Origin of the sequence: Pseudomonas sp. A214 (assembly GCF_900156295.1) — a bacterium.
In the GTDB taxonomy this organism is placed as follows: Bacteria; Pseudomonadota; Gammaproteobacteria; order Pseudomonadales; family Pseudomonadaceae; genus Aquipseudomonas; species Aquipseudomonas rhizophila.
The window spans coordinates 2352345-2409097 of sequence record NZ_LT707062.1; the positions used below are offsets into that span (position 1 = coordinate 2352345).

The 56753-nt window shown below is 59.8% G+C and carries 50 protein-coding genes and 4 tRNA genes (2 of these 54 cut by a window edge); 23 read left to right on the top strand and 31 right to left on the bottom strand.

What is annotated here, in order from left to right; genetic code table 11:
* Positions 1-147: the final stretch of a DNA recombination protein RmuC gene (gene rmuC / locus BW979_RS10585; protein ID WP_172833817.1), read on the top strand. It extends 1236 nt beyond the left edge of the window; 147 of the gene's 1383 nt are visible here — the last part of the coding sequence; the start codon falls outside the window, past its left edge; it ends in the stop codon at positions 145-147.
* A gap of 58 nt (positions 148-205) precedes the next feature.
* Here the strand turns inward: rmuC and BW979_RS10590 are convergent, their stop codons facing one another.
* Positions 206-3676: a hybrid sensor histidine kinase/response regulator gene (locus BW979_RS10590; RefSeq protein WP_047228702.1), complete on the bottom strand. Its 3471-nt coding sequence runs from the start codon at positions 3674-3676 to the stop codon at positions 206-208.
* A 252-nt stretch (positions 3677-3928) separates the two neighbouring features.
* Complete coding sequence (locus tag BW979_RS10595; RefSeq protein ID WP_076383769.1) at positions 3929-4468, bottom strand: TetR/AcrR family transcriptional regulator; 540 nt, start codon at positions 4466-4468, stop codon at positions 3929-3931.
* Between the two features lie 103 nt (positions 4469-4571).
* Between BW979_RS10595 and BW979_RS10600 the strand changes: the two genes are divergently transcribed.
* The 4 genes from BW979_RS10600 to BW979_RS10615 all read left to right on the top strand — a co-directional run bounded on the left by BW979_RS10600 (position 4572) and on the right by BW979_RS10615 (position 9312).
* Positions 4572-5756, top strand: coding sequence for an MFS transporter (locus BW979_RS10600; protein ID WP_076383770.1), 1185 nt, complete (start codon positions 4572-4574; stop codon positions 5754-5756).
* A gap of 37 nt (positions 5757-5793) precedes the next feature.
* Positions 5794-6105, top strand: coding sequence for a cupin domain-containing protein (locus BW979_RS10605; RefSeq protein ID WP_076383771.1), 312 nt, complete (start codon positions 5794-5796; stop codon positions 6103-6105).
* A gap of 103 nt (positions 6106-6208) precedes the next feature.
* Entirely contained in the window at positions 6209-7357 is a 1149-nt protein-coding gene (locus BW979_RS10610) for a TDT family transporter (protein WP_076383772.1), read from the top strand.
* An 80-nt stretch (positions 7358-7437) separates the two neighbouring features.
* The gene (locus BW979_RS10615) at positions 7438-9312 is read left to right on the top strand and encodes an MFS transporter (RefSeq protein WP_076383773.1); all 1875 of its coding nucleotides are present in this window, start codon (positions 7438-7440) and stop codon (positions 9310-9312) included.
* Positions 9313-9457: 145 nt separating this feature from the next.
* On the opposite strand, the gene sugE is transcribed toward BW979_RS10615, so the two are convergent.
* The 3 genes from sugE to rdgC form a co-directional block, all read right to left on the bottom strand.
* Entirely contained in the window at positions 9458-9772 is a 315-nt protein-coding gene (sugE, locus tag BW979_RS10620; protein ID WP_047228696.1) for a quaternary ammonium compound efflux SMR transporter SugE, read from the bottom strand.
* A gap of 118 nt (positions 9773-9890) precedes the next feature.
* Complete coding sequence (locus BW979_RS10625) at positions 9891-10856, bottom strand: bile acid:sodium symporter family protein (protein WP_047228695.1); 966 nt, start codon at positions 10854-10856, stop codon at positions 9891-9893.
* Between the two features lie 145 nt (positions 10857-11001).
* Complete coding sequence (rdgC, locus tag BW979_RS10630) at positions 11002-11922, bottom strand: recombination-associated protein RdgC (RefSeq protein WP_047228694.1); 921 nt, start codon at positions 11920-11922, stop codon at positions 11002-11004.
* Positions 11923-12082: 160 nt separating this feature from the next.
* Between rdgC and BW979_RS10635 the strand changes: the two genes are divergently transcribed.
* The 4 genes from BW979_RS10635 to BW979_RS10650 all read left to right on the top strand — a co-directional run bounded on the left by BW979_RS10635 (position 12083) and on the right by BW979_RS10650 (position 12599).
* Positions 12083-12158: transfer RNA gene (locus BW979_RS10635), tRNA-Val, on the top strand.
* A gap of 20 nt (positions 12159-12178) precedes the next feature.
* Positions 12179-12255 (top strand) — tRNA-Asp (locus BW979_RS10640).
* Between the two features lie 174 nt (positions 12256-12429).
* A tRNA-Val gene (locus tag BW979_RS10645) sits at positions 12430-12505 on the top strand.
* A 17-nt stretch (positions 12506-12522) separates the two neighbouring features.
* Positions 12523-12599, top strand: a tRNA-Asp gene (locus BW979_RS10650).
* A gap of 159 nt (positions 12600-12758) precedes the next feature.
* Here BW979_RS10650 and BW979_RS10655 read toward each other — a convergent pair.
* Positions 12759-13268 (bottom strand): Lrp/AsnC family transcriptional regulator, encoded by a 510-nt coding sequence (locus BW979_RS10655; RefSeq protein ID WP_047230462.1) that lies wholly within the window; start codon positions 13266-13268, stop codon positions 12759-12761.
* A gap of 199 nt (positions 13269-13467) precedes the next feature.
* On the opposite strand from BW979_RS10655, the gene BW979_RS10660 reads away from it, so the two are divergent.
* A complete protein-coding gene (locus BW979_RS10660; RefSeq protein WP_047230463.1) occupies positions 13468-14484 on the top strand; it encodes a 1-aminocyclopropane-1-carboxylate deaminase in 1017 nt (338 codons plus the stop codon).
* Positions 14485-14601: 117 nt separating this feature from the next.
* On the opposite strand, the gene BW979_RS10665 is transcribed toward BW979_RS10660, so the two are convergent.
* From BW979_RS10665 to BW979_RS10700, 8 genes are all read right to left on the bottom strand, one after another.
* The gene (locus BW979_RS10665; protein ID WP_076383774.1) at positions 14602-15066 is read right to left on the bottom strand and encodes a transketolase; all 465 of its coding nucleotides are present in this window, start codon (positions 15064-15066) and stop codon (positions 14602-14604) included.
* A 36-nt stretch (positions 15067-15102) separates the two neighbouring features.
* A complete protein-coding gene (locus tag BW979_RS10670; protein ID WP_076383775.1) occupies positions 15103-16257 on the bottom strand; it encodes a M20 family metallopeptidase in 1155 nt (384 codons plus the stop codon).
* On the bottom strand, positions 16254-17678 hold the full coding sequence (locus tag BW979_RS10675) for a M20 family metallopeptidase (protein WP_076383776.1): 1425 nt from the start codon (positions 17676-17678) through the stop codon (positions 16254-16256). Before BW979_RS10675 ends, BW979_RS10670 begins: the two co-directional genes overlap by 4 nt.
* Positions 17675-18664, bottom strand: a complete 990-nt coding sequence (locus tag BW979_RS10680; RefSeq protein ID WP_076383777.1) for an ABC transporter ATP-binding protein — start codon at positions 18662-18664, stop codon at positions 17675-17677. The genes BW979_RS10675 and BW979_RS10680 overlap by 4 nt, the downstream gene beginning before the upstream one ends.
* Positions 18661-19677, bottom strand: coding sequence for an ABC transporter ATP-binding protein (locus tag BW979_RS10685; RefSeq protein ID WP_076383778.1), 1017 nt, complete (start codon positions 19675-19677; stop codon positions 18661-18663). Before BW979_RS10685 ends, BW979_RS10680 begins: the two co-directional genes overlap by 4 nt.
* A gap of 22 nt (positions 19678-19699) precedes the next feature.
* Complete coding sequence (locus BW979_RS10690; RefSeq protein WP_047230469.1) at positions 19700-20602, bottom strand: ABC transporter permease; 903 nt, start codon at positions 20600-20602, stop codon at positions 19700-19702.
* Between the two features lie 9 nt (positions 20603-20611).
* A complete protein-coding gene (locus tag BW979_RS10695; RefSeq protein ID WP_047230470.1) occupies positions 20612-21529 on the bottom strand; it encodes an ABC transporter permease in 918 nt (305 codons plus the stop codon).
* Between the two features lie 102 nt (positions 21530-21631).
* Entirely contained in the window at positions 21632-23152 is a 1521-nt protein-coding gene (locus tag BW979_RS10700; RefSeq protein WP_047230471.1) for an ABC transporter substrate-binding protein, read from the bottom strand.
* Between the two features lie 187 nt (positions 23153-23339).
* On the opposite strand from BW979_RS10700, the gene BW979_RS10705 reads away from it, so the two are divergent.
* Complete coding sequence (locus BW979_RS10705) at positions 23340-24257, top strand: LysR substrate-binding domain-containing protein (protein ID WP_076383779.1); 918 nt, start codon at positions 23340-23342, stop codon at positions 24255-24257.
* Positions 24258-24348: 91 nt separating this feature from the next.
* Here the strand turns inward: BW979_RS10705 and BW979_RS10710 are convergent, their stop codons facing one another.
* Together BW979_RS10710 and BW979_RS10715 are read right to left on the bottom strand one after the other, a co-directional pair.
* Entirely contained in the window at positions 24349-25485 is a 1137-nt protein-coding gene (locus BW979_RS10710; RefSeq protein ID WP_047230473.1) for a catalase family protein, read from the bottom strand.
* Positions 25486-25516: 31 nt separating this feature from the next.
* Positions 25517-27322, bottom strand: a complete 1806-nt coding sequence (locus BW979_RS10715) for a di-heme-cytochrome C peroxidase (RefSeq protein WP_076383780.1) — start codon at positions 27320-27322, stop codon at positions 25517-25519.
* A 271-nt stretch (positions 27323-27593) separates the two neighbouring features.
* Here BW979_RS10715 and BW979_RS10720 point away from each other — a divergent pair, with 271 nt between their 5' ends.
* The 7 genes from BW979_RS10720 to BW979_RS10750 all read left to right on the top strand — a co-directional run bounded on the left by BW979_RS10720 (position 27594) and on the right by BW979_RS10750 (position 35471).
* A complete protein-coding gene (locus BW979_RS10720; protein ID WP_076383781.1) occupies positions 27594-28307 on the top strand; it encodes an FKBP-type peptidyl-prolyl cis-trans isomerase in 714 nt (237 codons plus the stop codon).
* 292 nt (positions 28308-28599) lie between these two features.
* Positions 28600-29055 (top strand): YkvA family protein, encoded by a 456-nt coding sequence (locus BW979_RS10725; protein WP_076383782.1) that lies wholly within the window; start codon positions 28600-28602, stop codon positions 29053-29055.
* 113 nt (positions 29056-29168) lie between these two features.
* Positions 29169-29510: a helix-turn-helix domain-containing protein gene (locus BW979_RS10730; RefSeq protein ID WP_076386572.1), complete on the top strand. Its 342-nt coding sequence runs from the start codon at positions 29169-29171 to the stop codon at positions 29508-29510.
* Positions 29507-29878 (top strand): hypothetical protein, encoded by a 372-nt coding sequence (locus BW979_RS10735; protein ID WP_003179080.1) that lies wholly within the window; start codon positions 29507-29509, stop codon positions 29876-29878. The genes BW979_RS10730 and BW979_RS10735 overlap by 4 nt, the downstream gene beginning before the upstream one ends.
* Positions 29879-30280 (top strand): hypothetical protein, encoded by a 402-nt coding sequence (locus tag BW979_RS10740; RefSeq protein WP_047230478.1) that lies wholly within the window; start codon positions 29879-29881, stop codon positions 30278-30280.
* Positions 30281-30493: 213 nt separating this feature from the next.
* Positions 30494-35164: an RHS repeat protein gene (locus tag BW979_RS10745; protein WP_076383783.1), complete on the top strand. Its 4671-nt coding sequence runs from the start codon at positions 30494-30496 to the stop codon at positions 35162-35164.
* Positions 35154-35471: a contact-dependent growth inhibition system immunity protein gene (locus BW979_RS10750; protein ID WP_076383784.1), complete on the top strand. Its 318-nt coding sequence runs from the start codon at positions 35154-35156 to the stop codon at positions 35469-35471. Before BW979_RS10745 ends, BW979_RS10750 begins: the two co-directional genes overlap by 11 nt.
* A gap of 420 nt (positions 35472-35891) precedes the next feature.
* Here the strand turns inward: BW979_RS10750 and BW979_RS10755 are convergent, their stop codons facing one another.
* Positions 35892-37673, bottom strand: a complete 1782-nt coding sequence (locus BW979_RS10755) for a bifunctional diguanylate cyclase/phosphodiesterase (protein ID WP_076383785.1) — start codon at positions 37671-37673, stop codon at positions 35892-35894.
* Between the two features lie 130 nt (positions 37674-37803).
* Positions 37804-39882 carry a carboxy terminal-processing peptidase gene (locus BW979_RS10760; protein WP_172833818.1) on the bottom strand — a complete coding sequence of 693 codons (2079 nt, stop codon included), beginning with the start codon at positions 39880-39882 and terminating at the stop codon, positions 37804-37806.
* Positions 39883-40021: 139 nt separating this feature from the next.
* Here BW979_RS10760 and BW979_RS10765 point away from each other — a divergent pair, with 139 nt between their 5' ends.
* Positions 40022-40984 carry a zinc-binding dehydrogenase gene (locus BW979_RS10765; protein WP_076383787.1) on the top strand — a complete coding sequence of 321 codons (963 nt, stop codon included), beginning with the start codon at positions 40022-40024 and terminating at the stop codon, positions 40982-40984.
* Between the two features lie 72 nt (positions 40985-41056).
* On the opposite strand, the gene BW979_RS27405 is transcribed toward BW979_RS10765, so the two are convergent.
* A complete protein-coding gene (locus BW979_RS27405) occupies positions 41057-42640 on the bottom strand; it encodes a hypothetical protein (protein ID WP_155417192.1) in 1584 nt (527 codons plus the stop codon).
* 487 nt (positions 42641-43127) lie between these two features.
* Here BW979_RS27405 and BW979_RS10775 point away from each other — a divergent pair, with 487 nt between their 5' ends.
* Positions 43128-43763 (top strand): DUF1326 domain-containing protein, encoded by a 636-nt coding sequence (locus tag BW979_RS10775; RefSeq protein WP_047229653.1) that lies wholly within the window; start codon positions 43128-43130, stop codon positions 43761-43763.
* Between the two features lie 2 nt (positions 43764-43765).
* A complete protein-coding gene (locus BW979_RS10780) occupies positions 43766-44554 on the top strand; it encodes a DUF2182 domain-containing protein (protein ID WP_047229652.1) in 789 nt (262 codons plus the stop codon).
* A 104-nt stretch (positions 44555-44658) separates the two neighbouring features.
* Here BW979_RS10780 and BW979_RS10785 read toward each other — a convergent pair whose 3' ends face one another.
* From BW979_RS10785 to BW979_RS10815, 6 genes are all read right to left on the bottom strand, one after another.
* Entirely contained in the window at positions 44659-45312 is a 654-nt protein-coding gene (locus BW979_RS10785; RefSeq protein WP_047229651.1) for an HAD family hydrolase, read from the bottom strand.
* Between the two features lie 46 nt (positions 45313-45358).
* The gene (locus BW979_RS10790; protein ID WP_076383788.1) at positions 45359-46348 is read right to left on the bottom strand and encodes an ABC transporter ATP-binding protein; all 990 of its coding nucleotides are present in this window, start codon (positions 46346-46348) and stop codon (positions 45359-45361) included.
* Complete coding sequence (locus tag BW979_RS10795; protein ID WP_047229649.1) at positions 46345-47145, bottom strand: ABC transporter permease; 801 nt, start codon at positions 47143-47145, stop codon at positions 46345-46347. The genes BW979_RS10790 and BW979_RS10795 overlap by 4 nt, the downstream gene beginning before the upstream one ends.
* Complete coding sequence (locus BW979_RS10800; protein ID WP_160893164.1) at positions 47132-47968, bottom strand: ABC transporter permease; 837 nt, start codon at positions 47966-47968, stop codon at positions 47132-47134. The genes BW979_RS10795 and BW979_RS10800 overlap by 14 nt, the downstream gene beginning before the upstream one ends.
* Positions 47969-47973: 5 nt before the next feature.
* Complete coding sequence (locus BW979_RS10805) at positions 47974-48780, bottom strand: alkaline phosphatase family protein (RefSeq protein WP_047229647.1); 807 nt, start codon at positions 48778-48780, stop codon at positions 47974-47976.
* Positions 48781-48994: 214 nt separating this feature from the next.
* Entirely contained in the window at positions 48995-50062 is a 1068-nt protein-coding gene (locus BW979_RS10815; protein WP_047229646.1) for an ABC transporter substrate-binding protein, read from the bottom strand.
* Positions 50063-50411: 349 nt separating this feature from the next.
* Between BW979_RS10815 and BW979_RS10820 the strand changes: the two genes are divergently transcribed.
* Positions 50412-51143 carry a UTRA domain-containing protein gene (locus BW979_RS10820; RefSeq protein WP_047229645.1) on the top strand — a complete coding sequence of 244 codons (732 nt, stop codon included), beginning with the start codon at positions 50412-50414 and terminating at the stop codon, positions 51141-51143.
* Positions 51144-51150: 7 nt separating this feature from the next.
* Here the strand turns inward: BW979_RS10820 and BW979_RS10825 are convergent, their stop codons facing one another.
* The 6 genes from BW979_RS10825 to minC form a co-directional block, all read right to left on the bottom strand.
* A complete protein-coding gene (locus BW979_RS10825) occupies positions 51151-51333 on the bottom strand; it encodes a hypothetical protein (protein ID WP_047229644.1) in 183 nt (60 codons plus the stop codon).
* A gap of 270 nt (positions 51334-51603) precedes the next feature.
* Positions 51604-52893: a M18 family aminopeptidase gene (locus tag BW979_RS10830; RefSeq protein ID WP_047229643.1), complete on the bottom strand. Its 1290-nt coding sequence runs from the start codon at positions 52891-52893 to the stop codon at positions 51604-51606.
* 207 nt (positions 52894-53100) lie between these two features.
* The gene (locus BW979_RS10835; protein ID WP_018612476.1) at positions 53101-53736 is read right to left on the bottom strand and encodes an RluA family pseudouridine synthase; all 636 of its coding nucleotides are present in this window, start codon (positions 53734-53736) and stop codon (positions 53101-53103) included.
* A gap of 105 nt (positions 53737-53841) precedes the next feature.
* On the bottom strand, positions 53842-54096 hold the full coding sequence (gene minE / locus BW979_RS10840; RefSeq protein ID WP_003179111.1) for a cell division topological specificity factor MinE: 255 nt from the start codon (positions 54094-54096) through the stop codon (positions 53842-53844).
* Complete coding sequence (gene minD / locus BW979_RS10845; protein ID WP_042728954.1) at positions 54096-54908, bottom strand: septum site-determining protein MinD; 813 nt, start codon at positions 54906-54908, stop codon at positions 54096-54098. Before minD ends, minE begins: the two co-directional genes overlap by 1 nt.
* 200 nt (positions 54909-55108) lie before the next feature.
* Positions 55109-55846, bottom strand: coding sequence for a septum site-determining protein MinC (minC, locus tag BW979_RS10850; RefSeq protein ID WP_047229642.1), 738 nt, complete (start codon positions 55844-55846; stop codon positions 55109-55111).
* A gap of 118 nt (positions 55847-55964) precedes the next feature.
* Between minC and BW979_RS10855 the strand changes: the two genes are divergently transcribed.
* A protein-coding gene (locus tag BW979_RS10855; RefSeq protein ID WP_076383790.1) for a lipid A biosynthesis lauroyl acyltransferase crosses the window boundary here: on the top strand, positions 55965-56753 show its 5' portion. The gene runs 144 nt beyond the window's last position; only the first 789 of its 933 coding nucleotides appear in the window; the start codon lies at positions 55965-55967; its stop codon lies beyond the right edge, outside the window.

The following is a 56753-nucleotide window of genomic DNA, read 5'->3' on the forward strand; positions in this document are numbered from 1 at the left end:
GGCAATCTGATCAGCCGCAGCGAACAACTCAAATTGCTCGGCGCCCGGGCCAGCAAAAGCCTGCCAGCCGAACTGCTCGAACGGGCAATGACCGATGTCGATGGGCTGCCCGAACTGCCTGAAGAGACCGAAAAGCCTCAGGCTTGATGTAAAAACCTGGGCTTGATGCCAGGCAGTGTGTGCCTGACAGTGGGAAATCGATTCTCTACAACGGCAAATGCCGACTCAACAACGCCCTCAATGCGGCCGGTTTCACCGGTTTGGCCAAGTAGTCCAGACCCGCCGCATGCACCTGCGCCACCGTCTCGGGGCGGCCATCGGCGCTGATCACCACGCCTGGTATCGGTTCACCCATACGGCTGCGTAACCAGGCCATCAGCTCGGTTCCGGTTTCTCCATTGTCCAGGTGAAAATCCACCAGGGCCAGTTGCGGTCGGCCTCCCTCGCTGAGCAAACGCTCGCACTCCTGGCGGTTGCGCGCGGTCCACACCTGGCAGCCCCAGCGAGTGAGCAGGCTGTTCATGCCGATCAGAATGCTGTCTTCGTTATCGACACACAGCACCTGGGCGCCTTTTGGTAAATGACCGTTGAGTTCGGCTGCGGGCTTGGGCAAGGCAGTCTGCGCCTGGGCCAGCGGTACGCTGACGCTGAAGACACTGCCGCGCCCCGGCCAGGAACGCACCCGCAAGGTGTGACCCAGCACGCGGCACAGCCCGTCGGCGATCGCCAGGCCCAGGCCCAGGCCTTTTTCCGCACGGGTCTGATGGCTGTCGAGACGTTTGAACTCTTCGAAAATGACCTGCAGTTTGTCTTCGGCGATGCCCGGGCCGCGATCCCACACCTCCAGGCACAATTCGCCATTGCGACGGCGAACGCCCAGCAGTACCGGGCCTTTGGCATAGCGGAAGGCATTGGTGAGGAAGTTCTGCAACACACGACGTAGCAACTTGATGTCGCTGTCGACCCGTAGTCGTGAGCCCCGCACCCGGAATTTGAGGCCTTGTTCCTGGGCCAGTACCTTGAACTCGGCGCCCAGGGTATCGAACAGTTCGTTGAGGGCAAATGGATTGCGGTCAGGGTTGATCTTGCCGTTTTCCAGGCGGGAAATGTCCAGCAGATCGGTGATCAGGTCTTCGGCCGAGCGCAGCGAACTGTCCAGGTGGTGTACCAGTTGCCGGGCCTCGCTCGGCAAGGCGTCGTGCTGATGGGACAGCGCTGCGGAGAACAGGCGTGCGGCGTTGAGCGGCTGCATCAGGTCATGACTGACTGCTGCCAGGAACCGGGTCTTGGATTGGTAGGCCGACTCGGCGGTGCCTTTGGCTTCGGTCAGGGCCATGTTCAGTTGCGACAGTTCCCGGGTGCGTTCCGCCACCCGTTGTTCCAATCCTTCATTGGCTTCCGTGAGGGCCTGTTCGGCTTCGCGGAAAGCGGTGATGTCGGTAAAACTCATGACAAAACCGCCGCCGGGCATGGGGTTGCCGATCAGCTCGATCACCCGGCCATTGGGAAACAGCCGTTCAGAGGTGTGTGCACGGCCCTGGCGCATCCAGTGCAGGCGTCGAGCGACATGGACCTCTGCTTCGCCCGGGCCACAAAGGCCGCGCTCGGCGTTGTAGCGGATGATGTCGGCGATGGGCCGACCCACACTGATCAAACCGTCCGGATAGTTGAACAGCTCCAGGTATCGGCGGTTCCAGGCCACCAGCCTGAGGGACTGATCGACCACGCTGATGCCTTGGGTGATGTTTTCGATGGCACCTTGCAGCAGTGCACGGTTGAATTGCAGTACTTCCGAGGCTTCATCCGCAATTCGGACCACATCCTCCAACTGCATCTCCCGACCTTCAATCGCGGCTTTTACTACTGCGCGCGTCGACGAAGCCCCCAGCACGCCCGCCAGGAGCCGTTCGGTGTGGGCGATCCATTCGCTGTCGGCATTCTGGTTCGGGTTGAAGCCTTTGCCCTGGCGGTAGGCAAAGCGAATGAAACTCTGGCGCGCCCGTTCTTCGCCAACGAAGCGCGCGGCCAGTTGCAACAGGTCATCTATGTGCACCGCCAGCATCGAGCGGGGGTTGGGGCGGGCGCTGATTTCCTGGCCGATGAAGCGTCCGGCCTGCCAGTGTTCCGACACGCGGGTGCGCGACAGCACGGAGATCCAGGCAAACAGGGTGAAGTTACCGGCCAGGGATAACACGACCCCTTGGGTCAGCGGTGAAATCGGCAGGTTCAAGGGGTTGCCATGCAGCCACGCAAGCCCCGGGAAACTGTTCAGCGACCAGCCCAGGCTGTGGGCCGCGATCGGCAACACCAAGGTGTAGAACCACAGGAAAATCCCCATGGCGAGGCCGGCGAACACCCCGCGACGGTTGGCCTGTTTCCAGTACAGCGCGCCGAGCATGGCAGGCGCCAGTTGGGTCACGGCGGCGAAGGCTATCTGGCCGATGGTCGCCAGGCTCGCCGTCGAGCCCAGCAGGCGGTAGCTGACATAGGCCAGCAGCAGGATCACCACAATGCTCACCCGGCGAACCGACAGCATCCACTGGCGAAACACTTCAAAGGGCCGTTCGGCGTTGTTGCGGCGCAACAGCCAAGGCAGCAGCATGTCGTTGGACACCATGGTGGAGAGCGCGACACTCGCCACGATGACCATGCCGGTGGCCGCCGAGGCGCCGCCAATGAACGCAAGCACCGCCAGCGCCGGGTGGGCCTGGGCCAACGGCAGGCTGATGACGAATGAATCCGGCAGCACCGAGTCGGGCAGCATCATTTGCCCGGCGAGGGCGATGGGCACCACGAACAACGCCGCCAGGGCCAGGTAGGCGGGGAATACCCACTTGGCCAGGCGCAGGTCCTGGGGCTCGATGTTCTCGACCACGGTCACGTGAAACTGCCGCGGCAAGCAGATGATCGCCATCATCGCCACCCCGGTCTGCACCACCATGGACGGCCAGTTGATGGTTTCTTTCCAGTATTGCTCCAGCCGCGGCGCGAGCATCGCCTGGTTGAACAGATCGTCGAATCCGTCGTAGAGCCCGTACGTGACAAAGGCGCCAACGGCAAGGAAGGCGAACAGCTTGACCAGCGATTCAAAGGCAATGGCCAATACCATGCCTCGGTGGTGCTCGGTGGCGTCCAGGTTGCGGGTGCCGAACACGATGGTGAACAGCGCGAGGATCAGTGAAACGATCAGCGCCGTGTCCTGGGCGCGGGTGCCCGTGGTGTCGGCCCCGGCGCCGATGAGCAGGTTCACCCCGAGCACGATGCCCTTGAGCTGCAAGGCAATGTACGGCAACACACCCACCAGGCAAATCAGGGCAATCACAATCGCCAGGGACTGGGATTTGCCATAGCGGGCGGCGATGAAGTCAGCGATGGAGGTGATGTTTTCCTGCTTGCTGATCATCACCATTTTCTGCAAGACCCACGGGGCCAGCACCAGCAACAGGATCGGCCCGAGGTAAATCGGCAGGAATGACCAGAGTTGTTCGGCAGCCTGGCCCACCGCGCCAAAAAATGTCCAGCTGGTGCAGTACACCGCCAGCGACAGGCTGTAGACCCACGCCCGCACCCGAGGGGGTAAAGGTGTGCTGCGCCGGTCGCCGTAGAAGGCGATGGCGAACAGGATGGCCATATAGGCCAGGGCAACAACGGCAATCAGCCCGCTGGACAACGACATGGAAGCTCCTGAACGAAAGACCCCGGGGGCAGTGCCCGGCAGAACAGTCTCGCATGCCCGCTCGGGTTCGTCAGTGTCGACCAAGGTCGAGGCGTGTCGAGGTATCGCCGGTTGCGCTCAGCAATGGGGCATGGGGTGTGCTGGTCGGCCTCATCGCGAGCAGGCTCGCTCCCACACTGGATCTTCGGCGAAGATGGATTTTGTATTCACAACTGCTCAAATGTGGGAGCGAGCCTGCTCGCGATGGCGGTATTACTGGGCCAACGCGATATCCACCAACCGATACAACTCCTCAACCGCCAACGGCGCGGTGGCAAAGAGGATGCGAAACACCGTCGGCGCGACCACCACATTGATCAGTCGCTCGACCCCGGGGTTTGGCTCGTCAGGATAGCGATCCAGGATGGTCTGCAACTGGCCGCTGATGATTCCCACGCAATAGCCCGGCGTGGCGCAGGCCTGAATGTCGCGCATCATGTTGCGACCGGGCTCGGAGCTCATTTCGTCCAGGTACTGTTCGGCCCAGGCGCGAAGATCCCCGCGCAGGCTGCCGGTGTCCAGCGGTGCGCAGTCCGGGCGCATGCGGGCAATCGCGACGTCGCCCAGCAATGCCGGCAGGTCGCCCCAGCGCCGGTAAATGGTGGACGGGGTTACGCCTGCGCGGGCCGCGATTTGCGGCACGGTCAGGGTGGCGCGGTCCTGCTCCTGGAGCAGGCTGCGAACCGCCGAATGAATCGACTCTTGTACCCGGGCGCTTCTGCCGCCGGGACGTAAACCTTCTTTAATAGCCATGGATCGGACCTTAACACAAAGAATTTGCTTTAAGCGCGCGTCGATAGCACACTCCGCAAAAGCAAAAAATTAGCTTTTGTGGATCGCCTTGTGGAGTGTGCCCATGTCCCGTCCAGCTTCGACCCGTGCCAGTCTGATATTCCTGGCGATCACCCTGCTCGGTTTCCTCGCAGCGTCCAGTGCGCCAACCCCGCTGTATCACCTCTACCAGGAACAAATGCAATTTTCCCCTGGGGTCCTGACGCTGATTTTCGGTGTGTACGCGTTCAGTCTGTTAGCGGCGTTGCTGACCGTGGGTTCGTTGTCGGATTATCTGGGACGCAAACCGGTGATTTTCGTAGCGCTGTTGCTCAACATGCTGGCAATGCTGCTGTTTATCAACGCCGACAGTATCGCCTGGTTGATCGGTGCGCGGTTGATTCAGGGCTTCGCGACGGGCATGGCCACCAGTGTGCTTGGCGCTGCCTTGCTGGACTTCGATCGTCGGCAAGGTCCGCTGATCACCAGCGTCGCGCCCTTGCTGGGCATGGCTTGCGGAGCATTTGGCTGCGGCATGTTGGCCGAGTTCGCGCCGTTGCCCCTGCAACTGACGTACTGGATTCTGCTGGGATTGTTCCTGATCCAGGCCATTTACCTCTGGTTTCTGGCCGAGAGCGTCAGCCCGCAGCCCGGTGCCTGGCGATCTTTGCGCCCCACCTTGCATGTGCCGATCCAGGCACGGCGCGCCTTGTGGCTGATACTGCCCTTGAACCTGGTGGCCTGGGCGGTGGGCGGCTTCTACTTATCACTGGCGCCGTCATTGGTGCGGGTCGCAACCGGCACCACCTCCAACCTGATTGGCGGCGCGCTGGTGGCGGTGCTGACGCTCACCGGAGCGTTGAGTATCTACACGCTGCGCAACCAGATGGCCGACAAAATGCTGCGCCTGGCCGCCAGCCTGTTGATGGTCGGTCTGGTGCTGGTATTGCTCGCAGTGCACGCTGCTAGCTTGCCGTTGTTCTTCGTCGGCACGCTGGTCACTGGCAGCGGTTTCGGCGCGGGCTTTCTGGGAGCATTGCGCAGCATCATGCCGTTGGCCTTGCCCCATGAACGGGCCGGGTTGATGTCAGCGTTTTATGTCCTCAGCTATCTGGCTTTCAGCCTGCCGTCGCTGCTGGCGGGAAGCCTGACCCGGGTCTTTGGGCTGATCCCGACCACCGATGGCTATGGCGCGGTGTTGATTGTGCTGTCGACCGTCGCCTTGCTCGGGCTGTCGCGTCAGGCGCGGCCAGCGCCTGGTTTGGGTTAACCTTGGCGCCTGTGTGTTTCCTTTGGGGCGATCTGGGTTGAACATCATCCGCAGCAAATCCTTCACCGGCGACCGCGCCTGGGCGGCGTTGGATATCGCCGACATGAACGGCATTACCACGCGCCTGCACTGGACCGATCAGCCCTACAAATGGCACATCAATGAAGGTCAGGAAGTCTTCGTGGTGCTCGATGGGCAAGTGCAGATGTGCTATCGGGAAGACGGTATCGAAAAAGATACCTTGCTGAGTGCGGGGGATATTTTCTATGCATCGGTGGGCACCGAACATCTGGCCAAGCCATTGGGAGAGGCGAGAATTCTGGTGATCGAGACCAAGGGCAGTATCTGATCACTATTTGCATAATCGATAATATATAGAGATATTACCCGTTATATAGATATTCGATTTGAATCTAGCATGGCTCTATCTCGTCCCAGAGCAGGAATTCGCCATGCCATGCTGTGCTGCAACCAACCGTTTGCGCCCACTCAGTCATTTGCCCAGGCCATTGGAAGCCATTCGCCAGTTCACGCCTAACTGGTTTGCTGTCGTCATGGGCACCGGTGTATTGGCCCTGGCCCTGGCGCAATGGCCGGGGGATGTCCCAGGCCTGCGCGGCCTGGCCGAAGGGGTATGGTTGTTCAATGTCCTGTTGTTCGTGTTGTTCACTGGGCTGTACACCGCCCGTTGGGTGCTATTCTTCGACGAGGCCCGGCGGATTTTCGGTCATTCAACGGTTTCGATGTTCTTCGGCACCATCCCCATGGGGCTGGCGACCCTCATCAATGGCTTGTTGGTATTCGGTTTGCCACGGTGGGGCGAGGGCGTGGTGCCGCTGGCGGAAACGTTGTGGTGGATCGACGTGGCGATGTCCTTGGCCTGCGGCGTGCTGATTCCGTTTTTGATGTTCACCCGCCAGGAACACCGGATCGATCAGATGACCGCCGTGTGGCTATTGCCCGTGGTGGCCGCTGAAGTCGCCGCCGCCAGTGGCGGGTTGTTGGCACCGCACTTGGCAGACGCTCATTCGCAACTGGTGATGTTGGTCACCAGCTACATCCTCTGGGCATTTTCCCTACCCGTAGCGTTCAGCATCCTGACGATTCTGCTGCTGCGCATGGCCCTGCACAAACTACCCCACGAAAACATGGCCGCCTCGAGCTGGCTGGCCCTCGGCCCGATCGGGACCGGTGCTCTGGGCATGTTGTTGCTGGGAGGCGATGCGCCGCTGATTTTTGCCGCCAATGGCTTGCCGGGCTTAGGTGAAGTCGCCGCCGGCGTGGGCGTGGTGGCCGGTATCACCCTGTGGGGCTTCGGGTTCTGGTGGATGCTGATGGCGCTGCTGATCACCGCACGGTATTTGCGCACTGGCATCCCGTTCAACCTCGGGTGGTGGGGCTTTACCTTCCCCTTGGGCGTGTATGCGCTGGCAACGCTGAAGCTGGCGAGCTTGCTGAGCCTGGGTTTTTTTACTGTGTTCGGTTGTGTACTGGTGGCGATGCTGGCGGTGATGTGGCTGATCGTCGGCCGCCGCACGGTGCTCGGCGCCTGGCACGGTGAGCTATTCGTGTCGCCATGCATTGCGGGGCTGGCGAAATAATCGTTAAAGACAGGTAATGTGTGGCCTGGATCAAAAAACCTCATTCCAATAAGCGACCACGCCACTCAGGAACATGGAAGATGAGTCACCCCTCGCAGTTCACCTTGCTCCGCACGCGGCGTTTCCTGCCGTTTTTCATCACACAGTCCCTTGGCGCGTTCAACGACAACGTGTTCAAGCAGTCGTTGATCCTGGCGATTCTCTATCGGCTGACCATCGAGGGCGACCGCTCGATCTGGGTCAATCTGTGTGCGCTGCTGTTTATCTTGCCGTTCTTCTTGTTCTCGGCACTGGCAGGGCAGTTCGGGGAAAAATTCGCCAAGGATGCGTTGATTCGTCTGATCAAGTTCGGCGAAATCGCCATCATGGCGATCGGCGCGGTGGGTTTCCTGTTCGATCACTTGTGGTTGATGCTGGCGGCGCTGTTCGCCATGGGTACCCAGTCGGCGCTGTTCGGGCCGGTGAAATATTCGATCCTGCCGCAAGCGCTGCGCGAGGACGAACTGGTCGGCGGCAATGGCCTAGTGGAGATGGGCACATTCCTGGCGATCCTCTTGGGCACTATCGGCGCTGGGATCATGATGTCCTCGGCGCATTACGCGCCGGTGGTGGCGACGTCGATTGTCGTTATCGCCGTAGCCGGTTACCTGGCGAGTCGCGGCATTCCCCGGGCGGCGGCAGCTTCACCGCAGATGCGCCTGAACTGGAACATTTTCAGCCAGTCCTGGGCCACGCTTAAACTGGGCCTGGGACAAACCCCTGCGGTGTCCCGCTCCATTGTCGGCAACTCGTGGTTCTGGTTTGTCGGGGCGATTTATCTGACCCAGATCCCGGCCTACGCCAAGGACTGGATGCACGGTGATGAAACCGTGGTGACCTTGATCCTGACGGTGTTCTCGGTGGGGATCGCCGTGGGTTCGATGCTGTGCGAGAAGCTGTCCGGGCGTAAAGTCGAGATCGGCCTGGTGCCCTTCGGCTCGTTCGGCCTGACTGTGTTCGGGCTGCTGTTGTGGTGGCATTCCGGCGGAATTCCTGGCAGCACCGAGGGCTACGGCTGGCTCGAAGTGCTCGGTTTCGGCCACGCCTGGCTGGTGCTGATCGACATCCTCGGGCTCGGTGTCTTTGGTGGTTTCTACATCGTGCCGCTGTACGCACTGATCCAGTCGCGCACCGCCGAGAATGAGCGGGCGCGGGTCATCGCCGCCAACAACATTCTCAACGCGCTGTTCATGGTGGTCTCGGCGATTGTCTCCATTGTCCTGCTGGGCCTGCTGGAACTGTCGATTCCCCAGCTGTTTCTGGTGGTGTCACTGCTGAACATTGGCGTGAACACCTACATCTTCAAAATCGTCCCTGAGTTCAGCATGCGTTTCATGATCTGGCTGCTGAGCCATTCCATGTACCGCGTGGAACATCGCAACCTGGATGCGATTCCCGATGAAGGCGCCGCGCTGCTGGTCTGCAATCACGTGTCCTTCGTCGACGCGTTGCTGATCGGTGGCGCGGTGCGTCGGCCGATTCGCTTCGTGATGTACTACAAGATCTACAACCTGCCAGTGCTCAATTTCATCTTTCGCACCGCCGGGACGATTCCGATTGCCGGGCGCCAGGAAGACATTCATATCTACGAAAGCGCTTTTACACGCATCGCTCAATACCTGCAGAACGGCGAGTTGGTGTGCATCTTCCCCGAAGGAAAATTGACGGCCGATGGTGAGATCAATGAGTTCAAGGGCGGACTGACGCGCATTCTTCAGGAAACACCTGTGCCGGTGATTCCCCTGGCGTTGCAGGGATTGTGGGGCAGTTTCTTCAGTCGTGACCCGAACAAGGGGCTGTTTCGCCGGTTGTGGTCGCGGGTGACGTTAGTGGCGGGGCCGGCGGTCGCCGTTGAGGTGGCGGAACCGGCGAAGTTGCAGGCGTTGGTGGGGGAGTTGCGCGGGGCTGTCAGATAACGAGAGACGCCTTGTGAAAGTAGGTATGTGAGAGCAAAGCTTGCTCGCGATAGCGTCCTTGAGACCGCCTCGCGGGCAAGCCTTGCTCCCACAGGTCCAGCCCTACAAGCCTCTGTGTCTACAGAGATTGTTCCTGTAGGTGAGTTCAGGCGCTGGCCTTAAGTCCGATCAACCCGGCAACGATCAACGCCACACTGGCTAGCCGAACCAGCGCCATGGATTCACCAAACAGAATGATTCCGGCAATCACCGTGCCCACGGCACCGACACCGGTCCAGATGGCATAGGCCGTGCCCAGGGGCAACTCCTTCATCGCAAGGCCCAGCAGGCCAAGGCTGATAGCCATGGCCGCAACGGTCAATACGGTAGGGAGCGGGCGGCTGAAACCGTCGGTGTACTTCAGGCCGACAGCCCAACCGACTTCGAACAGGCCGGCAAAAAACAGAATGATCCAGGACATCACACACCTCCATCGATGGATGGGGTCGTCCCCGGATTTAGGTCGATCGAGTGGCGGGGTCGTCCCCGCGATGGGCATATAGATTGCCCATTATTGACCACTCGATCAAGTCTGTCTTTCAGTCCGCCGCTTGGCGGGCGAGCAGTTCACGGTCCTGCTTTTCGCTCATACGGCGGAAATACGTCGAGAGCAGCGCCCCGGAAATATTGTGCCAGACGCTGAACAGCGCGCTGGGCACCGCCGCCAGCGGCGAGAAATGCGCACTGGCCAGGGCTGCGCCCAGACCGGAGTTTTGCATGCCCACCTCCAGCGACAAGGTCTTGCGCTGGGCCAGTGGCAACCCGAACAGGCGAGCGGTGAAGTAACCCAACAGGTAACCGAAGCTGTTATGCAGCATCACGATCGCCATGATCAGCAGGCCGGACTCGGCGATCTTCGCCTGACTGGCCGCCACTACCGCAGCAACAATGATCACGATGCTCACTACCGAGATCAGCGGTAGCACTTCCACCGCGTGACGAACCCGCTCTCCCAACAGGCGTTGAGCAACGATGCCCAGCACGATAGGCAGCAGTACGATCTGCAGGATCGACCAGAAAAGCGCCGAGAACGACACCGGCAACCAGGCGGAAGCCAGCAGCCAGATCAGCGCCGGGGTCAGCAAAGGCGCGAGCAGGGTGGTAATGGCCGAAAGCGACACGGCCAAAGCCAGGTCGCCGCGGGCCAACCAGGTCATGACATTGGAGGAGGTGCCGCTCGGACAGCAACCCACCAGAATCACCCCGACGGCAATCTCCGGTGGCAGGCTGAATACTTGGCAGAGCAGCCACGCCACGCCGGGCATGATGACAAATTGTGCAATCACCCCCAGGACCACCCGCCCTGGATGACGGCCCACTTCGGCAAAGTCCTCCAGCTTGAGCGCCAGGCCCATGCCGAACATCACCAGCCCCAGCAAGGGGACGATGGCGACTTTCAGGTCGACGAACCATTGCGGTAGCAAGAATGCCAGCACGGCAAAAAACAGCACCCAGTAAGCGAAGGTATTGCCGACAAAACGACTCAATGCAACCAGTGCGCGCATGACCTGATCCTTATTATTAAGTAGCACCACAAAAACACTGTGGGAGCGAGCCTGCTCGCGATAGCGGAGTATCAGGCAACCTGTCGGTAACTGTCACTCTGCCATCGCGAGCAGGCTCGCTCCCACAAGGGTAATCATTGGGCTGTCAGATCCCCTGAGGCATCTCTTCACCACCCAACGCTTCTACCAGCGCCGGCAGGAACTCGCCAAACGTCAACATCATCAGCGTGAAGCTGGCGTCCAGTTGGCCGAGGGCCTCGTCGCCGCCGTCCTGTTCCGCCTGATCCTGCAGCAAGTCTTCGAATTTCAGGCGCTTGACCACCATTTTGTCGTCGAGCACGAAAGACAGCTTGTCCTGCCAGGCCAGCGACAGTTGGGTCACCACCTTGCCGGTGTTCAAGTGCAACTGGATTTCGTCGCTGGTCAGGTCCTGACGCTTGCAACGCACAATGCCGCCATCTTCATGAGTGTCGCGCAGCTCGCATTCATCCAGCACGAAGAAATCGTCGGCGGCTTTCTGGGTCTTGACCCAGTCGGTCATGATGGCGGTGGGTGCGGTTTTCACGGTCAGTGGGCGTACCGGCAGCGAGCCGAGGACTTCGCGCAGGGTGGAGAGCAGGTCTTCGGCGCGTTTCGGGCTGGCGGAGTTGACCAGGATCAGACCCTGTTTCGGTGCGATGGCGGCGAAGGTGGACGAGCGACGAATGAACGCGCGAGGCAGAAACGCCTGGATGATTTCATCCTTGAGCTGGTCCCGTTCCTTTTTATAGACCTTGCGCATTTGTTCGGCTTCGATCTCTTCGACCTTTTCTTTCAGGGCATCGCGTACGACGCTGCCTGGCAGGATGCGTTCTTCCTTGCGTGCGGCGATCAGCAGGAAATCCTGGCTGATGTGCACCAGAGGTGCGTCTTCGCCTTTACCGAACGGCGCGACGAAACCGTAAGTGGTCAACTCCTGGCTTGCACATGGACGCGCCAGTTTGCTGGCCAGTGCAGTTTCCAACGCCTCGGCATCAAAAGGCAGATCTTGGGTCAGGCGATAGATAAGCAGGTTTTTGAACCACATGGGGTGAGTCTCTCCTTTATACAAAGGGGGGCATTATTCTCTTCGCGGCGCCATAGGCCAACCCTTCGCTAAGCCTTTGGAAGGCCTGAAAAAATTAAATTAAAAAGTGCTTGCCAGCTTTGAGGACGCTCCGTAGAATGCGCGCCACACCGAAAGCGAAGGGTGATTAGCTCAGCTGGGAGAGCGTCTGCCTTACAAGCAGAATGTCGGCGGTTCGATCCCGTCATCACCCACCATTCGCTCCAAAGTGTTACGCGCAGCGGTAGTTCAGTCGGTTAGAATACCGGCCTGTCACGCCGGGGGTCGCGGGTTCGAGTCCCGTCCGCTGCGCCATATTCGGTAATCTGGAACACTGAACGCCAGATCACCACAGAAAGCCCGCTAACGCGGGCTTTTTGCTGTTTGCAGTTCCTGCGGTGCACGTTAATCACATTTTTTGCTGAATAGTTAATTAAATCAGCACGTTACGAAAATTTGTGAGAGAATGCGCCCCGCATCGAAAGTGAAGGGTGATTAGCTCAGCTGGGAGAGCGTCTGCCTTACAAGCAGAATGTCGGCGGTTCGATCCCGTCATCACCCACCAAGCTTTCAATGTTACGCGCAGCGGTAGTTCAGTCGGTTAGAATACCGGCCTGTCACGCCGGGGGTCGCGGGTTCGAGTCCCGTCCGCTGCGCCATATTCGCTTCCACTTAGGCCCACTGAACGCCTGGAAGCTACCGAATAAGCGGCCTTTGGCCGCTTTTTTCGTTTATGGCGTTTCATCGCAATCCATCAGCAGCCCAGCAAACGGCACGGCCGTGATATAGCAGGTGCTGCCCCTCGGCGGATATGAGCATCAAATGGGTATGTGGGTCGTCGACAAGACCTGGCGCAACCCCATGAACGAGCGGATCTGCCGAACACCGGGCAGGTAAAGCAACTGTTCGGCATGCAGTCGATTGAAGCTGTGGCTGTCCTTGGTTCGCAGCAACATGAAATAGTCGAATTCTCCCGTCACCACATGGCATTCCATACAGCCGGATACCTTTTGTGCGGCCGCCTCGAAATCTGCAAAGGATTGCGGTGTGGAGCGGTCCAGTACCACGCCGATCAACACCACCATTCCCGCGTCCAGCGCCTCACTGTCCAGCAATGCGACGATGCCCTTGATCAGGCCGGCCTGCTTGAGCCGTTCGACGCGCCTGAGGCAAGCCGGCGCGCTCAGTTTCACCTTCTCTGCAAGCGCCACATTGGAGATGGAGGCATCGCGCTGCAGGGTCTTGAGAATCGCTCGGTCGGTTCGATCAAGCGGTTGCGGCGCCGCAGCTGTTTCTTCAGGCTTCTTGTGATTATTTGTTGCGCTCATCTCTCTTCCCGAACAACTAAAGTATGTTCTGTAATTGTTTGCGTAAATAATAGTTCTTTAAGTACCTTAAACTTGCAACACATATTTTTCATATTCTTCTTAATATTGAACTCATCGAAGCCCCCCCTGAAATAGCCTGGAAGGCAGCCTTTGTCTTTCGGCCTGGTGCTTGGATATTCAATACACAAGGAGCAGAGTCATGAACCTGAATCGTTTCGAACGTTATCCGCTGACCTTTGGTCCCTCTCCCATCACCCCCTTGAAGCGTCTCAGCGAACATTTGGGCGGCAAGGTGCAGTTGTATGCCAAGCGTGAAGACTGCAACAGTGGCCTGGCTTTCGGCGGGAACAAAACCCGCAAGCTTGAATACCTGATTCCCGAAGCGCTTGAGCAAGGCTGCGATACCCTGGTTTCCATCGGCGGAATCCAGTCGAACCAGACCCGCCAGGTAGCCGCCGTCGCTGCTCACCTGGGCATGAAGTGCGTACTGGTGCAGGAAAACTGGGTGAACTACTCCGATGCGGTGTATGACCGGGTAGGCAATATCGAGATGTCCCGGATCATGGGCGCAGAGGTACGTCTGGACGCCGCCGGGTTTGACATCGGCATTCGTCCCAGCTGGGAGAAGGCCATGAGCGACGTGGTCGAGCGAGGTGGCAAGCCATTCCCGATCCCGGCGGGGTGTTCCGAGCATCCCTACGGCGGCCTCGGGTTCGTGGGTTTCGCCGAAGAGGTACGGCAGCAGGAAAAAGAACTGGGCTTCAAGTTTGATTACATTGTGGTCTGTTCGGTGACCGGTAGTACCCAGGCCGGCATGGTGGTCGGTTTCGCTGCCGACGGCCGCTCGAAGAACGTCATCGGTATCGACGCCTCGGCCAAACCGGAGCAGACCAAGGCACAGATTCTGCGCATTGCCCGGCACACCGCTGAGCTGGTGGAGCTGGGTCGGGAGATCACTGAAGAGGACGTGGTCCTCGATACGCGCTTCGCCTACCCGGAATATGGCTTGCCCAACGACGGCACGCTGGAAGCTATCCGACTGTGCGCGAGCCTTGAGGGCGTACTGACAGACCCGGTGTATGAAGGTAAATCCATGCACGGGATGATTGATATGGTGCGTCGTGGTGAGTTCCCTGAAGGCTCGAAAGTGCTTTATGCGCATTTGGGCGGGGTTCCCGCGCTGAACGCCTATAGCTTCCTGTTCCGCAACGGATGATTGCGCTTCAAGTCCGTAAAGCGTTGACGCTAGCGGTGAGTAAGTTGTGGCGGGGAGCAAACTCCCTTGCCACAGGTTCAATGTCGCACTTGCTGAGCAGCGCGGGACCCGGCCCCATCAGGCGCTATAGCGCTCTTGCAAGACACTTTTTGCCAGGTCCCTGGCCACCGACAAGATCTCCTCCACCTGCTTATCCATCGCAGCATCGGTTAACTCGACCTTACCCAGTTTAACGAAGCGCAATGTGTGGCCGCAGACAGATCCCAGCCAAGTCAGGCTAGGCAGCGGGCTGACTTCGACATCAAGCAGGTAGCAGCCTTTCGATACTGAGCGCAGCAATTGGCTGGCATGACACAGGCTGGATGGATTCGATTCCGATGCCTCAGACCCGGCTCTGAGCCAGTCGAGCATGAACTCATGCGACTGCTTGACGACCAGATAGGCCACCTGGTCCCAGTCCTTGATCGCCACCTGCAACGCGTCGATGAGGTATTTGGGCAGCTCGGCACTGGTCACAATAACGACACCCACATCCGTTAATGGCGCTTTTATCCAGACTGCGGATTGCGAAATCGTATGCATGAAAGTACTCCCGGTGATGGGTAGAGGCTCATTGCCTCAACGGTTCTCGCCGACGGCCAGAATGGTTGCCACCAAGGCCTGGGCGCGTGGAACCAGCGTGTCCAGTTCCAGGTATTCACGATCGGTGTGGACTTTGCCACCCACCGGCCCGAGGCCACACAGGGTTGGAATGCCCAAGCTGGCGGTGAACCCGGAATCGGCGCAGCCGCCGGTGAATTCGCCCTCGACACTGAAGCCTAGCGCCAGTGCTTGTTGTTGATAGATGTGCAGCAGTTGCTCGCTGTGCCGTGCTTCCATCGGCAGGAAGGTCGTCGCTTCCTTGAGGATGGCGCTCGTGCCGGGCAGTTCCTCTTCAGCGACGATGCCTTGGATGGCGGCGAATATCTGCTTCCAGTGTTGCGACTCGATAAACCGTACATCCAGCTTGGCCGAGGCGTTGGGCGCGACAGTGTTGCTGGAGGTGCCGCCGGCGATCAGCCCGATATTGGTGGTGATGCCTGCGGGGTAATCGGTCAGGGCATGCAGTTTGACGATCTTTCGGGCCAGCGCCTCGATGGCGCTGGCCCCGTCGGCATGGTTGACGCCGGCGTGCGCAGCGCGGCCACTGACTTCGATGACCAGTGTGGCCCCGCCTTTACGGGCGCTGACCACATTGCCGCTGGCCCGTCCCGGCTCGGTATTGAGTACGGCGCGGGCTGATTTGGCGGTGCTTTCGATATGGCTGCGGGCGCTGCCAGAGCCGATTTCTTCGTCACCGGTATAGAGCACCTGCACCGGGCAGGGCAAAGGACCGGCGCGCTTGAGTGCCTTGAGGGCGAAGCAGTTGAGCACCAACCCACCTTTCATGTCGGCTACGCCGGGGCCGTAGGCGAGGTCGCCATCGCGGCTGAAGCCACGGGTGGTGGTCGTGCCCTTGGGGAATACCGTGTCGCGATGGCCCAGCAACAGCACCGGCTTGCCAGCCTCGCCGGGCACTTGGGCAAGCAGTACGTCGCCAAAACCTTCGACCGGCATCCGCTTGAGCTCGATACCGTCGGCCTCCAGTTCCGCTGCGAGCAATGCGCCTACGGCATCGACCCCCGCCTTGTCATAGCTGTTGGAGTCGGTATCGACCAGACGCTGCAACAACGACTCCATGGCGGGGCGCTGGCCGGCGAGCCAGTCCAGTGCCTGTTGGTGGGTCTCGCTCATTGCGCACGCTCCCGTGCCCGATGCTCCTCGCTCAGACGTGCCGCATCGTTACCCAGGTCCCAGAACAGCCCGGCCATGATCTGCAGACTTTCTTTGACCACCGGTGCCAGCAAGTGCTCGTTGGGCGCATGTTGTGAACAGGCCGGGTACGAATGCGGCACCCACAAGGTCGGCAGGCCGAGCACGTCGGCAAACACGTCGTTGGGCAATGAGCCGCCAAGGTTGGGCAGCAGCGCCGGTTTCTTTCCGGTGGTTTGCGTCAACGAGTCGAGCGCCCAGTTGACCCATGGGCTTTGCGGGTCGAGCCGGGTGGCGTGCATGACATCGATGCGGCTTTGCGTGACCTCGACATTGTTGAAACCATGGGCGTCCAGGTGAGCGCGCACGGCGGGGATAAAGGTCGTGTAATCGCTGTTTACCACAAAGCGGATATGGCAATGAGCGTTGGCCTTGCCGGGGATTGCATGCACCGGGGCGTCTGGATTGCCAGTCTTGAAGGCAATGACATCGAGGGTGTTCCAGCCAAAGACTTTCTCGCTCAGCGACAGATCCGGGTGGCCCCAGTTGGCGTCGATTTGCGGATCATCCGGCCCGCCACCGACTTCGATGTCGGCCAGCGCCTGTCGCACCGAATCCGGCAGTGCGCTGGGCTGCAAGCCCTCGACTTTTACCCGGCCATGTTCGTCGATCATGCTGGCGATGGCGTTGGCCAGGATGATGCCGGGATTGGCCAGCAGCCCGCCCCAATTACCGGAGTGGTGTGCGCCTTCGCGCAGATTGACCGCCAGCTCGAAGTTGAACACCCCGCGTGAGCCTAGAAAAATGGTAGGCCGTGTTGCGGCCAGACGCGGGCCGTCCGAGGCGATGAAGATATCCGCCGCCAGCTCCTTGCGGTGGGCGGCACAGAACGCATTGAGGCCGGGGGAACCTTCTTCTTCGCCCATTTCCAGCAGCAGTTTGACGTTGAAGCCGAGCTTGCCTTCGCGGGCCTTGAGGGTCTGCTCCAGCGCGGTGATGTTGATCAGGTGCTGGCCTTTGTTATCGGCGGTGCCGCGCCCGTACCAGCGATCACCTTCGACGGTGACTTGCCACGGTGACAAGCCTTCACGCCATTGTGCCGCATAGCCGCGCACCACATCACCATGACCATAGCTGAGTACGGTGGGCAGCTGCGGGTGTTCAATGCGCGTGGCGATCATGAATGGTCCGCGTTCCGCTACCGGGTTGTCGTAGATTTTTACGCTGAAACCCAGCGCCTCGACATGCGGAGTGATGAACTCGTTGAGGTAGCGATACAACTCAGGTTGGCTGTCTTGCGCCTGGCTTTCGGTGGGCAGGGCGACACTACGTTCGAGCAGGTTGAAAAAAGCACCGTTGTCGAACTGTTCGAGGGTGTTGCTGATGGCCTGGGAACGACTCATGAGTGGACAAGCTCCAGTGTTTGGGTGGGACTGTCGTGCAGGTGGCAACGTACGTTGCCGCCGATAATTGGATCGTTGGCCGGATAGGCCGTTTTGCAACGGTCCATGCAGTTCGGGCAGCGCGGGTGAAAGGTGCAGCCGGTTGGCGGGGACATCGGGTTGGGGAAGGCGCCGTGCAGGCCGATGTCTGGAATGCCCAAGCGCGGATCGGGGGTCAGCACCGAATCGAGCAATGCGCGGGTATACGGATGGCCGGGTTCGGCGAACAGCGACTGGCGGGTGCGTTCTTCGACAATACGCCCCAGATACATCACGGCCACCCGGTCGGCGAGGTGCTCGATAACCGCCAGGTTGTGGCTGATCAGCAAATAGGTCAGGCCGAATTCGCGCTTGAGGTCTTGCAACAGATTGAGGATCTGCGCCTGCACTGACACGTCCAGCGCCGAAGTCGGCTCGTCGCAGATCAACACATCAGGACGCATGACCAGCGCCCTGGCAATCGCCACGCGCTGGCGCTGGCCGCCGGATAACTGGGCTGGATAGCTATCGATCACGCGCTTGGGAAGGCCGACTACATCCAGCATTTGTTCGGTTTTCTTGCGGCGCTCGGTGGCCGTGCCGATGTCGTGGACGATCAACGGCAGGGTGATGATTTCGCGCAGGGTCTTGCGGGGGTTCAGCGATGAATACGGATCCTGGAAGATCGGCTGGATACGCCGGGACATCTCCTTGCGATCTGTCGCTGCCAGATGTTTGCCATTGACCAGCACGTCGCCTTGAGTGGGCTGTAGCAGGCCGAGCAGGATCTTGGCCAGGGTGCTTTTGCCGCAACCGGACTCACCCACCAGACCGAGGGTTTCACCGCGCATCAGGCGCAGTGATACGCCATCAACCGCTTTCAGTGTGGCGGCAGGTTTGAAAAAGCCTTTGCTGATACGGAACTCGCGACGGATATCGCACAGCTCCAGAGCGATGTCTTTTTTCATGAGCGGGCACTCTCTTTGATCAGTATCGGTTTCGGCCCAGAAGCCGCCAGTAGGCAGCGCGCCATATGTCCGTCCTGGTGCACTTCGGGCACATCCCGGGCACACGCCTGGACGGTGTGCGCGCAACGATTGCGAAAGGCACACCCGTGTTGTTCACCCACCAGGCTCGGCACCAGACCGGGAATCGAACCCAGCGCTTCGCCCGGTTTGGTCCGCCCTGGAATCGGGATGCTGGCCAGCAGGCCACGGGTGTACGGATGCCGCGGGTTCTCGAAGAGTTGTCGGGCGGGAGCGCTTTCGACGATTTCCCCGGCATACATCACGGCAACCCGGTCGGCGATGCGGGCCACCAGGCCAAGGTCGTGGGTGATAAAGATCACCGCCAGCCCCAGTTCTTTCTGTATATCGCGGATCAGGCGCAGGATTTGCGCCTGAATGGTCACGTCCAGTGCGGTGGTCGGCTCGTCAGCGATGATCAGGTCGGGCTCGCACATCAACGCCATGGCGATAATCACCCGCTGGCGCAACCCCCCGGAGAGTTGATGCGGGTACTGACGCAGACGCTCGCCGGCATTGCTGATGCCGACTTTTTCCAGCATCTGCGCGGCGCGGGCCAGCGCATCCTTGCGCGACACCTTGCGGTGCCGGGTCAACACTTCACTGAGCTGGTCGCCAATGCTGTAGGCCGGGTTCAGCGCGGTCATGGGCTCCTGGAAGATCATCGCCAGGCGGTTGCCGCGCAGGTCGCACATGCTTCGCTCGCTCTGGCCGAGCAGGTCGATGCCGTCCAGTGTCAGTCGGCTGGCGGTGCGCTTGGCCTTGCGGGGCAGCAGGTCCATGAGTGCCAGCGAGGTCAGGGATTTGCCGCAGCCGGACTCTCCGACAATGCACAGCATCTCGCCGCGCTCGACCTGGAAATCCAGGCCGCGCACCGCATGCAGCATGTCATCCGCAGTCGGGTTATGGCCCATGGGAATGTCCACCCGCAGGTTTTCAACATGGAGTAGTGCCATGTCCGGTACTCCTCTATCAGTCTCAGTTGCGGCCATCGGGCAGGATCAGATCGCGCAGGCCGTCGCCGACCAGGTTGATGCCCAGCACCAGAATCATCAGGGCGATGCCTGGGATGGCGATGACCCACGGGGAAAAGAACATGTAGGGTTTGCCCTCTGCGATCATCAGTCCCCAGGACGGCGTCGGCGGTTGTACGCCCACCCCGAGGAACGACAGCGCTGACTCCAGCAGGATCGCGTGGGCCATTTCCAGGGTCGCGACCACGATCAGCGCGCCAACCAGATTGGGCAGGATTTCACTGACCAGAATGCGCAGGGTCGAACAGCCCAGGGCTTGTGCCGAGGCAACATATTCGGCATCGCGAATTTGTTGCACCGAGGCCCGAACCACCACGGCGAAGCGGTCCCAGAGCAGGCAACCGAGCAGAATGATCACCACCTTCAGCGAGCCGCCCATCAACGAGGCAGAGGCCAGGGCCACCATGACCACAGGCAGCGCCAGCCGAGTGGTGATCAGGTAGCTGATAAACGCATCCACCTTGCCACCGTAGTAACCGGCCAGCAGACCCATGACGGTGCCGATGACGCCGGAAATCAGCGCCGCCGCAACGCCGATAAACAGTGAAATACGGGCGCCGTAGAGCAACCGTGAGAGGTAATCGCGGCCCAGCTTGTCGGTGCCCAAGACATATTCCCAAGTGCCGTTAGCCATCCAGACCGGAGGCTTCATGCGCAACATCACGTCTTGCGCATAAGGGTCATAAGGCGCCAGCCATGGCGCGAACAGCGCACCAGCAAAAATGATCAGCAGCAACGCACTGCCGATGGCGAAGCCGCGGTGGCGAAAGCTTTTGCCAAGCACCCGGCTCAGGCTGCTTGGTGGGGGCAGGTAGTCGTTGATCGCCAGGGTAACGGGGGTACTCATGAAGGGCTCCTAGCGCACGCGAATGCGCGGGTCGAGCAGTGCGTTGAGCACATCGGCCAGCAAGGTGAGGATGATGTAGATCACCGCAATCAGCAGGACCACGGCCTGGACTACCGGGAAGTCGTCACGGGCGATGGCGTCCCAGGCGAGTTGTCCGATGCCTTGCAGGGAGAACACGGTTTCGATCACCACCGAACCGCCGAGCATGAAGCCGAACTCCACCGCTGCCAGTGCGACGACCGGAATCAATGCATTGCGCAATGCATGCTTGAACAACACCTGCGCAGGGCGCAGCCCCTTGGCGCGAGCGGTGCGGATGTAATCGCAACTGAGCACATCCAGCATGCCTGCGCGGGTCAGGCGCATGATGGCCGGCGTTGCGTAGTACCCCAAGGCAATGGCCGGCATGACGAAATGCAGCATGCTTGAGTTGCCGGAGACTGGCAGCCACTTGAGCGTCACCGCAAACACTACGATCAACATCAGCGCAAACCAGAAGCTGGGCATTGCCTGGCCCAGTACCGCGATGCTCAAGGCCAGTCGATCAACCCAGGTGTCGCGTTTGATCGCGGCCAGTACGCCCAGGGGAATCGCCACCAGCAAGGCGATTCCCAGCGCCATGGCACCTAATCCGAGAGTAATCGGCAAACGGCTGGCGACGAGGTTATAGACCGACTCCTGAAAGAAAAAGGAGTTGCCCAGGTCCAGCCGCAGCAAACCGCCCAGCCAGTTGACGTACTGGGTGGGAAGCGGTTTGTTCAAGCCGTATTGCACACGGATCTGTTCGATCTGTTCGCTGGTGGCTTCCGGCCCGCCAATGGCCGTGGCCAGGTCGCCGGACAGATGCAACAGAGAGAAGCTGATCACCGACACGGTAATGGCGACGCAAAAAGCGATGCCCAGACGGCGTAGAAGGAACCCAAGCATGGCAAGTTTCCTCATGTTCAATGGATGACAGGTGGAGGACGTGGCCGTGGGGGGCTGGCCCACGCGCCACGGAATCGCTCGCTCAATCCGCCCGGTTGCGGATTACTTCCAACTGGACTGAACGAAACGCGGCAGTTCATCCGGATACGGCGTGAATGCCAGTTCGGAGGTGTAGGCGTAGTTCATCGAGTAGTTGAACAGCGGGGCCCAGTACGCCTGTTCGCTGATGCGCTGCAACGCCTTGCGGTAGTTGTCCTTGCGCACTTGCGGATCGAGGGCGTTATCGGCGCTCTGCAACCAGTTTTGGACTTGCGGGTCTTTGATGTTGTCGTCCGGATTGCCCTTGAACCAGGTGCCGGCCGACGCCGAAGTGTCGAGGATCGAGAACGAGCCCCAGGCCTGGAACGACATGGGCACCTTACCGCCACGTTGCTGATCACGCAGGGCGGCGTACTTCAAGTAGCGCAGCTTGGCGTTGATGCCCACCGCGCGCAGGTTACCGATGATGGCTTCGACGTAATCACGGTCGCGATAAGCGAATATTTCCGTCTCGAAGCCATTTGGGTAACCGGCCTCGGCGAGCAGCGCGCGGGCTTTGGCCGGGTCAAAGTTGTAGACAGTGGCCGCAGAGGTATCGCAACCGAACTGGCGTGGATAACACGCAACCTGTAAGGGCTTGGCTTCGCCACCCACCAACTGCGTCGCCAGTGCCTCGCGGTTGATTGCATGGTTGATCGCTTGACGCACCTTGAGGTTTTTCATGGGCGAGTTTTCGCTGGAGGTGCCTCGAGCATCAAGAATCAGGAAACCGATGCGCATGGTTTCGGCGCTGGTCACGGTGAGGTTCGGTATACCTTTGAGGTCGATTGCCTGATCCGAGGTGACGCGCCAGATCCAGTCGACACCGCCGGTCATCAACTCCGCCAGGCGAGTTTCTGCATCCGGGATTACCCGAAACTTGAGGTGAGCGATATGTGGCTTGCCTTGTGGGCTGTCCGCAAAGTAGTCCTTGTTGATCGCCATGCTCACGCCTTCGCCGGCCACCACCGACAGGGCCTTATACGGTCCGGTGCCCACTGGCTTGCGACTGAATTCGGCCAGGCCGACCTTCTCGAAGTATTGCTTGGGGAACATCGGAACGGCGTTGGACAGGTATTCCAGCGCAGGAGGGAAAGGCTTCTTCAAATACAGGCGGACACTGTAGTCACCGGTTTTTTCGGCGCTCTTGATCCAGTCTACGTTTTGCACGGTCACGACTTTCGCTTCGGGCGACACCACGTAGTTGAGGGTGAACACCACGTCGTCGGCGGTGAAGGGGTCGCCGTTGTGGAATTTGACGCCTTTGCGTAGCTCAAGGTCGATGGTGGTGTCGTCGACCTGTTTCCAGCCGGTGGCCAGCATGGGCTTGTATTCGCCGCTGGTGGGATCGCGGTAGATCAGGTTGTCCCAGATCAGCCGGCCGAGAATCACTCCTTCGCGGAGATCGTTGTGATAGGGGCTGACGTTTTCAGGTTCGCTGTCGGAAGCGTAAACCAGGGTGTCGTTGGCTTTGTCGGCATGAGCCGCAAAGCTGTTGATCAAACCCATCAGCGCGATACTGCAGGCGAAACCTTTGATGCCCATGCCGTCGTCTCCGTTGGCGAGAGTGGTTGAATCAAAGGGCAGCGAATCGCAAATGCGGTAAATGAGGAGGAGAAGCTCAGGCGATGTTTTTTTTGGTCTGGACACGAATGTAGGGAAAGGCTATCAATGCCACAAGTACAATCTTTCGATACTTTCTTTGCCAAAAAGGCAATGCTCGGAGGTTCCGATGCAGCTGTATGGCGTGCAGTCCACGGCATTGCGCTATTTCCTGGAAGTAGCCAGGTGCGGATCGGTCAGTGAAGCTTCGCTGCGGCTCAATGTTGCGGCGTCAGCGGTGAGCCGACAGATTTCCAAGCTTGAGTTGGCTCTGGATGCCAGCCTGTTTGAGCGTCGTGCCCGAGGCATGGTGCTCAGCGAGGCCGGGACGCGATTGGCGGCATATGCGCGCAAGTCGCAACTTGAGGCAGAGCAGGTGGTGCTGGAAATTACCGAGCTGCATGGCTTGCAGCGGGGGCATGTGCATGTCGCCTGCTCGGAAGGTTTTGCATTGGAGTACATGCCCAGGAGCATCAGCGCATTCAGGCGTGAGTACCAGGGCATCCATTTCACATTGGAGGTTTGCGCGCCTGCGCAAGCGACTGAAAAAGTACGTTCCGGCGAAGCCGATCTGGCGATGACCTTCAGCTTGTCACCGCAGAAGGAAATCAAGGTTGAACATGTCTTGAGCGGGGCGATTTTTGCGGTGGTTTCCAATTCCCACCCCTTGGCCGGGCGTGAAGCGGTCAGCCTCGCCGAGTTGCAACCCTGGCCCATTGCGTTGCCTAAGGCCGATACCACGATACGGCAACTGTTCGACATTTGTTGTGGTGTACAGGGGTTGTTGTTCGATCCGGTACTGACCACTAATTACGTGGCCGCGCTTTACAGCTTCGTCCGCGAGGAAGGCGTCATTAGCCTGGCCAGCGAGATGACCTTGCACAAACAGGTGGCGGACAAGCAGTTGCAGTGCCTGCCAATCCTGGATGAAGGGATGCAGGCACGGCGCATCGAACTGCAAAGCATGGCTGGACGCAATTTGCCGGCGGCGGTTTCTGCGTTCAAGGATTTTCTGATTGCAGAACTGGTGAACACCAAGCACGGTTGAAGTGGCGAGGCAACGGCGCAAGGCTGTTCGCTTATCCCCGATGGGCTGCGCAGCAGCCCCAAAAAAAAGATTGAATCCCATGCTCCGTTATTTACTGCTCGGCATTGCGGCTATGACGGTAATCGCTGACCGCCTCATACACCGCTTTGCGCAAACGGTTGATGCCGCCGATGGGGCGATGGGCCTCAATGCCGAACCACGGGTTGAAGGACTGGTTGTCGCAGGCCAGGTTCAGCTTGGGCGTATCGAAATCCTGGGCCGGCACGGTGATTCGCGCCACTGTCTCGAACGGTGCGTCACTTTCTCGCCATTCAATACTGGTGTCTTCGATCGGCATGAACTTGCTCGGGTCCTGGCGCTGGATCTGCAGGACAAAACACGCCGGTATCCGGTCTGTGGATAACTGTTGCGTCAGTGCACTTCGCAAGAAATTCGGCAGTGCCTGGTTTTGTGCGGGCAGGGTGTAGCTCGGGCAGTTATCCGGGTCGGGCGCTACGCGAAATTTCGCGTTGGCCTCGCCAAACTTGTAGGGCGATACCGAAAAATACGTGGTCTGGGTCGGGCTGTCAGGGGCCGGTGAAAGTGTCTCCAGGGCGATGAACAGGTGGCGGATCTGCCAGCTCCGGGGATCCAGGCTCGGAAAGAACGCCATCGCCTTTTTTCCATCGGCCTGGGCGGCTACATTCTGACGATATTCGGCGACATCGCTGACGAAGAAGTTCGGATGATTGAACATCACAAAATCCTGTTCACCTTGTGACTGTCGGTCCCCCAGCAATTGTTTGCCCGGCACGCCCAGCAGCTTGATCGCCATCCCTCGCGCATCGCGCAGGCTGTCGAACTGTGGGTAGGCGTTGCCGTTGGACAAGCGAATCGTCGCTTGCCAGACCTTCCCCGGCTCGGCAAATACACCCTGGCGCAACGGTGCTGGCAGATTGTCCGGCACCTGCACTTGCGCCATGACGCAGCCGTGGGCTTTGGCATGGGCATCACGCAGGTAGCGCGTGCCTTCGCGGTGCTGATCGACGATACGGATGGCGGTCTGGATGATGTCCTGGGTCATGGCCGCTTCGCCGGGTGGAATCTGCTCTTTATCCGAGACCGGCCCGCTGTGTTGCCAGGCGAACCAGGCCGTGGCCAGCGCCCAGCCGAGCAGCCCGATGCCCAGCAACCACAGGAGCGTCTTGCCCAAAAAGGCGCCGAGGCGCAGCCAGAGCGTAATCAGCATGGGTCAATCCTTTTGCCTGAGGGGTTCATCATCACAGTTGCGACTCCAGCGGCCCGCCCAGTACCTTGAGGTACTCCAGCAACGCCCAGCGTTCCTGTGGCTGCAGCAGCCGACCGATCACGCCGTTACCCCGCTCACCAGCGCGAAACTCATGACCACTGTTGTGGTTGCCGGTAATCCGGGTGTCGAACAAAAAGCCATTCGTGAAGGCTTCTGTGCGATAGCCCAGGTGCCGTGGGTCGTATTCGAAGCTGCCTTTATAGAAGGTGATCGCCCGTTCGTCCTGGGGAGACAGCAATTGATAGATCGTCGGCACCGAGCCGTTATGCAGGAAGGGCGGCGTGGCCCAGACGCCAGCCAGGGGCCGGGCTTTGTAGGCGCGTAGTTCACGTACGCCGATGGGCAGGCCAAAACCGTCCAGCGCCGGGCGCTCCAGCGGTGTGACGCCCGCGTCACGGTAAGCCCGCTCTTCCACGAACGCGGTAACGTAGGCCAAGCCTTTGGCGACCGAAACCTGGCTCAAATCCAGCGGCGTCGTCGGGGTCGGATGCAGTTGTACGTCCAGTTTGGCCAGTTCGGCCGGATTCCATTGCAGGCTGGTCAGATCGAAACGGTGGTCGGCAATGTTGTTAGCGGTACCCGGATCGGTGCCGATCACCTTCACCGGCAACATGTTCAGGTGCTGGACGGGCCTGTCAGGACCTTGAACCACGTTGGGGACATGGCAGCCGGCACAGTTTTCGACGAACAGCGCCCGGCCTTGTGCGGCCAACGGCATATCGATAGGGCCAAGCAGTTCCTGAGGCCACTCCGGGGCCTTGAGCAACTGCAGGGTTTCTTCAATCTTGTGCAGATCGCGAACGCGCACGCTGGAGGGGTATCGCGCATCACCTTGTAATGGTTTGCCCTGGGCGTCGAAAAAATTCAACGTGGCGCCAACACCCAGTGCTTCGCCGACGTTGCGGGCCATCGGTTGCTGGGCCGAACCGTTCCACTGCACCCAGTCGAATGTCCATATGTCCCATAACTGCGGGTAATCCACAGGTGCGTTGGCGATCCGGTAATTCTTGTCGGAGATGGCATCGCCGAAGCTGGCATTGGCAATCCGTCCAAAGGCATCTGTACGGCCAGGTCCTTCTTCGGTGGGGTAGAGGCCGCGATGAGTGTCGTTCCAGGCCACGCGCAAGAATGTATCCAGAGAGGCTTTGAATGATTTGCGCAGCTGTTCATGGCGGGCGTCGTAGTCCTGCCCCAGTACCTGGCGGGCAAAGCGTTCGAATTTCCAGGGGTTGTAGTAGGTCGAGGCCAGGCTGGCGACCAATGCTTGTCCGAAACTGCCACCGCGTAATGTAGGAACGCTGGAAGGCAGGACGTGCTGGGCCGAGCCCCCGTCGATCCGTATCGCCTGGCCCTTGAAGCGCAGCTCACCGGTGTGACAGGCGGCGCAGGTGATATCCAGGAACTGGTCGGCGCTGCCCGGATTCTGGTGGCGGGTGAAACCTACGGGCAGATTGCCGGGATTGTCCGCCGAGGGTTTCTGCGCCGGGTCCACCAGAAAGCCGAATCGAGCCAGGTATTCAGGCGAAGCGAAGCGCTGTTGCGAGAACGGCAATTCGAGGGCGGTGAACCAGTCGTAGCGCAGGCCTTTGACTTGAGTGCCCTGAGGGGTGAAATAGTACGTCTGGCGTTCGGCGGCGCTCCATTGATCCAGATAATGCACCTGTTCCACCGGTGTATAGGTCGGCAGACGAGGATTGGCAACGTAATAGAGCACCACGGCCACGGCGATGACGAGCAGCGCAAGGAGCAACAAGAGAAGGCGAGATAGCAGGCGCACAGTAACGTCCTTGTTTTTTTTGATATGCCCTTATGCCTCAGTGCCGCGTGGCCGGCAAGTGGCCATTACCGATGGGGCTGCGGGGGAGTGGCAATTTGTCCCTGTACGTAATAGATGACAGATGCTTCATCCGCCCAGGATTAAAAAGCGTTTGGGACCGTGAACTTATCAGTGCTTTGCTGCTCACATGCCGGTAGCCATTGGTCGTGGCCGCCTGATAAGCTCGCGGCTTTACTCGATTGCCCTTTTGGCGCATGAACAAGGAAATAGCATGAAACAGCATCGGTTGGCGGCGGCGGTGGCCCTGGTTGGCCTGGTACTCGCGGGTTGTGACTCGCAGACCAGCGTAGAGCTGAAAACCCCGGCGCAGAAAGCTTCCTACGGCATTGGCCTGAACATGGGCAAAAGCCTGGCTCAGGAAGGTATGGATGACCTGGATTCCAAAGCAGTGGCCCAGGGCATCGAAGATGCCGTCGGCAAGAAAGAACAGAAGCTGAAAGACGAAGAACTGGTCGAAGCCTTTGCCGCACTGCAAAAGCGTGCCGAAGAGCGTATGGCCAAGATGAGCGAAGAGTCGGCAGCCGCCGGCAAAAAATTCCTCGAGGAAAACGGCAAGAAGGAAGGTGTTACCACCACCGCTTCCGGCCTGCAGTACGAAGTGGTCAAGAAAGCCGACGGCCCTCAGCCTAAGCCGACTGATGTCGTGACTGTTCACTACACCGGTAAGTTGACTGACGGTAAGGTGTTCGACAGCTCCGTGGAGCGTGGCAGCCCGATTGACCTGCCGGTCAGCGGTGTGATCCCGGGTTGGGTCGAAGGCCTGCAACTGATGCATGTCGGCGAGAAGTACAAACTGTACATCCCGAGCGAACTGGCCTACGGCGCCCAAAGCCCGAGCCCGGCCATCCCCGCCAATTCGGTTCTGGTGTTTGACCTGGAACTGCTGGGGATCAAGGATCCGGCAAAAGAAGACGCAGCCAAGTAACCGCGGCTGCTATAACGACAACGCCTCGCTTATGCGGGGCGTTGTCGTATCCGGGCGTTGGTAAACGGCAAAAAACCGAACGCTCGGCGCGGGTTATAGTCATAGGCAATACAGACGCTGTGCTAGACCCAGTCGGGCCGTCAAGTCAATGAAATATTGGGTTTTTTTATGTGAGTAAAAAACGCCCGATCTGACTGGGGGCCTTATTTGACGGGGGCTTCAGCGCGTAAATGCAGCTCTGTTCACAAGGTTATCCACAATTTGTGTGGATAACATTTCAGTGGGAGAAAACATGAAGGCTCCGTGGAATTTTGCGCGTTTTCTGCCGCTGGCAGGACGACTGCTGGCCCGCGGTCGATTGCCGACGTTGTTGTTTGCCGTCGCCAGCAAAGGCGCCCGAGAGGGCGGTCGGTTAGGCAAGCTCAAGGAGGATCTGCGTTTGCTGCAGGCCCTGTGCCTGGCCTACTGGCGTGGCGAATATCGGGCCGTCAGCGCCAAGTCGCTGCTGTCGATCGTGGCCGGGCTGATGTACTTCCTCAGCCCCCTGGACGCGATTCCGGATTTCCTGCCCATGTTCGGCATGTTTGACGATATCGCCGTACTGGCGTGGATCATGAAGACCCTCGACAGTGAACTCGAAGCCTTCCGCGCCTGGCGCTATCGGCAATCCCCCGAAAAGCTCGCTCAAGTCGAGCGGCTTCCCGACACCCCGGAACAGCTCCAGCTCCAAGGGCAGAAAAAGCACTGATCCGGTTCTGTTTGCCTTATGAGATTGATCGCCCCGCGACCTTAGCCGCTATTAGGATTACACTTCCAAGGAAAAAGCTGACTCGCTAAGTGTTGTTGTCCTACGGGGTAGACATGGATATTCAAATAATCACACGCGACGGAGAGCCCGAATACGCGGTTTTACCGTGGGATCAGTACCAGTCGCTATTGAAGGCAGCCGGCATCAATCAAGCTCCGCCGCAGGAAGCCACAGTCCGTCACGCGGCGGCACCCGGCCAGGTTCTTCCTGGTCTGGATCAACTACGCAGTTTGCGCGAAGGGAAGGGCATCGCCATTGAGGCGTTGGCCCGCACAGTAGGTATAAGCCCGTCTTATCTGGCCATGATCGAAAGTGGCGAGCGTCAGCCCGATGCCGCGATTCGGCGCAGTTTGGCCTGGGAGTTGACGGTGCCGGGTTGGAGGGATCAATCGTGAGTGTTCGTATCAGTCGGCAGCATTGGGATGGGTTGTTGGGTGAACTGGATCAGGCGCGCCGCCAGCGCCATTTGTTGACGTACCGGGCCTTGCTGGAGCGTTTGCAGCTTCCCAGCCCGGCCATGCAGACCTTGACTGCGGCCCTTGAACACTTGGCAGCACTGGATGCCCGGGCTGAACAGCCGCTGCGAAGTTCGTTGGTCATCAGCCAGGGGGCAAGCCGGTTGCCGCGTACCGGCTTCTTCGAGTGCGTTGAGCGTCTTGGGCGCTTTTCCGGGCCTTCCGATGGTGTCGCGGCCGCTTCCTGGCACGCCTCGGAAGTGGTCCGGGTATTCGAATACGAGTACCCCGAATCAGCGGAGGCCTGAATGCTCTGGCGCATCAAGGCGCGGGCCGGTTACTGGCTGGCGCGTCGATTGTTTCATTGGTCCTGGTTTGTTCGACAGCCCCGTGGCTGGTCCTGGCTGGAAGGTCAATTTGCCCGCATGGCGAACCTGGGGGACGTCGGCGCGCAAAGTTTCTATGGGCATATCCTGACGTTCCGCGGCCAGGGCTTGGGTGCCCGGGAAGAAGGTGTTCGCCTGTTGCGCCTGGCGGCGCTGGCCGGTGATGGCAAGGCTGCCTATCAAGTCGGTGTGATCAGCCTGGCCGGTTCCGCCAGCAAGGCGCCGGATCCGATAGAAGCGGCGCGCTGGTGGGGTTTGGCGGCAAAAGCCGGCCATCCGTTGGCGGAGGTCAAGCTCAAGGCGCTCGAAGGCTACGACCAGTAGTTTTATCCACAGGCATTTTTGAACCCTTCTTTCCTTTCGGCGGTTCGTTTGTCGAGTGGGGCTATTTAGCGAATCGCCCTACATTCACCGCCTCCTTACCTGACTTATTTCCCCAGGCATCCCCGGCAAAGTCTCGCGCTCCCTGAGTGCTGCGAGACGTCTGCCCATGTTCGATCGTTTTTCCCTGCCGGCCCCTGATCGAGCCGTGTCCTGATGGATCAGGTGCACCGTATCGAGCAGGAACTCGACAGCTTCAAAGACACCCTGACGCTCTACCGCGAGCAGCTCGACCGCTGGTACAGCCAGACGGCGGACCGCGCCAGCCATGCGGCCGACCTGCCTTCGCTGATGGGCATGGAGCGGCTGATTCGTTTCGGTGACAGCAGCTCCGCTGTCAGCATCGGCGACGATGATTTCCTCTCCACCGTTGTCCAGTGCCCCTCGGCCGGGCCGGTGACCATCGAGAGCAAACTGGAGTCGGTGTACGACATTCCGCTGGGCGGCATCGTGGTGGATGTGGTGGCCGTGGACAGCGGCGAGGTCACGCCCGTCACCCTGAATGCCGAGGGCCTGGGGACTTTCCAGGGGACGGCGGGTAAGTCCTATCGGGTTCACGTCCAGGACAAAGTATCCCCCCAGACAATCGCCGACCTGTTTTCTTCCTACGACGGCCTGAACAACGATCTGACGCAGTGGCTGCGCGGGCAGTGGCAGGGCTTCAAGCCGCAGTGGGCGCAGCAATCATTGGCGACTTCGGCGGCCGCGGTGGGCAATGGTTTGCTCGCAGGCAGTTGGGCGGCGATTGAGGGGGTGTGGGACAGCATCAGTCTGCTGTCGGACATCCTCAAGAACCCTGGCAAGTTTGTAGACCGGCTGGGCGAAAGTGCGGATCAGCTAAGCGCCATGGCGGAAAAAACGCCGTTGCTCATGGCCAGGCTGCAATTGCTGGCCAGCGACGAAGCGGCGTTGTGCCTGCTGGTGCGCACCGCCAGCCTCTGGCTGGAGATGCTGCCGCCCAGTGAGGTTGCCGGTGAAACCGCTGAAGCGCTCGCTACGGCGGTGGTGCAACTGGTGATCGACTTGCTGATCGGCGTCGTCCTGACCTTCGCCGGGGCGGGGACCGGTGTTGCTTACTTGGCCATGCGTCTAGGCCAGTTTGGCGGGCGTCTGCTGAGCGCCGCGCAGCGATTCATCAACGCGATCTTCGCGGTGGTCAACGGTTTCATGACCTATGTGGACCGCTACAAAACCGTGGCGGCGCGGGGGATCGCGGCTGGAGTGAAGAAGGGCCGGATGCAACTGCGCTGGGACGCGCAGCGCAATACCACGCTGAAAAAGGACGAATCCTACGACGACGCCCCCAACCAATCGAAAAACCCCAACGGTGACAGCGCCGACACCGCGGCCCTGACCCAGACCAGCGGCTGCCCGGTGTCGATGGTCACCGGCGAAGAACTGCTGACCCTGGACGACGGCACCCTCGATGGCCGGCTGCCGTTTGTCTTCACCCGCTTGTACCGCACCAGCGCGGTGGACCTGGACATCGGCCTGGGTCGCGGCTGGAGTCATGCTCTGGCGCATCGCCTGTTGCTTGAGGGCGAGCAGGTCATCTGGATCGACCAGGAAAACCGCCGTACGACGTTTCCGCTGCCCAGCGAGCAACGCCCGACGATCCACAACAGCCTGGCCCGCGCGGCGATTTACCTCGGAGTGGAACCGGACGAACTGATCATCGCCCAGCCGGGCGAAGACGCGCCTTTCCTACACTTTCGAGACGGCCATCTGACCGCCCTCAGCGACCGCTACGCCAACCGCCTGACGATCAAGCGCAACATCCATGGCGACATCAGCCGCCTGGACAACGGCGCCGGGCGCGCCCTGCGCTTGCGTTATGAGCAACGTCACCTGGTTGCCATCGACTACCAGAGCTTTCACCCGGCCCTGACTCTGGACGACGCCTGGCGCACCGAACAGACCCTGGTGGCTTACCGCTACGACGCCCGCTGGCGACTGATCGAGGCGACCAACGCCGCCGGTGAAAGCGAACGCTACGACTACGACGACCAGCACGTCATCCTGCAACGGCAACTGGCCGGCGGTGCGAGTTTCTTCTGGGAGTGGCAAGGGGCAGGCCGCGCAGCCCGCTGCGTGCGGCACTGGGCCTCGTTTGCGCAGATGGACAGCCGCTACACCTGGGGCGAGGACGGGCAGGTCACGGTCCAGCACCTTGATGGCAGCCAGGAGGTGTACGTCCACGACGAGCGGGCACGGCTGGTGCGCAAGGTCGAGCCCGATGGCGGCGAGCACCTCAAGGCCTATGACCCCCAGGGCCGGCTGATCGCCGAACAGGACCCGCTGGGCGCCGTCACCGAATACCGCTACGACGAAGCCGGACGGCTGGTGGCGCTGATTCCGCCGGACGAGGAACCGACGTCCTACGAATACCGCCACGGTTTCCTGCGTGCCCGTTCGCGCGGCAAGGCCGTGTGGCAATACCGGCGCAACGCCCAGGGCGATGTGATCGAGGCCATCGATCCGCACGGCCAGAGCACCGGCTATGACTACGATGCCCAGGGGCAGTTGCTGGCGATCCGTTACCCCGACGGTAGCGAGCATCGGTTTACCCGCAATCAACTGGGCCAACTGACCGAAGAAACCCTGCCTGACACGGGGCGCCGGTGTTTTTCCTACGACGCCCTGGGGCGTTTGCTGACCCGCCAGGACGAACACGGCGCCCTCACGCACTACCAGTGGGACGCGGTGGGCCGCCTGCTCGAAACCACCTTGCCAGGTGGTGCGACCCGCGCCTGGCACTACAACGCCTACGGCAAGGTCACCGCCGAGCGCGATGAGCTGGGGCGGACCACCCGCTATGAATACGCCGACGACCTGCACCTGATCAGCCGTCGCCTCAACCCCGACGGCAGCGAACTGAAATATCGCTACGATTCGGCGCGGCTGTTGCTGACTGAAATCGAAAACGAATCCGGCGAAAAATATCAGCTGGACTACACGCCGAACGGATTGATCCGACAGCAGATCGGCTTTGACGGCCAACGCACCGCCTACGCCTACGACCTCAATGGCCACCTGCTGGAGAAAACCGAGCACGGCGCGGACGGCGCCCAATGGGTCACCCGCTACCAGCGCGACGGGGCCGGGCGGCTGCTGGTCAAGACCTTGCCCGACGGCCAGGCCATCGAATACCGCTACGACGGGCTGGGCCGGCTGGTCCACGTCAACGACGGCACCGATCACCCGCTGGCCTTCGAATACGACGCCCAGGACCGGCTGATCAGCGAACACCAGGGCTGGGGCACCCTGCGTTATCGCTACGACGCCTGCGGACGCCTCAACCACCTGCGCCTGCCGGACAACAGCCAGCTCGACTACCACCACGCCCGGGGCGGCGCGCTGACGGCCATCGACCTGAACGGCTCACGCCTCACCGAACACCAGCTCAGCGGCGGGCGCGAACGCCAGCGCCGCCAAGGCCTGCTGCTCAGCCAGTACGACTACGACGAACAGGGTCGGCTCAAGGCCCAGACGGTGTGGCAGAACCAGCAGCAACTGTTCTGGCGCGATTATGCCTACAGCGCCAATGGCAACCTGCAGTCCATTTCCGACAAGCGCAACCGCCGTCATTACCAGTACGACCCGCTGGATCGCCTGATCGGCATCGACTATTCCCACAGCGAGCCGCCGGAACACTTCGCCCACGACCCGGCCGGCAACCTGCTGATGCAGGACCGCCCCGGCCCGACGACCCTCAAGGGCAATCGCCTGCTGATGGAGGGCGACCGCCACTACGACTACGACGCCTTCGGCAACCTGATCCGCGAACGGCGCGGCAAGGCCCAGTGCCTCGTCAGCGAATACCGCTACGACAGCCAACACCGACTGATCGGCGTCACCACGGCGCACGGGCGCGAAACGTCCTACCGCTACGACGCCTTCGGCCGACGCATCAGCAAGACCGTGGACGGCCTGACCACGGAATTTTTCTGGCAGGGCGACCAGGTCGTCGCCGAAAGCAGCCCGCGCCACCACCGCAGCTACGTCTACGAACCGGGCACCTTCCGCCCACTGGCCCTGCTCGACGGCAAAGGCCCGAACGCCTGCCCGTTCTACTACCACCTCGACCACCTGGGCACACCCCAGGAACTGACCAACTACGGCGGCACCATCGTCTGGTCAGCACGCTACAGCGGCTACGGCAAAACCACCGAACTGGTCCACGGCGGCGGCGAACAGCTGGAACAACCGTTGCGCTTCCAGGGCCAATACTTCGACCCCGAAAGCGGCCTGCACTACAACCGGCACCGCTACTACAATCCGGAAACCGGCCGCTACCTGACGCCTGACCCGAGCAAACTGGCGGGTGGCCTCAACGGGTATCGCTACACCCTGAACCCGACGGGGTGGGTGGATCCGTTGGGGTTGGCCTGTCGGTGCCCTGGCGATATCGAAGCTGATGGACCGTTCAGCGAGATTGTGCCGGGGGGAGGTTTGGCTGCGCATGAGGCTCGAGGAGGACATTTGATGAAAAAGCACATAGGTCGTTCTGAAGCTCAGTTAAGAGAGCGCCTTGATTCAGAGCCTTATGTGCCTACCGCATCGACATTCCCTGATAGAGCAACGGCTGAGTTATCGGTCTCCAGCGTGTTAAAAACAAAAAAAATAGAAATTGATGAGTTTCTGAAAAAACCGGAAAAGAAATTATTGTTGCAGCAGTCTTTTCCTGCTCCAGTTGGAGTCGGTGTTATACGGAAAAGCGGAGAACTGGAACCTCTATCTGTTGTGGTGTTGGTGCTTAAAAAATCCAAAGAATCACCTGTTGGATATAATTTGCTTACGGGATATGTTGAAAAAAATGAAAAATAATTATCCGGAACTCTTTCAATTCTTTGGCTGTTACTTTCATCAAGACTGGATGTGCGAATCATCCGAGCCTGATGATGTAGTGAATTTGTTTGTATCGGAGTCGGTGCCGCAAACTATTGAGGCGGTAAAGAAAGAGATTTTGGTATTGTTAATGATGAGTTTTGGAGAGGAGGAGCTTCGAGAGTTTCTTATGGATGAAATGCCGTGCAATTATTGTTATTGGCTGGACTGGGAATCCGCTGAAGCTTGGCTGAACCATATTCTTGAAATTCTTAGCAGTGATAATGTCGATCTTGACGAATGCTAGTTTGTCGTTGCAGCAGTGCTTGGCTTGGCGGTTGTCATAAAGCATGACATGTTAACTGTAGCACCAAGTTCAATAGTTTCAGAATGAAATATCAAGCTATAAACTAAGCTAATACACCACCAAACGGCTTTTCGTGGCGAGGGCGCTTGCTCTCATGGAATAAATTACAATCTGCTGATTAAAAAATAAAATTCTTTGCTAACCACAGTTCGGCAATGTGATCTCAGTTAGACGAGCCCCCCTTTGTGGTGAGGGGATTTATCCCCGTTGGGCTGCGTAGCGGCCCCCGAACCAAGCAACTCGGTGTGCCAGGAAGATTGAGTTCGTTGCTTTAGGGCTGCTACGCAGCCCAGCGGGGATAAATCCCCTCGCCACAGGGTTAACGCCAAGCGTTCGGGCCGTGGTGAATGGGGAGTCCGCTCACACCGACAACCCCACCACAACCTCCCGCCCAGCCAAACCATCAACCAAGTACACGCTCCCCCCCAAAATCTCCTTGGCATGATGCTTGGCCTGCGAAGCCAGTTCCGCCAACTGGCTGGCATCCAGTTCCCCACAGGCTTCAGCCCGCAAATGCACCACCCCAATCGACAGCGACAGCAAGGCAAATTCCTGTCGAACGCCCTGCCGATTCAGCGCGGTGAAGCAGCCGGCTTCCAGATGCTCGGGGCGGTAGAAGCGGCGGCAGTGGGTCTGGAAGTCGCTCAGTAATTGATTCAGGCGTTTGCGCCAGTCTTCCGGACCGAGGACCAGCAGGAAGTCGTCGCCGCCGATGTGACCGACGAAGTCGCGGCTGGGATCGATGCGTTCGTTCAGGCATTGGGCCAGGCACAGCAGGACTTCGTCGCCGCGACCGTAGCCGTAGATGTCGTTGAAGGGTTTGAAGCTGTCGATGTCTACGTAGCAGATCACTGATTCCTGTCGTTGTTGCAGCAGGCGTGTCAGGCATTGTTGGATCGGCACGTTACCCGGCAGCAGGGTCAGCGGGTTGGCGTAGCGGGCCTGTTGGATTTTCAGTTCGGTGATGAGCTTGAGCACGTCGATCACCCGGCCCAGGCCCAGGTAACTGCCGTTGAGGGTGATGATGAAGTCTTCTTCGATGCGTTGTCGGGCGCGGCTGGTGATGAGGCGGCTGACTTGTTGCAGCGACTGGTTCAGTTCCACCGCCAGGAAGTCATCGCTCATCAGGCGGCTGATGGGTTTGCGGGCGAACAGATCGGTGGCGAAGGGTTTGAGCAAGGCATCCGAAAGGGAGTGACGATGGACGATGCCGCAGGGTTGTTCCTGATCGTCCAGTACCGCCAGGGAGTTGAGGTTGGCCTGGCGCCGAAACGCCTCAAGCACGGTGGCCGTCGGCGTATCGTGGGCCACCGCCGGTTGTTCGTTGAGCAGCGCCCCGAGGTCGTTGACTTCGTCGGTCAATGCCACCGCGCCGGCGTCCTGCCGGGGCATCAGCGCCCTGGCGTCACGGGAGGGCTGCTCCTGTGGGCGAGCGAGCAGATAACCCTGAACCAGGTCGACGCCCATCTCTATCAATACCGCCAGTTCTTCCGGCAGTTCGATTCCCTCGGCAATCACCTGGGCGCGGGAAGCGCGGGCGATTTTCAGGATCGAGCCGACAAATTCGCGCTTGAGGGCATCCTGGTGAATACCATCGATGAAGTGCCGGTCGATCTTCACATAATCGGGGCGCAATTCGGACCACAGCCGCAGGCTCGAATACCCGGCGCCCAGATCGTCCAGAGCGATGGAGAAACCCATGGCCCGATAATGATGCAGGGCGGTTTGCAGGAGTTGGAAGTCGTCGATCGGTGTTTGTTCGGTCAGTTCGATCACCACCTGGCTGGGCGGGATGCCGAAATCTTGCAACAGTTGCAAGGTGCGTCCGGTCTGGTGGGCGGCTTCGAGCAGGGATTCGGGCGAGACGTTGAGGAACAGCTTGCCCGGCAGTTTCTGCTCATTGAAACGTTGGCAGGCGCTGCGTCGGCAGGCCAGTTCCAGCTCACTGAGGCGTCCGGCCTGGCGGGCCACGGAAAGCAGGGCGATGGGCGAGTGCAGCGGGCTGTTGGACGGGCCCCGGGTCAGGGCTTCATAACCGACGATGCGTCGTTCGGAAAGGCAAATGATGGGTTGGAACAGGCTGTGTAAACCGCTTTGAGCCAGGATCGAACTCAAGGCACTCAGCTGTTCTGTCGTGGTCATGGCAATCTCTGGCGATAAAAAAAGGACTGGGCGCCACCCGTTCAAGGGGGCGCCCGGTCCTGTATTTCACGACAGAATGATGTCAGTTTGATGACGCTCCGGGGAGCGTCAGCATTAAATGGCCATCATGTCAGTGCTTGGCAATCGCCGTGTTGAGTTTCAGGTAATCGATGAGGATACGACCGGTCTCGCTCAGGTAGGCATCGTCTTCCGGTTTGGTTTTTTCCGGCTCGGCGATCAGGTCTTCATCCTCTTTCTTCAGTTCCTTGAGCGGCTCTTCACCCTTGGCCTTGCGCCGCAGGTTTTCCATGGTCAGTTGCTTGGCTTCGATGTCGGCATGCTGTGCGCGACGCTCGGCTTCGTTGAGGGTGACGGTTTTCTCCAGCATCAACTTTTGCGCCAAAGCCAGCTTGTCGCGGATGAAGACAAACTCCGCGTCCTGGGACGTGCGAGCGTCATGATCGGACTTGAGTTGCGCCAGGAATGGCTTGAACGGATCCACCGCCGGCTTGATCGCAGGCCGGATGGTGTCCCACGGCATGGCCTCGGGCAGGGCGCTTTCACCGATTTCCTTGGTGTCGATGATCGACGGGTAATCGATGTCCGGCAGTACACCCTGGTGCTGGGTGCTCTGGCCGGAAACCCGGTAGAACTTGGCCAGGGTCAGCTTCAGTTCGCCATGGTTGAGCGGCTGGATGGTCTGCACGGTGCCTTTGCCGAAGGTCTGGCCGCCGATGATCAGTGCCCGGTGATAGTCCTGCATGGCGCCGGCGAAGATCTCCGAGGCCGATGCCGACAGACGGTTGACCAGCAAGGCCATCGGGCCTTTGTAGAACGCCCCCGGATTTTCATCCTCGAGCACATCCACGCGGCCATCGGCGTTACGCACGAGCACGGTCGGGCCCTTGTCGATGAACAGGCTGGTCAGTTCCGTAGCTTCCTGGAGGGAGCCGCCGCCGTTGTTGCGCAAGTCGATGACGACACCGTCGACTTTTTCCTTCTGCAACTCGGTCAGTAGCTTCTTCACATCGCGCGTGGTGCTCTTGTAGTTCGGATCACCGGCGCGGAAGGCCTTGAAGTCCAGATAGAAAGCCGGGATCTCGATCACACCGAGCTTGTAGTCCTTGCCGTCCTGTTTCAGTTTGAGGACAGATTTTTTTGCAGCCTGCTCTTCCAGCTTCACCGCTTCACGGGTGATGGCCACGACTTTGCTGGTCTGGTCGTTCGGCGCATTGCTGGCCGGGATGACTTCCAGGCGCACCACCGAGCCTTTCGGGCCGCGGATCAGCTTGACCACTTCGTCCAGGCGCCAGCCGACCACGTCGACCATTTCCTTGTTGCCCTGGGCGACACCAATGATCTTGTCCGCCGGGGCGACCTGTTTAGTCTTGTCGGCAGGTCCTGCCGGCACCAGGCGCACGATCTTCACTTGATCGTTGTCGCTCTGCAGCACCGCGCCGATGCCTTCCAGGGACAGGCTCATGTTGATGTCGAAGTTTTCCGCATTATCGGGCGACAGATAATTGGTGTGCGGGTCGTAGGACATGGCGAAGGTATTGATGTACGCCTGGAAGATATCTTCGGCGCGAGTCTGGTCCAGACGGGCCAGTTGGTTCTTGTAGCGTTTGGTCAGGGTTTCCTGGATCTGCTTGGAGTCCTTGCCGGCGATCTTCATGCGCAACACTTCGTCCTTGACGCGTTTGCGCCACAGGTCGTCAAGTTCAGCGGTGCTTCTGAGCCAGGCGGCGTCCTTGCGATCCACCTGCAAGGTTTCCTTGGTATTGAAGTCGATCTTGTCGACGCCTTTGTTCAACTCGGCAAGGGTGTAATCCAGACGCGCCTTCACGCGATCCAGGTAGCGCTTGTAGATGATGAACCCGGCGTTCAGGTCGCCGCTCTTGAGGAAATCGTCGAACTGGGTTTTCCACTTGTCGAATTCAGCGATGTCGCTGGCCAGGAAATAGCTGCGCGAGGGATCAAGCAGCTTCAGGTAGCTGTCGTAGATGATGACCGAGCGCGCGTCATCGAGCGGCGGCTTGCTGTAATGATGGCGCTTGAGCAATTCAACGACGTTGAGGCTGGCAATCACCTCGTCGCGATCGGGCTGAAGCTTGTCCCAGCTATTGGCTGCGAACGTATCGCTCGACAGCGGCAACAGACCGAGGCCAATGACAAGCGCGAGGGCGGTGCTGGGGAACAGGTGCTTCATGCTGATTCGACGCAGGGACAATTGATAACGCATATTAGGCCGTCTTTGAAGTCGCCGGTTCCATGTGGCCCGGGCGCATAATGCAAGAAAGCCCGGCGTTACAGCAGCGGGCCCAGTCGAGACTCACTATGGAGGCACCGTGAAAGCATTGCAAGGCGTTGAAGGCCAAGTGGTATGGGCAGATGAGCCAAGTCCGACGTGTGATGTAGGGCAAGTCCGCATCCGTGTGGCGGCCGCCGGTCTGAATCGAGCCGATTTGTTACAAAAGGCCGGACATTATCCGCCGCCGCCCGGTGCCAGTCAGGTGCTGGGCCTGGAGTGCTCCGGGGTGATCAGCGAGGTCGGAGCGGGCTCCTCGTGGCAGATTGGCGATCGCGTTTGCGCCCTGCTGGCCGGCGGCGGGATGGCAGAAGAGGTGGTGGTCGATGGCCGGCATGTCCTGCCGGTGCCCGAAGGGTTATCCCTGGCTGAGGCGGCCGCGCTGCCTGAGGTTTACAGCACCGCGTGGCTCAATCTGTTTCAGCTGGCTGCACTCAAGCCGGGGGAAAAAGTGCTGCTGCACGCCGGGGCCAGCGGTGTCGGTTCGGCCGCGATCCAGTTGTGCAAGGCCTTTGGCAACCCGTGCTGGGTCAGCGTCGGTTCGGCTGATCGTCTGAGTTATTGCGAGGCGCTGGGGGCCCAGGGCGGCGTGATACGCACCGATGGCCTCGAGAGCCTGAACGACTTCGCCCCCTTCGATGTGATCCTCGATCCGGTGGGCGCGAACTACGCTGCATTGAACGTGAAACTTTTGTCAGTTGACGGCCGTTGGGTGTTGATCGGCCTGATGGGCGGGCGCTCGACCGAACTCGATCTGGCGCAGGTACTGGGCAAGCGTATCCAATTGCTCGGCTCGACCTTGCGCAGTCGTGACGATCAGTTCAAGGCCGACCTGATCAGTGAGCTGGGGCACCAGGTGTGGCCGCTGTTCACCGACAAACGCCTGAGCCCGCAACTGGCCAGGACCTTTGCGATCAAGGATGCCGAAGCGGCGTTTGCCGAGCTGGCGAGCAACAAGGTGTCAGGAAAGTTGGTGTTGGTGATCGATGAAAGCCTGGGCTGATTCCGGGGAGTCGAACCCAGGCTTTGCGGTGCCGCCTGAATGTGGAAAACCACGTGCTGCTAAAGGGTTGACCTAGAGGTTAACCCTTAGGACCTGAGAGAACATCCGTTGCTCGTTGCTGTTTTTACGGACAATCGAGTAGTTGATCAGGACGGTTTTTCCGCTGTTTTCGGATACCCAGGCACTGGGAATGTCAAAAACGTTGGCTTGGCCGGACGTCACATCCTGGTTTTCAGTATCGTGGGTGGTGACACCGGCCCAACGAACCCTGACGGTGTAGCCTGTCTCACCGCCGTAGTTCACGCTAACCTTCAAGTTGGAATAACTCGGTGCCGGTAATGGATCCACCGCTTGCGGGTCGATATGCAGCGTCAACCTGTCTGACTCTATCGTCTCGCCAATCCCTTTTTCCTTGACGGAATAGCCGACCACGACAGATCGACCGATATTGTCGACGACTTCCAGACGAGGAATCGGGATCAGTCTTTTCCCGGGGGGATCACCCACTTCGATAATTGGACTGTTGTAGTTGACCCGACCCTGCCAGCGCGCCCGGATGGTATCGGTAGCATGCATACCGGTGTAGTGAGGTACTTCAACATCCACATACGTGTCGGTGTAGATATCACTCATTTTCAGATGGTCGCCCGCTGCGTTATAGGCTTTGGGAACCTTGGGTTTGAGTTTCCCCGGGGTGATGGGAAGGACAGCCTGGTCCGCGGCGTTATAGACAAACGTGGCATCTGCAGACGGGGTGCCGGGTATGGTCAGACGAATGATGGGGACCACCATGCCCCCGGTGCGGTCGTAATATTTCTGTTGGTCGATTTGGGCATTCGCCAGCCCTGTGTCGATGTAGAAGAAGGCCTGAATTGGCAATACTCCGGGCTCATTTTCAGGCCAGGCTTTGATGCGCAGCTCGTTGTGATCGGCAAAAGCCTCATCGGGGATCAATGAACGAACCCGAATGGCCTGGTTGAAGCCTTGGACTGCTTCTGCATCCAGGCTGCTCGTTACCATAAAGGCGCAGGAGTGCGCGGTTCTATATTGAGAGACCTTTCGATAATGGGCCACCCATTGTTCCGCGGTGGTAATGTTTTGTTCTCGACAAGGCGTGCTGTCAGCAAATACTCGCGGAGGCACGATACTGTCTCTGCATCCATACTGCCCCGCGGCATCGCGATAAAACGTAGCGCCGTCGAGTGGAAAGTAACAGATAACTTCGGGTTTTATTTTTCCGGCGGGGGCGTTGAGATAAGGATAGAAAATCAAGCCATTGACACCATACCAGGGGGTGCGAACAAACTTTGTATCGGCTCTCAAATAAGAAAATGAGACTGCGTCGGTTTTTCTTGAGAAGTCGCTATGATCCCATGGATCGTAATTATTGCTGGTTTTAGTGATGCGTAGCGTTACCCCTGAGCAGAGAAAGGCTGGTGTGGTGGGCGTGCCGCAGTTGGCGGCGGTATTGTGATACGCCGTGGTCAGCTTTCGGGCTGTTTCCTCACCGGAGCGTTCATAACTACTGGAAGACTGAATGTCGGGTGGTGGCGACGGCAGTTGAGTTGCGCAACCAAATAATACGGCGAGCGCGAGGGCCGTAAGTGCCTTTATGCTGGTGTGGGTAAAAATCCACTGTTCAAGGTACTTGTTCATGAGGGCTCCCGTCGCGGGGCGACTGTCTAGTAAAAACAGGGCGTGGAGTTATTAACCTGCGGATACAGCCATGCGTCTACTGTTAGAAATAACAGGTCAAAGGAAGAACACGCGCCATCTGTCGGTTAGTCTGAGCGACCTGTAAAGTCTGACAGTAGACATCGCATAAAAAACGCTTTAGAGAAGTTTCGAGAGTAATAGATGTCTCTCTGATTAGTGTCCTGACAGAAGAGATGTTGTGATGACTGCAAAGTGACTCCGCATGATCCATGAACATATTGGCTCAGTAAAAAACGCATGCCCCAGCAGGCTTGAATGGCACCCTCATGCCTATCGCCGGAGGCTTCCACCTCTGACCGGCGCACCCAGGCAAACCGACCTTTGGTCGGCAGCCCATAGCCGATGCGCGCACCCTGCTAGCGTTAACTAATGGAGGGATGGGGGTAACCGCAGCTTTCATTTCACCCGCCAGGTGAAGAGGTTGATCATGACCATCGCCGAATGGCGCATGCAGGGCGTCGAATTCATTGCCTGCAACTGCAATTGGGGCTGTCCCTGTCAATTCGACGCGCCACCGACCCATGGCCACTGCCACGCGGTGGCGTCGATGCGAGTGGAACGCGGGTATTTCAATCAAGTGGCGTTGGGAGGCTTGTGTTGGGCCGCCACCTTCGCTTGGCCGGGCGCTATCCATGAGGGTAACGGCAGTTGTCAGGTGTTCATCGATGAACGCGCCGACGAGGCGCAACGCCAAGCCCTGCTGACCATCCTCTCTGGCCTGGAGAGCGACCCCGGGGCCAACGTGTTTCAGGTGTTCAGCAGCACCATGAGTGAAATGTTCGAACCGCAGTTCGTGCCCATCACCCTGTCCATCGATGTCGATCAGCGTTTGGCGCACCTGGACATTCCCGGCGTATTGCAGGCCAGCGGCGAGCCGATCCGCAGCCCGATCGACGGTTCACCTCATCGAGTCCGCCTGTCCCTGCCCAACGGCTTCGAGTTCCTTGAGGCTGAAGTGGCCAGTGGCAGCTACCAGACGCATTCAGCGCTCAAGCTTCAATCCCAGGACAGCCATAGCCATCTCGCCCACGTGCATTTCACCGGTCATGGCATAGAGCCGTAAAGATGGCAGAACCCCAGGCGGCGGCGCAGAGCAAGCGACTGACAGGCGAGCAGTTGTTGTTCCTGCTCTGCCTGCTCGCGCTGACCGCCTTGGCCTGGCTGATACTGCTGCAGATGGCCCGTGACATGAGTGCGCCGGGCGGCATGGCCGATGCGGCAATGGCCGGTATGCTCATGCCCTGGAGCCTGGGCGATGCGCTGCTGATGTTCGCCATGTGGGCAGTGATGATGATCGGCATGATGTTGCCCAGCGCCTTGCCCATGCTGCTGATCTACCAGCAGATGCTGCGCAAGCGCATGCCGGCACCGCAGCGACACCTGGCCCTGCTGCTGTTCTGCAGCGCCTATGGCCTGGTCTGGGTTGGTTTCGCCCTGGGCGCCACGGCGCTGCAATGGGCGCTCGAGCGGCTGGCCTTGCTCAGTCCGGGGATGCGCAGCAGCAGTACCGCGCTGGGCGCTGGCCTGCTGCTGGTCGCAGGCATCTATCAGTGGTCGCCAAGCAAGGCGGTCTGCCTTGAGCATTGTCGCGGGCCGCTGCATTTTCTTCTCGGCTACTGGCGCCCCGGCGTGCTCGGCGGCTGGCGCATGGGGCTGGCCCATGGCGCTTACTGCCTGGGCTGCTGCTGGGCCCTGATGGGCCTGCTGTTCGTGGTCGGCGTAATGAACCTGCTCTGGGTGGCAGTGATCGGTGCCTTCATCCTGCTGGAGAAGAACCTGCGGCAGGGACTCTGGCTCAGTCGTATCTGCGGTGTGTTGTTGCTCGGCTGGAGCCTGTGGCTGCTGCTGGGCTAGGCTAAACCTGTGTGGGAGCGAGCCTGCTCGCGATTGCGATGGATCAGCAGGCATTGATTTAACTGACACACCGCAATCGCGAGCAGGCTCGCTCCCACAGGGGCTTATTTCCAGGTATGAATCGGCCACCCGGCCGATTCGGCATGGGCCTTCAACACCGCATCCGGGTTTACCACATGAGGGAAGTCCACCCGCTGTAGCAACGGCAGGTCGTTGCGCGAGTCGGAATAGAAACTTGCGCCCTCAAGGTTTTCTTCCTCGGCATCCAGCCAGTCCAGCAGCCGTGCGATCTTGCCTTCGCGATAGGTCAGGGTGCCGACGGTCTTGCCGCTGTACACCCCATGACTCACCTCAAGCTCAATCGCCAGGATCTCATCGATGCCCAGCCGTTCGGCAATCGGCTTGACCAGGTGCGTGCCGGAGGCGGAGATCACCAGGATCCGGTCACCGGCCTTGCGGTGTTCGGCGATGGTTTTGGTGGCGTCGCTGAAGATGATCGGTTCGATGAAGTCTTCCACCCACGGCGTCACCAGGTGTTCGATTTCTTCCGGGGTGCGGCCGATCATCGGTTCCAGGCTGAAGTCCATGTATTCTTCCATGCGCAGCTTGCCGTGGCTGTAGGCGTCCATCAGCTCATTGTTGCGACGCATGAACGACTCTGGATCGACCCAGCCCAGGCGCCCCATCTGCTCGCTCCAGAGGGTGGCGCAATCGCCGTGGATCAGGGTTTCGTCCAGATCAAAAATTGCCAGGGCCATCAGCGCATTTCCCTTTTCAAAATCAACTTCAAAATCAATAAAGCCATCAGGCTACCTCACACAGCGCCGTCGAATCGATGGAAAGTGACAGTCGTGTGCCATCGGGGTGCAAATCGGCGGCGGAACGATTGAGCACGTCGACCACCAGCTCTACGCCGCGAGCCTCGACCCGGTAGCGGATCACGTTGCCCAGCAGGCTGTGGCTGCGGATCAGGGCATCGGGCTCGCCGCTGCGGCTCAGTTCAATGGCCTCCGGGCGAATGGCGATGCGACCGGTCACTGGCCGTTGCAGCAGTTTGCTGGCGCTGTCGGCGTCCAGCAGGTTGTAGTTGCCGATGAAGCCGGCGGCAAAGACATCGACCGGCGCAGTGTAAAGGGTTTCGGCATCGCCGCTTTGTACGATCTTTCCCTGGTTCATCAGGAAAATCCGGTCGGACATGGTCAGCGCTTCTTCCTGATCGTGTGTGACGAAGATCGTGGTCAGGCCCAGTTCGCGTTGTATCTGTCGGATCTGCTCGCGCAAATGTTTGCGAATCCGCGCATCCAGGGCCGACAGCGGCTCGTCCAGCAGCAACAGGCGCGGGCGGGTCACCAGGGAGCGGGCCAGGGCCACGCGCTGGCATTGGCCGCCGGAAAGTTGATGGGGGTAGCGAGCGGCGAAGTCGTGCAGCTCCACCAGCCGCAAAATATCCAGTACCCGTTGGCGGCTGTCCTCGGTCGCAACCTTTTGCATGCGCAGGCCGAAGGCGACGTTCTGTTCCACGGTCATGTTGGGAAACAAGGCGTAGCTCTGGAACACCATGCCGATCCCGCGCTTCTGCGGGCTCAGCGGGACGATGTCCTGTCCGTCCAAAAGGATCTGTCCGGCATCCACCGCGGTCAGGCCGGCAATGCAGCGCAGCAGTGTGGACTTGCCGCAGCCGGAAGGGCCGAGGAGGGTGACGAACTCGCCCTTGTGGATTTCGCAATTTATGTCGCTGAACACCGGTGTGCCGGCATAGCTTTTTTGCAGGTGTTGGACGCTGACGTAGCTCATTGGCTTTTGTCCTTGTTCAAGATGTTGGCCGCCCAGGTCAGGACCAGTACGAAGAAGAAGTAGGAAATCACCAGCGCACTGGTGAAGTGACCGCTGCTGTTGCGCATGTTGTTCAGGTACACCTGCAGGGTTTCATAGCGAGTGCCGACGAGAATGTTGGCAAACACGAACTCACCGAACAGAAACGAGAAAGACAGCAGCAACGCCACCATCAAGCCCTTGCGCAAGTTCGGCAGTACCACCAGCAAAGCCGCCTGGAACGTGCTGGCGCCTAGCAGTTGGGCGGCGTCCATGAGGTCGCGCAGGTTGATGGCTTGCAGGTTGTTGGTGATCGCCCGATACATGAATGGCAGGGCAACGGTGAAGTAGCAACCGATCAGGATCCACGGCGTGCCCACCATCGCCAGCGGCCCGGAACCGTAGAGTTGCAACAGCCCCACTGAAGACACCACCGGCGGCACCGCGAAGGGCAGCAGGATGAGGATGTTCATCAGTGCGTCGAGCTTTGGAAAGTGGTAATGCACCACAAACAGCAGGGGCAGGATCAACACCACGGACAGCACCAGCGCCCCGACGCAGACGATCAGCGATTGGCCGAAGGCGTTGAGAAAGCGCGGATCGCTCCACAGCTGCACGTACCACTTGAAGGTGAAACCGCTGGGCAGCACGGTGGCCGACCAACTGCTGGCGATGGAGTAGATCAGCGTGCCGGCCAGGGGCAACAGCAGGATGGCGAACAGCAAATACACCACCAGCCGATGATAGAGCCCGGCAGAGCTCGATTCAGCGCGAGACATGGTAGCTCCTCTTGAGCAGCAACTGATGGACGACGGTCACCAGGGTCATCAGCGCCACCAGCACCACGGCCAGGGCGCTGGCCATGTTCGGGTCAAGGGAGATGTCCCCGGAGACCATGGCGGCGATGCGAATCGGCAGGACGTTGAAGTTACCGGTGGTTAGCGCATACACCGTGGCGTAGGCACCGAGCGCATTGGCCAGCAGGATCACGAACGTGCCCAGCAGCGCCGGGGTCAGCACCGGCAAGCCGATGTGCCGCCAGAACTGCCAGCCGTTGGCGCCCAGCAGCGCAGCGGATTCGCGCCAGTCCTCGCGCAGCGCGTCGAAGGCCGGGTAGAGCAGCAGTACGCCCAGGGGAATCTGGAAGTAGGTGTAGAGGATGATCAGCCCGGTTTTCGAGTACAGGTTGAAATCTTCAATGATCCCCGCCTGTTTGAGCATGATCGTGATGCTGCCGTTGAACCCCAGCAAAATGATGAAGGCGAAGGCCAGGGGCACGCCGGCGAAGTTGCTGGTCATGTTGGCGAAGGCGTTGACGAAGTTGCGCAGGCGCGAATCGACCCGACGCAGGGAATAGCTGCCGAGCACGGCGATGATGATGCCGAACACGCTGGACCAGAAACTGATTTCCAGGCTGTGCTGGATCGCTTGGCGGTAGAACTTCGAACTGAAAATCTTGCTGAAATTGGCCAGGCCCCAGCCGAACTCTTCCGATTCCAGGCTGTTGACCAGCACCCAAAGCAGCGGCGCGATCTGGAACACGATGAAGAAAATCGCGAAGGGCACCAGGCACAACGCTGCCAGCCATTTGCCGCGCGTCATGGCATTCACTTGAGCAACTCCTGGCAATAGGGTTTGTCGTGGGCAACGCCGAGCAACTGGCAAATGGTGCCGCACAGTTCGGTCTGTCGGGGTGCGGCGTCGGGGTTGAGGCTGAAGCCGTTGCCCAGCACAAACAGTGGCACTTCCCGTTCTTCAGCCAGCAGGCCGTTGTGGGAGCGGTCGTTGTTCATGCCGTGGTCGGATGTCACCAGCACCTGGTATCCGGCGTCGAGCCAGGCTTGCAGGTAAACCGCCAGGTTGATGTCGGCCGAGCGGGCGCTGTTGCGGTATTGCGGGGTGTCGAGGCCGTGCTTGTGGCCGGCATCGTCGATGTTCATGGGGTGCACCAGCAAAAAATTCGGCAGGTAGCGCTGACGCAGGTGTTCGGCGTCGGCAAACAGATGAGAGTCGGGGTAGTGGTCATTCCAGTAGAAATGCCCGTATTGAATCGGTAGCTCGGGGTTGTCGGTATGACGATCGCGACCGGCCACGAACGGCGAAGCGTTGTAGAGCTCGCTGACCCAGTGATAGGCCGCGGCTGCCGTACTCAAGCCGCCTGCGGTGGCGTAGTGGAAGATACTGCGCTGGTTCGACAGGCGCGAGACATTGTTGTGCACGATCCCGCTGTCGAGGGGCACGACGCCGGTCAGAATGCATTCATAGAGCGGACGGGACAGGGCGGGCAGTTCACATTCCAGTGTGTAGAGCGCCGCGCGTCCTGCGCCGACATAGGCCTGCAAATGCCCCATGGCATGCCGGGCGACCTCGTAGTTGAGGCCGTCGAGCACCACCAGGATGACGTTGTGCTTCATGGGTAGCGGGACTCCGGACAGATACCAGGAAACTCGGATTCACCAGGGACCTGATGTGGAAGCCAGCTTCTGTGGGAGCCCAGCTTGCTCGCGATGAAGGCGACACGGTTCAACTGCAAGACCGTGTCATCGTTCATCGCGAGCAAGCTGGGCTCCCACAGTGCTCGCTCCCACAATTGGATCTCCAGTGGATTTCCGAGCGGGAGCTAGCGCCTCACTCCATATTGATGATTACTTCTTCCTGCCACTTCTGCGGCAGTGTCTTGGAGGTTTTTTCCCACGCATCCGCATCCTTGATCGGGGTCACGCCTTTGTACTGCTCGTTGGGCAGCAGCTTGGCCTTGACCTCTTCAGGCAAGGTCAGGTGCTCGGCGCGGATCGGACGGGCGTTGCCCTTGGCCAGGTTGATCTGACCGGCGTCGCTGAAGATGTATTCGCGAGCCAGTTTGGCGGCGTTCGGGTGCTTGGCGTATTTGTTGATGATGGTGGTGTAGCCAGAGATGACCGAGCCGTCGGATGGAATCAGTACGACGTAATCATCCGGGTTGGCCATCTTGGCCTTGTAGCTCAGGCCGTTGAAGTCCCAGACCACGCCGACTTCGACTTCACCTTTTTCCATGGTGGCGATGGTCGGGTTGGCCATGGACAGACGCCCTTGCTTGGCGATCTCGGCGAACATCAACAAGGCCGGTTGAACGTTTTTCTCGTTGCCGCCATTGGCCAGGGCCGCTGCCAGCACACCGTTGGCGGCTTGGGCGGCGGTGCTCACGTCACCAATGGAAACTTTGTATTTGCCGGTTTTCAGGTCGGCCCATTTGGTTGGCACTTCGGAGCCGTGCAACAGCTTCTTGTTAACGATGAAAGCAATGGTGCCGGTGTAGGCCAGGGCCCAGTTGCCGTCCTTGTCCTTGGCCCAGTCCGGAACCTGTTCCCAGGTACTCGGTTTGTAGGGTTGAACCACACCCTGCTTGACCGCGATCGGGCCGAAAGCTGCGCCGACGTCACCGATATCGGCGCTGGCGTTGTCTTTCTCGGCTGCGAACTTGGCGATTTCCTGGGCCGAGCTCATGTCGGTGTCGATGTGTTTCAAGCCATAGATTTTGGCCAGGTCATCCCAGGTGGCTTTCCAGTTCGCCCAGTCATCGGGCATGCCGACGCTGTTCACGGTGCCTTCCGCTTTCGCAGCGGCTTCCAGTGTTTTCAAATCGGTGTCAGCGGCCATGGCAACAGTGCACATGGCAATGGTCGAGCCTAACAGTGATGCCAGGAAAAACTGTTTCATCCGAAGCTCCTATGGGCGTTTTCAACGCTGCGATTGCGGTTGTGTTGGTCTAGGTCAGCAATACCTGAGCCAATGTAGGCGAGCCCTGTGACATTTTGATGTCGGTGCAGGAGATGCCGGCATGTGCCAGGCGGGGGCAAAGTGGCTGCCAACTAAGCGTAGACCATGGTTAACCGGCTGATCTGCAAGGAGTTGGCCGCTAACTTGCAGGGATGGCAATGAACCGTTCGGCGGTTCTGTCATCTACCAGTCATGTGCAGTGCCTAGGCTTGCAAGCATGAGAAACGGATGGATGTTCCATCGATTTCGCCCCGAAAGAGTGCTGGTCTAGTCCAGATAGGTAACGTTGATGCGCATCGAGACAACCAAGGCGGTGACAACCATCGGGCAAGTCCTGCAGGAGCAACTCGACCACGGCTTGCTGGCGCCCGGTAGCAAGTTGCCGGCCGAGCGCAAGCTCAGTGAGTTGTTCGGCACTACACGCATCACCGTGCGCGAAGCGCTGTTGCAGCTCGAAGCCCAGGGGCAGATCTATCGCGAGGAGCGCCGTGGCTGGTTCGTCTCGCCGCCACGCCTGGCCTATAACCTGATGCAGCGCAGCCATTTCCACGCCATGGTGACTGCCCAAGGGCGAGTGCCTTCCACTCAAGTGATTTCGGCCCGTCTGCAGCCGGCTTCGGCAGCAGTGTGTGCCTGGTTGCAATTGCCGGCACTGTCCAGTGTGATCCAGATCTGCCGTGTGCGGCGTATCGATGAGCGGCTGGTGCTGTATGTCGAGCACTACCTGAACCCGCAGTATTTCCCGGACATCCTCGAATTCGACCTCAATCAGTCCATCACCGAGTTGTACGCCCGTCATTACGACTTGCACTACGGCCGGGTGAAGTTCGAGATTGTGCCGACCTCGCTACAGCCTGAAGCGGCGGCGGCGTTGAAAGTCTCGGTTGGCAGCCCTGGCTTGCGGATTGCCCGGGTCAATTATGACCAGCATCAGCGGTTGATCGATTGTGACCTGGAGTTCTGGCGTCACGATGCGATTCACGTGGGGGTGGACGTGCCGGAACAACCGTCGGCTGCCTGAGGTGAGGTCAGATCGACTCGTTGAGTTTGGCCAGGATCCTGAACACCACCGTGGCGAGGATCAACAACATGCCGATCCACATGGCAAACACCCCGACGTTCTTGTCTCGGAAGTTGAAGCCGATGGCCAGCAGAATCATGCCGGCGATGATGGGCACCAGCATGGCATTGAACGCAGACATCGGAATCATGGCGACGGCCTTGTCGGAGGGGATAAGGTCAGTCTAGTTGGGGTTTTGCCGGGGTGTGATGATGTATGTCATGGCTCCCCAATCCGGAGGCGAGCACTGTTGTGGCGAGGGGATTTATCCCCGCTCGGCTGCGCAGCAGACGCACTTGGGCCGTTACTGACATGTGAAGTATTGCGGTGACTGGGCAAAGGGCTGCTCTGCAGCCCTACGGGGATAAATCCCCTCGCCACAGGGGTAAGCATTTCCCGGTTCAAACAGGTGCTGCTGTGGTTACGGCAACTCACGACAGGCATAAAACGCGCTCAACACCTTCACCAGGTGCGCCAGGTCATGACTGCCGCACAGCTCGCGGATCGAGTGCATGGCGAAGGTCGGCAAACCGATGTCCACCGTGCGTACACCCAACTGACTGGCGGTGATCGGGCCGATGGTCGAGCCGCAGCCCATGTCGCTGCGCACCACGAAGCTCTGCACCGGTACTTCCTCGGCCATGCACAGGTGACGGAAGAACCCGGCGGTTTCGCTGTTGGTGGCGTAGCGCTGGTTGGTGTTGACCTTGATCACGGGCCCGGCATTGAGTTTCGGGCCGTGGTTGGCGTCGTGTTTGTCGGCGTAGTTGGGGTGCACGCCGTGGGCGTTGTCCGCGGAAACCAGCAGGGATTTCTGGATGGTCCGTACGAATTCTTCACCTTCAGGCAGCAAACGACGCAGGGTTTGTTCCAGCATCGGACCGTCGGCGCCACAGGCCGAGCAAGAGCCGACTTCCTCGTGGTCGTTGCACACCAGCACGCAGGTCTCTTCGGTGTCGGCGTTCAACAAGGCTTGCAGGCCGGCGTAGCACGACAGCAGATTGTCCAGGCGCGCGCCGGCAATGAAATCGCCATGCAGGCCGATGAGCGCGGCGCTTTGGGTGTCGTAGAAACTCAGCTCGTAATCGAGCACCACGTCCGCATTCAGGCCGTGTTCGCGGGCCAGTTGATCGGTGAGCACGGCGCGGAAGTCGACGCGCTCATCACCGGCGAACTGGGCGAGAATCGGTGGCAGCTCATTCTGTGGGTTGATCGCCCAGCCCTGGTTGGCTTCGCGATTGAGGTGGATGGCCAGGTTCGGAATCGTGGCGATCGGCGCCTTGAAATCGATCAGCTGGCTTTCGACCTTGCCATCGCGGCGGAAGGTCACGCGCCCGGCCAGGGACAAGTCGCGGTCAAACCACGGCGCCAGCAGCGCGCCGCCATAAACTTCCACGCCCAGTTGCCAGAACCCGTGGCGTTGCAGTTCCGGCTGGGGCTTGACCCGCAGGCAGGGGCTGTCGGTGTGGGCGCCAACCAGGCGGATGCCGTCGTGCAGCGGTGAGTTGCGCCCCAGTTTGAAAGCGATGATTGAAGAGTCGTTGCGCGTGACGTAGTAACGACCGTTGGCCTCGGTGGCCCAGGTCTCGCGTTCGTCAAGACGCTGATAACCCTCTGCCTCCAGACGTTGGGCAAGGCTGGCGGTGGCGTGGAACGGGGTGGGGGAGGCCTTGAGAAAGTCGATCAGGCCTTGGTTCAACTCTTCGCGCATAAATAACTCCAGACAGCAATGCGCGGGAGTTTACCGTATTGGGGGGCGATGGGGAGGGTGGCCAGTGATTGATATACGCGTTGAATGTGCCGTCCCCATCGCGAGCCGGCTCGCTCCCACAGGGGGCTCAGGGTGAACACAAAACTTGTGTACGCCTGTAATCCAATGTGGGAGCGAGCCTGCTCGCGATGGGGGGGACGCGATGTCTCAGAACGGCGCCGGGCACTCGAAGCGTAGGCGTTCGCCGCTTTGCGGGTGGGTGAAGCTGAGCATGCTGGCGTGCAGGCACAGCCGTGGCCACGCAGCGAGGGCCTGGGGGTGGGCGTAGAGGCCGTCGCCCAGGAGCGGATGACCAATGGACAGCATGTGCACGCGCAACTGGTGCGAGCGTCCGGTGATCGGCGTCAGTTCGACCCGGCACCAGTCGCCGCAACGCTCCAGCACGCGCCAGAAGGTCAGGGCGTGCTTGCCCTGCTCATGATCCACCACGTGGCGCGGTTTGGTCGGCGGGTCGTAGCGCAGGGGCAGGTCGATGCTGCCGCTGTCCAGCTCCGGTTGGCCCCAGCACAATGCTGTGTAGGCCTTTTCGGTTTCCCGGTCATGAAACTGCCGAGACAGTTCGCGATGGGTGTCCGGATCCCGGGCCAGCAGGATGATGCCAGAGGTTTCCCAGTCCAGCCGGTGCACGATTCGCGCTTCCGGATAGCCGTTTTCCTGCAGGCGGGTGATCAGGCAGTCTTTGTTGTCGTCGGCCCGGCCGGGCACGGACAGCAGCAGGGTCGGCTTGTCGACCACCAGGACGGCGGCGTCCTGATGGATGATGCGGATGTTGGACAGGGGCATTCAAACAGTCTCGTAACAAACGCCAACGGCGGCTCGGGCCCTTTTTCCTAACCCTGTGGGAAGGACTTTGGGACCCGGAGCCGCCGTGGGCACCTGCAGGATCGATCAGCGATCCGGCAGGGTGATATTGAGTTCCAGAATCGAGCAACTGCCCTGGCTTTCCAGCGCCACATGCACATCATCGGACCCGATGTTGACGTACTTGCGGATCACTTCCACCAGTTCTTTCTGCAAGGCTGGCAGATAATCAGGGGTACTGCGCTGGCCGCGCTCGTGCGCCACGATGATCTGTAGACGCTCTTTCGCGACCGAGGCGGTACTTGGCTTTTTGTTGGCACGAAAGAAGTCAAAAAGATTCATTACCTACCTCCAAACAGGCGCTCGAAGAAACCTTTCTTCGTTACATCGAGGAATCGATGCTCTACGGTTTTGCCCAGCAGGCGATCGACCGCATCGCTGTACGCCTGACCGGCGTCGCTCTGATCGTCGAGAATCACCGGCACACCCGAGTTGGAGGCCTTGAGTACCGCTTGGGATTCAGGAATCACACCCAGCAGGGTAACAGCGAGGATTTCCTTGACGTCTTCGACGCCCAGCATTTCGCCATCGCTGACCCGTTGCGGGTTGTAGCGGGTCAGCAGCAGGTGCTCCTTGATCGGCTCTTCGCCGTTCTCGGCGCGACGGGATTTGCTCGCCAGCAGGCCGAGCATGCGATCGGAGTCGCGTACCGACGAGACTTCCGGGTTGGTCACGACGATCGCTTCGTCAGCGAAGTACATCGCCAGGTGGGCACCTTTCTCGATACCGGCCGGGGAGTCGCACACCACGAACTCAAAGTCTTCCTTGAGCTGCATCAGCACTTTTTCCACGCCTTCCTGGGTCAGCGCGTCTTTGTCGCGGGTCTGGCTGGCGGCCAGCACGTACAGATTCTCAAGGCGCTTGTCCTTGATCAGGGCTTGCTGCAGGTTCGCTTCACCGTTGACCACGTTGACGAAGTCATAGACCACGCGACGCTCGCAACCCATGATCAGGTCCAGGTTACGCAGGCCGACGTCGAAGTCGACGATGACTGTTTTGTGGCCGCGCAGAGCGAGGCCGGTACCGATAGCGGCGCTGGTGGTGGTCTTACCCACACCACCCTTGCCGGATGTAACCACGAGAATCTTGGCCAAGGTGTTTCACCCCTAAGGAAAAAGGACTTTTTCAGCCCCTGAAAAACATCTCTTGAAACTGCTGCAATTGGACAGGCTTGGCTGGAATCGGATGCGGGACGGGGTCTACCTCCGGTAAACACTGCCTTATCCTTTTTCCTACGTCGTTTAAGCCGTTTTCGCTACGTTTTAGAGATGCTTGGAAAATGCGGCAGTATCCGTTAAAGCCGAATGATGTTCAACACGTCGCCCGACAGGCTGACCTGGACACCGGCCCCCCACAGCGGGTCGCGACGCAGATCCTCGGAAACCTTGTACTGCCCGGCGATAGAGACCAGTTCAGCGCTCAACTGCTGACAGAAAATCCTGGCTTTCGTATCGCCCTTGACACCGGCCAGGGCACGGCCACGCATCGGGCCGTATACATGGATGTTGCCATCGGCCAGAAGTTCCGCGCCCGGGCTGACCGAGGACACCACGACCAGATCGCCACCCTGGGCATAGATCTGCTGCCCGCCACGTACCGGAGAGGTGATGACTCGGGTCGGCTTGATGGTCGGTTCTGGTGGCTTTTCCGGCTTTTTCCTGGTCTCGACCGGGCTCAGTTCCAGCACCCGTTCCCGGGCGCCGGAGGGCGGCAGCACCGGAATGTCCACGGCGATGGCGGCGGCGATGTCTTCGATACGGCTGGCCCGGATCGCCAGGGTGCGCAGGCCGTGCTGGCGACAAACCCGCATCAGGCCCGGCAGATCCACGGCACCTTCGCCGGCCGGCAGTTTGTCCAGCGCCAGCACCAACGGGGCATTGCTGAAGAAATTCGGGGCCTGGGCGACTTTTGCCGCCAACTGCCGGTCAAGGCTCTCCAGGTCGTTGCGGGCCAGCTCCAGCACCGTAATGGCGAGCATGCTGCCCTTCAGCTGGAACACGGGATCTTGGTCTAGCGATTCGGTTTGGCTCATGGTCGGCGTACAACGGCTTGTCACTAAAAGTGCCGAGACTTATAACGAGATCGTCCCCGGGCCGCAAGCCGGGTCGAACGATGTAGAATGCGCGGCCCATGTCTTTATGGAAGCTGTAATGGATCGCCCGCGTTTTCGAGCTGCATTTTTTCATCCGCGTTTCTGGCTGCTGTGGTGCGGTCTGGGGCTGTTGTGGCTGATCGTTCAGCTGCCCTATCCGCTGCTGCTGCGCGCCGGTCGTGTATTGGGTGCGCTGATGTATCGTGTGGCCGGCGACAGACGGCGCATCGCCCAGCGCAATCTGGAACTGTGTTTTCCTGAAAAGTCCGCTGCCGAGCGCAAGCGCCTGCTCAAGGAAAATTTTGCCTCCACCGGTATCGCCTTCTTCGAAATGGCCATGAGTTGGTGGTGGTCGCGCTCGCGCTTGGCGAAGCTGGCCCATGTCGAAGGGCTGGAGCATCTCAAGCAGGCCCAGCGCGAGGGCAAAGGGGTGATCCTGATGGCGCTGCACTTCACCACGCTGGAAATCGGCGCGGCATTGCTCGGCCAGCAGCACACCATCGACGGCATGTACCGCGAGCACAAGAACCCGCTGTTTGACTACATCCAGCGTCGCGGGCGCGAGCGGCACAATCTTGATTCCCTGGCGGTGGAACGCGACGACGTGCGTGGCATGCTCAAGCTGCTACGGGCGGGGCGGGCGATCTGGTATGCGCCGGACCAGGACTACGGCGCCAAGCAAAGCGTCTTCGTGCCACTGTTCGGCATCCAGGCCGCGACGGTCACGGCCACCAGCAAGTTCGCTCGCCTGGGCAAGGCACGGGTGGTGCCATTCATCCAGGAACGCCTGGCTGATGGCAGGGGTTACCGTTTGGTGATCCAGGCGCCGCTGGAAGATTTTCCAGGG

Bases quoted from the DNA above. Each gene is read 5' to 3' on its own strand.
- BW979_RS10775 (WP_047229653.1), top strand. From the start codon at position 43,128: ATGACCATCGCCGAATGGCGCATGCAGGGCGTCGAATTCATTGCCTGC.
- BW979_RS10760 (WP_172833818.1), bottom strand. From the start codon at position 39,882: ATGAAGCACCTGTTCCCCAGCACCGCCCTCGCGCTTGTCATTGGCCTC.
- BW979_RS10655 (WP_047230462.1), bottom strand. From the start codon at position 13,268: ATGAGCGCAACAAATAATCACAAGAAGCCTGAAGAAACAGCTGCGGCG.
- BW979_RS10825 (WP_047229644.1), bottom strand. From the start codon at position 51,333: ATGATTCCGATGTCTGCGTTCAATGCCATGCTGGTGCCCATCATCGCC.
- BW979_RS10695 (WP_047230470.1), bottom strand. From the start codon at position 21,529: ATGCTTGGGTTCCTTCTACGCCGTCTGGGCATCGCTTTTTGCGTCGCC.
- BW979_RS10685 (WP_076383778.1), bottom strand. From the start codon at position 19,677: ATGGCACTACTCCATGTTGAAAACCTGCGGGTGGACATTCCCATGGGC.
- BW979_RS10795 (WP_047229649.1), bottom strand. From the start codon at position 47,145: ATGTCTCGCGCTGAATCGAGCTCTGCCGGGCTCTATCATCGGCTGGTG.
- BW979_RS10670 (WP_076383775.1), bottom strand. From the start codon at position 16,257: ATGAGCGAGACCCACCAACAGGCACTGGACTGGCTCGCCGGCCAGCGC.
- BW979_RS10800 (WP_160893164.1), bottom strand. From the start codon at position 47,968: ATGACGCGCGGCAAATGGCTGGCAGCGTTGTGCCTGGTGCCCTTCGCG.
- sugE (WP_047228696.1), bottom strand. From the start codon at position 9,772: ATGTCCTGGATCATTCTGTTTTTTGCCGGCCTGTTCGAAGTCGGTTGG.
- BW979_RS10730 (WP_076386572.1), top strand. From the start codon at position 29,169: ATGGATATTCAAATAATCACACGCGACGGAGAGCCCGAATACGCGGTT.
- BW979_RS10745 (WP_076383783.1), top strand. From the start codon at position 30,494: ATGGATCAGGTGCACCGTATCGAGCAGGAACTCGACAGCTTCAAAGAC.
- BW979_RS10590 (WP_047228702.1), bottom strand. From the start codon at position 3,676: ATGTCGTTGTCCAGCGGGCTGATTGCCGTTGTTGCCCTGGCCTATATG.
- BW979_RS10690 (WP_047230469.1), bottom strand. From the start codon at position 20,602: ATGAGTACCCCCGTTACCCTGGCGATCAACGACTACCTGCCCCCACCA.
- BW979_RS10600 (WP_076383770.1), top strand. From the start codon at position 4,572: ATGTCCCGTCCAGCTTCGACCCGTGCCAGTCTGATATTCCTGGCGATC.
- BW979_RS10750 (WP_076383784.1), top strand. From the start codon at position 35,154: ATGAAAAATAATTATCCGGAACTCTTTCAATTCTTTGGCTGTTACTTT.
- BW979_RS10665 (WP_076383774.1), bottom strand. From the start codon at position 15,066: ATGCATACGATTTCGCAATCCGCAGTCTGGATAAAAGCGCCATTAACG.
- BW979_RS10595 (WP_076383769.1), bottom strand. From the start codon at position 4,468: ATGGCTATTAAAGAAGGTTTACGTCCCGGCGGCAGAAGCGCCCGGGTA.
- rdgC (WP_047228694.1), bottom strand. From the start codon at position 11,922: ATGTGGTTCAAAAACCTGCTTATCTATCGCCTGACCCAAGATCTGCCT.
- BW979_RS10805 (WP_047229647.1), bottom strand. From the start codon at position 48,780: ATGAAGCACAACGTCATCCTGGTGGTGCTCGACGGCCTCAACTACGAG.
- minE (WP_003179111.1), bottom strand. From the start codon at position 54,096: ATGAATCTTTTTGACTTCTTTCGTGCCAACAAAAAGCCAAGTACCGCC.
- BW979_RS10780 (WP_047229652.1), top strand. From the start codon at position 43,766: ATGGCAGAACCCCAGGCGGCGGCGCAGAGCAAGCGACTGACAGGCGAG.
- BW979_RS10660 (WP_047230463.1), top strand. From the start codon at position 13,468: ATGAACCTGAATCGTTTCGAACGTTATCCGCTGACCTTTGGTCCCTCT.
- BW979_RS10675 (WP_076383776.1), bottom strand. From the start codon at position 17,678: ATGAGTCGTTCCCAGGCCATCAGCAACACCCTCGAACAGTTCGACAAC.
- BW979_RS10785 (WP_047229651.1), bottom strand. From the start codon at position 45,312: ATGGCCCTGGCAATTTTTGATCTGGACGAAACCCTGATCCACGGCGAT.
- BW979_RS10815 (WP_047229646.1), bottom strand. From the start codon at position 50,062: ATGAAACAGTTTTTCCTGGCATCACTGTTAGGCTCGACCATTGCCATG.
- BW979_RS10790 (WP_076383788.1), bottom strand. From the start codon at position 46,348: ATGAGCTACGTCAGCGTCCAACACCTGCAAAAAAGCTATGCCGGCACA.
- BW979_RS10725 (WP_076383782.1), top strand. From the start codon at position 28,600: ATGAAGGCTCCGTGGAATTTTGCGCGTTTTCTGCCGCTGGCAGGACGA.
- BW979_RS10610 (WP_076383772.1), top strand. From the start codon at position 6,209: ATGCCATGCTGTGCTGCAACCAACCGTTTGCGCCCACTCAGTCATTTG.
- BW979_RS10615 (WP_076383773.1), top strand. From the start codon at position 7,438: ATGAGTCACCCCTCGCAGTTCACCTTGCTCCGCACGCGGCGTTTCCTG.
- BW979_RS10820 (WP_047229645.1), top strand. From the start codon at position 50,412: ATGCGCATCGAGACAACCAAGGCGGTGACAACCATCGGGCAAGTCCTG.
- BW979_RS10680 (WP_076383777.1), bottom strand. From the start codon at position 18,664: ATGAAAAAAGACATCGCTCTGGAGCTGTGCGATATCCGTCGCGAGTTC.
- BW979_RS10835 (WP_018612476.1), bottom strand. From the start codon at position 53,736: ATGCCCCTGTCCAACATCCGCATCATCCATCAGGACGCCGCCGTCCTG.
- BW979_RS10755 (WP_076383785.1), bottom strand. From the start codon at position 37,673: ATGACCACGACAGAACAGCTGAGTGCCTTGAGTTCGATCCTGGCTCAA.
- BW979_RS10625 (WP_047228695.1), bottom strand. From the start codon at position 10,856: ATGCGCGCACTGGTTGCATTGAGTCGTTTTGTCGGCAATACCTTCGCT.
- BW979_RS10700 (WP_047230471.1), bottom strand. From the start codon at position 23,152: ATGGGCATCAAAGGTTTCGCCTGCAGTATCGCGCTGATGGGTTTGATC.
- minC (WP_047229642.1), bottom strand. From the start codon at position 55,846: ATGAGCCAAACCGAATCGCTAGACCAAGATCCCGTGTTCCAGCTGAAG.
- BW979_RS10710 (WP_047230473.1), bottom strand. From the start codon at position 25,485: ATGCTGATTACGCTCTGGCTGCGCCTCGGCGCCTTTTTGGGCAAGACG.
- BW979_RS10830 (WP_047229643.1), bottom strand. From the start codon at position 52,893: ATGCGCGAAGAGTTGAACCAAGGCCTGATCGACTTTCTCAAGGCCTCC.
- BW979_RS10705 (WP_076383779.1), top strand. From the start codon at position 23,340: ATGCAGCTGTATGGCGTGCAGTCCACGGCATTGCGCTATTTCCTGGAA.
- BW979_RS10740 (WP_047230478.1), top strand. From the start codon at position 29,879: ATGCTCTGGCGCATCAAGGCGCGGGCCGGTTACTGGCTGGCGCGTCGA.
- BW979_RS27405 (WP_155417192.1), bottom strand. From the start codon at position 42,640: ATGAACAAGTACCTTGAACAGTGGATTTTTACCCACACCAGCATAAAG.
- BW979_RS10720 (WP_076383781.1), top strand. From the start codon at position 27,594: ATGAAACAGCATCGGTTGGCGGCGGCGGTGGCCCTGGTTGGCCTGGTA.